Origin of the sequence: Pseudomonas sp. C1C7, from assembly GCF_013359595.1 — a bacterium.
GTDB lineage: Bacteria > Pseudomonadota > Gammaproteobacteria > Pseudomonadales > Pseudomonadaceae > Aquipseudomonas.
Genome location: NZ_JABFMP010000041.1, coordinates 1 through 48,787, shown reverse-complemented (window position 1 = coordinate 48,787; position 48,787 = coordinate 1). Strand labels below are relative to the sequence as shown.

Genomic DNA, 48,787 nt, shown 5'->3' with positions numbered 1-48,787 from the left:
TGTCGGAGCTGCCGCTGGCTGCGATCTTTTGATCTATGTATTTGAAAATCAAAAGATCGCAGCCTGCGGCAGCTCCTGCAGGTTTATAACCCTCTATATAGCCCATCGGTATTTATAAAATCTTATAAATGTCGGTAAGTTATATCCCGTTCAAGTAATTAATTAAGAACTGCGCCAAGGCATTTAAATTACTTGAAAACATGTGCCTTATTGTTTCGGCGGTGCGTTCTATTTAGTAACTGTTTACTCGCGGGGAGCTGAACGCTATTCGCCATGAGCGCCATCGAATCTTCATTTCTGAACCTGGCTTACCCTCCGCGCCTCGACCTGGGGCCGCAGCTCACGCACGAACAATTGCTCAGCTCGATGCAATCGACCATGGCGCGCCACAAGGGCGGGCCGGTCTGGCTGTTCGCTTATGGATCACTGATCTGGCGCCCCGAATGCACGGCAGTCGAACGCGTACGCGGGCGGGTGCATGGCTACCATCGCGGTCTGTACCTGTGGTCCCACGAACATCGCGGCACGCCGGAAATGCCCGGGCTGGTATTCGGTCTGGACCGTGGCGGTTCGTGCAGCGGCTTCGCCTACCGACTACCGGAAGAACAGCTGGACGCTTCGTTGTACGCGCTGTGGAAACGCGAGATGCCGTTCCCGTCGTACCGCCCGCACTGGCTCAACTGCCGGCTCGAAGACGGCAACCAGGTTCAGGCATTGGGATTCGTGCTGGAGCGGCATTTGCCCAGCTACGCGGGCAACCTGCCGGATCACGTGTTGAGCCACGTGTTCGAAAACGCTTGCGGGCGCTACGGTACGACGCGCGACTATGTCGAGCAGACGGCCCAGGCCCTGCGCAGCCACGCCATGCCAGACCGGAATCTGGAGGCGCGGCTCAAGCGTTGTAAATCAAAGTCCGATCAGGCGATCGCTTCGCGGGTCTGACTGGCCGCCTGCTTGTGCCGCAAGGTCGGCGCCAGGAAGGCCATCGACAGCAGGCAGGCGCCGACCAGCAGGACAAAACCGCCGTCCCAGCCGAAATGGTCCACGGTGTAGCCCATCGCTGCACTGGCCGCGACCGAACCTCCCAGATAACCGAACAGACCGGTGAAACCCGCGGCGGTGCCGGCGGCTTTCTTCGGCGCCAGTTCCAGTGCCTGCAGGCCGATCAGCATCACCGGGCCGTAGATCAGGAAGCCGATGGAGATCAGCGCGATCATGTCCACCGTCGGGTTGCCGGCCGGGTTGAGCCAGTACACCAGTGTCGCCACCGTCACCAAGGCCATGAACACCATGCCGGTCAGGCCACGGTTGCCACGGAAGATCTTGTCCGACATCCAGCCGCACAGCAGGGTGCCCGGAATACCGGCCCACTCGTAGAGGAAATACGCCCAGGACGTCTTGTCCACGGTGAAGCCCTTGGCTTCCTTCAGATAGGTCGGGGCCCAGTCCAGCACGCCGTAACGCAGCAGGTAGACGAAGACGTTGGCCATGGCGATGTACCAGAGCATCTTGTTGCGCAGCACGTACTTGACGAAGATTTCCTTGGCGCTGAATTCCTTCTCGTGGCTGGCGTCGTAGCCTTCCGGATAGTCGTTCTTGTACTTCTCGATGGGCGGCAGGCCCACCGATTGCGGGGTGTCGCGCATGGTGATGAAGGCAAAGATCGCCACCGCCATGGCCACCGCCGCCGGCACGTAGAACGCCGCATGCCAGTCATTGAACAGGCCCATGCCGATCAGGAACAGCGGGCCGATCAGACCGCCGCCGACGTTGTGCGCCACGTTCCACAGTGATACCACACCCCCGCGTTCCTTCTGCGACCACCAGTGCACCATGGTCCGTCCGCTTGGCGGCCAGCCCATGCCCTGGGCCCAGCCATTGATGAACAGCAGGACAAACATGATGGTCACGCTGGACGTCGCCCAATGTGCGAATCCGAAGGTGAACATGACCGCCGCCGAGACCATCAGGCCGAACGGCAGGAAGAAACGTGGGTTGGACCGGTCGGAGACGATCCCCATGAGGAACTTGGACAGGCCGTAGGCAATGGCGATCGCCGACAACGCCACGCCCAGCTCACCGCGGGTGTAACCCTCTTCGATCAGATAGGGCATGGCCAGGGAGAAGTTCTTGCGCAGCAGGTAGTAACCGGCGTAACCGATGAAAATGCCGGCGAAGATCTGCCAGCGCAGGCGTCGATAGGTGCTGTCTACTTTTTCTTCAGGCAAGGGCGCCTGATGTGCGGCGGGGCGAAAGAAGGCAAACATTCAGAAGCTCCAGTGTTCTTGTTTTGACTGCGGATGCGAATATTACAGTTTCGTTACCGAAAAAAGCACTGGGTTTTGTTGGCAAAAAGGCGGAATTGTTGGAAGTCGCGCGTTCCTTTACGAACATGTCGTACAGATGTAAGTCATGGCGACGTAGGAAGAGTTACCCACGGTCCGGGTAAAGCGCCTCATTCCTCCGGCGTAGCTCAGATCTTTGGGAAATGTCCTTCGCGGTTATGGGACGCCATGATCTTCAGCTTGGCGGCCTTGGTCTTTAGCCTTTTGCACTGTTGCCAGGGTCTGGCGGTTCAGCTGCGAAGGGAGTGGTTATGCGGTGGTTGCTGTGCGGGGTGTTGCTGATTCTGTTGTCGATTGAAAGCAGGGCGGGGGATGAGTTTCTGATTCCGGAAAACAACCCGAAGCCCGTTTATCCACCGGCGCTGCAAAGGGCCGGAATCACCGGAGATGTGCGAGTCAGCTTCGTGGCCTACGCCGATGGTTCTGTCGGCGAGGTGAAGATCCTTGAGAGCGATCATCCCGATCTGGCGCAAGCGAGCAGGGTCGCAATAGAAAAGTGGCGGTTCAAACCGTGGACGGTCGAGGGGGACAAGCCGGCGGAGCAGGAGGTGATCGCGCCGATGATCTTCGGGTATGACGCCAGTCTGCCGCGACACCTGAATCAATGGCTCGGCAAACTGAAGTGCCGCGACCTTAATCAATTCCTGGTCAGGACGGCGGATCATGCCTGGATTGATTTGCCTGCGTTCCACTACACACGGGCTTATCTGACGAATTCCTTTTCCAGGGCAATATTGAGCAATGAACGACGGCTTGAGTTGATCGCGAAAATGAACAGAGGTGTGCCGTACATTGGTCGGCAATGCCTGAACAATCCGGGATCCCGATTTGCGAGGTATTTGCCGGAAGATATCCGCAAGCTGCTTTAGCTGCGTCGGGTCTGGACATCGTTGATCGAAGTCCAGACCCTTCGCCATGGATCAGCGAACCTGCACCACCACCTTCCCGACCGCCTTGCGCTGGCCAAGATCATTGATGGCTTGGGCCGCATTGCCCAGCGGATACATCTGCGACACCAGCGGCTTCAACTTGCCTTCGCCAAACCAGGCAAATAATTGCTGGAAGTTCGCTGCGTTGTCCTGTGGCTGACGCTGGGCGAACGAGCCCCAGAACACGCCGACCACGGCAGCGCCCTTGAGCAGGGCGAGGTTCACCGGAAATTCGGGGATGCGACCGCTGGCGAAACCGACCACCAGCAGGCGGCCGTTCCAGGCGATGGCACGCACGGCCTGGTCGAACAGGTCGCCGCCCACCGGGTCGTAGATCACGTCGGCGCCCTGGCCATCGGTCAGGCGCTTGATCTCGTCCTTGAGGCTGGTTTCGCTGTAGTTGATCAGTTCATCGGCGCCGGCGGCCTTGGCCACGGCCAGTTTTTCCGCGCTGCTGGCGGCGGCGATCACCCGGGCGCCCATGGCCTTGCCGATTTCCACGGCCGCCAGGCCCACGCCACCGGAGGCGCCGAGCACCAGCAGGGTTTCACCCGGTTGCAGGTTGCCGCGCTGCTTGAGGGCGTGCATCGAGGTGCCGTAGGTCATGCTGAACGCGGCGGCGGTGTTGAAATCCATCGTCGGCGGGATCGGCAGCACGTTGTAGCCCGGCACCGCGACCTGTTCGGCAAAGCTGCCCCAGCCGGTCAGGGCCATGACCCGGTCGCCGACTTTCAGATGGCTGACCTTTTCACCCACCGCGCTGACCACGCCAGCAGCCTCGCCACCCGGGGAGAACGGGAAGGGCGGTTTGAACTGGTATTTGCCCTCGATGATCAGCGTGTCGGGGAAATTCACCCCGGCGGCGTGCACGTCCAGCAGGATTTCATTCTTCTTCGCGACAGGACTGGTGACGTCTTCCAGCACCAGCGATTCGGCAGGACCGAAGGCTTTGCACAGCACGGCTTTCATCAGGGCTATTCCTTTGGGAGAGATGGCCGATAAGTGTAGGTGTGTGATTCGACGGGTCAACGAGCATGCCCGACCCTGATAGTCAGCCATAAGCTTGTGCTTGAGCGGCGGGTCGTTATGCTAGGCCGCAAACCGGATGAGGTACGAATAGTGAAAGCGTGGATCGTGTTGATGATGGCCCTGTCCCTGCCTGTGGCAGCGATGGCCGAAGAAGCCAAGGAAGATGCAGCACCGAAGGTCAATTACATCACCCTGAGTCCGCCGTTCGTGGGCAACTACGGGCTCGATGGCACTCCGAAGCTCAAGGTGTACAAGGCCGATGTGGCCTTGCGCGTGACCGGAGACGAGGCGACCAAGGCGGTCAAGGCCAACGAGCCGTTGATCCGCAACCAGCTGGTGGCGCTGTTCGCCCAGCAGACCACTGAGACGATGAACAACGTCGAGGCCAAGGAAAAGCTGCGCCAGGAAGCGCTCAAGCAGACCCAGCAGATCATGAATGATGAAACCGGCAAGCCGGTGGTTGAGGATCTGTTGTTCAACAACCTCATCATTCAGTAAGCCTTCAGGTTTAGATCGCGGTCCTGTAGCAGCTGGCGTAGCCTGCGTCCGGCTGCGCAGCAGTCGTAAAACCTGCGAACGCGGTTCCCTGTAGCGCCGCGCCGCCTGATTTCACGACTGCTGCGCAGTCGGACGCAGGCTTCGCCAGCTGCTACAAAAGCGGGGTTACTTTGGCTTGAGTGCAATCACTGCCGCCCACTGCTGCGCCGTCACCGGCATCACCGACAGCCGCGAACCCTTCTGCACCAGTGGCATCTGCGCCAGCGCCGTCTGCTGTTTCAGATAGTCCAGCTTCAATACCCTGGAAAACGTCTCCACATGGGCGACATCGATCGCGCTCCAGGCGTTTTTCTCGGCGCTGGCCTTGGGGTCGTAATAGTGGCTCTCAGGCTCCAGCGCCGTCGGGTCCGGATAGGCGGCTTCGACGATCTTGCCGATCCCGGCAATCCCCGGCTCCGGGCAGCTGGAGTGATAGAAGAAAAACTCGTCCCCGACCGCCATGGCCCGCAGGAAGTTGCGCGCCTGATAGTTGCGAACCCCGTCCCAGCGCGCGTTGCCGAGCGTTTCCAGGCCCTTGATCGAGAGCTCGTCGGGCTCGGACTTCATCAGCCAATAGGCCATGGTTTGGCTCCTTGCGAGGTGTGTGGACAGGTTGTTGGGCAATTTTATGACAAACCGACAGTCGGTTGACGCCAGCATTTGCGTGCCGGTTCACGTTGACGCAAAATGCCGGCCTTTAAAGCTTGACGCTGCTGCACGGCCTGTAAATGGAAACCGCTGCTGTCATCGTATAGATATGCCTTTGGGGGGCAGTCGATGAAACGCAAACCGGATTTACTATGGATTTTGGTTATTTTGTTCGGCCTTGGCGTCGTGACTACCGGCTATGCCCAAAGCCTCTGGAACAGCAAGGTCGATGCGCCGGTTGAAATCTCGCCGCTGCAGCAACAGTCGACCGCATTCAAGCGCTGACCCTGCCTTTTCGACGCCGCTGACGCGCAGTGGCGTCTAGCCCGCGAAGTACCAGGCCTTGTCCGTGACCGTTCCCTGCAACGGCACATCCCAGCTCGCCTGAGCCAGTCGTTCTACTTTCTGACATTCATGGGCCAGCCCCAGCAGCGTCGGTTTGCGCCAGTCATTGCGGCGCGCCAGATACGCCAGGCTGCGATCATAGAATCCGCCGCCCATCCCCAGGCGTCCCCCGACATCGTCGAATCCCACCAGTGGCAACAGCACCAGATCCAGCGCCCACACTTTGCGTTGCCGGGCGAGGCTGTGCCGCGGCTCCAGAATGCGGAAGCGGTTGGGCTTGAGCTTTTCCCCCGGGCGGATGCGCTGGAACACCATCTTGGTCCGCGGCCATGCGCTCAGTACCGGCAGATAAGTCGCCTTGCCCCGACGCTGGGCGGCACGCAGCAGCAGGCGCGGATCGATTTCACCGTCGGTAGGCAGATAGAGGGAAATGTGTCGGGCGCGGCGGAACAGCGGTTGCTGGGCCAGTTGCTTGTACAACCCGCGAGCGGCCTGGCGCTGCTGACTGGCGGTCAGTGCGCGGCGGGCCTTGCGCAGCATGCGTCGAAGTTGCGGGCGGGGAAGCAGCGCAGGTTCGGTCATGGATTCGGGCTTCGGCAGTGTGGATACACAAAGCGTACCCGTAAAAAAGCCGATGCCGGTATCAAAACCGGCATCGGACTCGAATCAGGCTCCCCGAATGTGCCGCTGTCGACTTAGCCCTTGAACCCGAGAGTTCAAGGTGGAGGATGCAGTAGGCTTTAAGGCTTTCCGTCTAGCGGACATGCACACCAGCCCAACGTGCAACTTCCAGGGCATAGCAAATCGGCTCAGGGACGTCGTCAACTGGCAAGCACCCCAGGGAGTGTTGGGGAGTATACCTCAAGCGTGAAGGCGAATCAGCCTTTGGTGACGTCCGGATCGGTGGAGAGCGCCAGATCGACACGATCGAGCAGGTCGCGCACCTGTTCACGGGTCGAGCCACTGACCTGAATATCCGGGCTGTCCTGCTTGTGCAGCAGGTCGTGAGTGATGTTCAGCGCGGCCATCACTGCAATGCGATCGGCGCCGATGACTTTGCCGCTGCTGCGGATCTCGCGCATCTTGCCGTCCAGGTAGCGGGCGGCGCTCACCAGGTTGCTGCGCTCTTCCTGGGGACAGATGATCGAATATTCTTTGTCGAGGATCTGCACGGTGACGCTATTGCTTGAACTCATGAGTCTTGCTCCAGGGCCTTGAGGCGCGAAATCATCGATTCGACCTTACGCCGGGCGATTTCGTTTTTTTCAATGAGGTGAGCGCGTTCCTCGCGCCAGGTTTTTTCCTGAGCCAGTAAGAGTCCGTTTTGGCTCTTAAGTTGCTCGACTCGGGTAATCAGCAGTTCGAGTCTGGCCATCAGCGCTTGCAGGTCGGTGTCTTCCATTGTGTCCACTGAAAATGTCTGATGGGTGGTAGCAGCCCGATTTTTCTGTAGGAGCGCGCTTGCTCGCGATGAGCCCGAGAGCGCCGCAGGGAGTCAGGCTCCCAGCGTCATCGTTGGCGACCATCGCGAGCAAGCTCGCTCCTACAGGGGTAGTCGATGTAGGATACAAGGCCTTCATTCTAGACATAGCGCCGTCTGGCGCCTAGCTGCCCATGCCCATTCAGAATTCTCCATACCAAGCCTTTGCCACCCTGCTGACTTCCAGCGGCCACAATGTCTCGCCCGCCGAACTGCATGGCCTGTTGCTCGGCCGCAGCTGCGCCGGTGCCGGTTTCGATCACGAAAGCTGGCTGGTCGACGCCGCCGAGCTGCTGGAAAACGAACCGCAGGACAACGTGCGCGCGGCCCTGATCGGCCTGCAGGAGATGGTCAAAGGCGAACTCACCGGCGAAGACATCACCGTCGTCCTGTTGCTGCCAACCGACGATGCACCGCTGGCCGACCGTGCCGCGGCGCTGGGTCAATGGTGTCAGGGTTTCCTTAGCGGCTTCGGCCTGAACTGCCGTGACAGCAGCATGCTGAGCAGCGAGGCCACGGAAGTGTTGCAGGATCTTGCCGCCATTTCCCAGGTGCAAGACGCCCTGGAAGAATCCGAAGACGGTGAAAGCGACTATATGGAAGTGATGGAATACTTGCGCGTCGCGCCGCTGCTGCTGTTCTCCGAAACCCGTAAGGCGGACCAACCGGCGGCAACCAAACCGTCGCTGCACTGATCAACGACAGGGAAAGCCATCTGCCCATGATTCATATCCCGAAATCGGAATACGGCCGTCGCCGCAAGGCCCTGATGGCGCAGATGGAACCCAACAGCATCGCCATCCTGCCCGCCGCCGCGGTGGCCATCCGCAATCGCGATGTCGAGCATGTCTACCGCCAGGACAGCGATTTCCAGTACCTCAGCGGCTTTCCCGAACCGCAGGCCGTGCTGGTCCTGATTCCGGGCCGCGTGCATGGCGAATACATTCTGTTCTGCCGTGAGCGCAACGCCGAGCGCGAACTATGGGACGGCCTGCGCGCCGGGCAGGAAGGCGCGATCCGCGACTTCGGCGCCGACGATGCCTTCCCGATCACCGACATCGACGACATCCTGCCGGGCCTCATCGAAGGCCGCGACCGGGTGTATTCGGCCATGGGCAGCAACCCGGAATTCGATCGCCACCTGATGGAATGGATCAACGTGATCCGCTCCAAGGCGAACCTCGGTGCCCAGCCGCCGAACGAATTCGTTGCCCTGGATCACCTGCTGCACGACATGCGCCTGTATAAGTCGGCGGCGGAAGTGAAGGTCATGCGCGAAGCCGCGCGGATATCCGCCCAGGCCCATGTACGGGCGATGCAGGCCAGCCGTGCCGGCTTGCATGAGTTCAGCCTGGAAGCGGAGCTCGATTACGAGTTCCGCAAGGGCGGAGCGAAGATGCCGGCCTATGGCTCGATCGTCGCGGCGGGCCGCAACAGCTGCATCCTGCATTACCAGCAGAATGACGCCGTGCTCAAGGACGGCGACCTGGTGTTGATCGATGCCGGTTGCGAGATCGACTGCTACGCCAGCGATATCACCCGCACCTGGCCGGTCAACGGCAAGTATTCGGCGGAACAGAAGGCGATCTACGAACTGGTGCTCGCTGCCCAGGAAGCGGCGTTTGCCGAGATTGCCCCGAACAAGCACTGGAACCAGGCCCACGAAGCCACGGTTCGGGTGATCACCCGCGGTCTGGTGGAGTTGGGCTTGTTGCAGGGCGAGGTCGATGAACTGATCGCCAGCGAAGCCTACAAGGCGTTTTACATGCACCGCGCCGGACACTGGCTGGGCATGGACGTGCATGACGTGGGCGAGTACCGGGTCGGTGGCGAGTGGCGGGTGCTGGAAGTCGGCATGGCGCTGACCGTGGAACCGGGCATCTACATCTCGCCGAACAACCAGAACGTGGCGAAGAAATGGCGCGGCATTGGTGTGCGCATCGAGGACGACGTAGTGGTCACCAAAACCGGCTGTGAAATCCTGACCAAAGGCGTGCCGAAAACGGTGGCCGAGATCGAGGCCCTGATGGCCCAGGCAAGGACCCAAGCGGCATGAGTCGATTCAATCTGGCAATCATCGGTGGCGGTCTGGTGGGCGCGAGCCTGGCGATGGCATTGCAGGCCGGCGCCAAGGCCCGTGGCTGGAAGATCGTGCTGATCGAACCCTTCGCTCCCGGCGAAAGCTATCAGCCCAGTTACGACGCGCGCTCCACGGCGCTGTCGTTCGGCTCCCGGCAGATCTATCAGCGGTTGGGCATCTGGCAGGAAATCTCCCGCCGCGCCGAACCGATCAAGCAGATTCACGTTTCCGACCGCGGACGTTTTTCCACGGCGCGGTTGTCGGCGATGGAAGAAGGCGTTCCGGCGCTGGGCTACGTGGTGGAAAACGCCTGGCTCGGCCAATGCCTGTGGCACGGCCTGGACAAGGACGTGATCCACTGGCATTGCCCGGCGGAAGTCACGCGCATGGAGCCACTCACCGATGGTTACCGATTGACGCTCAATGACGAAACCTGCGTCGACTGCGACCTTGCGGTGCTCGCCGATGGCGGCCGCTCCGGCCTGCGCGAGCAACTGGGCATCGGCATCAAAAAGCGCTCCTACAACCAGAGCGCGCTGATCGCCAACATCACCCCGAGCGAAGCCCACAACGGCATGGCGTTCGAGCGTTTCACCGACGACGGCCCGATGGCGCTGCTGCCCTTGCCGGACAACCGCTGCGCCCTGGTCTGGACCCGTCTGGGCATGGACGCGCAACGCCTGGCGACCCTCGATGAGCGCAGTTTTCTCAGCGAGCTGCAGGGGGTGTTCGGCTATCGACTGGGCACCTTGAAGCAGGTCGGCGCACGCCACCTGTACCCGCTGTCGCTGGTGGAGGCCGAAGAGCAGGTGCGTCCGCATCTGGCAATCCTCGGCAACGCCGCCCACAGCCTGCACCCGATTGCCGGCCAGGGTTTCAACCTGTCCCTGCGCGATGCCCAGGCCCTGGCCGATGCGTTGCTCGCCAGCGAAAAGCCGCTGGGTGATTTTGCGACCTTGCAGGCCTATCGCGAGCATCAGCGTCTGGACCAGAACCTCACCGTCGGCTTCTCCGATCAGGTCACGCGCCTGTTCGGCAGCACGCAGCCACTGGTTTCCCTGGGACGCAATCTCGGCCTGCTCGGCCTTGACCTGCTGCCGCCCGCCAAGCGCTGGTTCGCCCGGCAGGCGATGGGGCTGGGTACTCGTCCCAATGTCTGAGTGGCTGATCAACTTCTCGACGCCTGCCGCCTCTTGGGTGGCGCGCGTTGGAACCCCCCTTTACCTGCGGCTCAAGCCGCAAGCGAGACAGGCTTAAAGCATGGAAATGCGCGCAGATCTGCTGATTGTCGGAGCCGGAATGGTCGGCAGCGCCCTGGCGTTGGCGTTGCAGGACAGCGGGCTGGAAGTCCTGTTGCTGGACGGCAGCCCCCTGAGCGTCAAACCCTTCGATGCCCAGGCCGCGTTCGAGCCGCGGGTGAGCGCGTTGTCCATCGCCAGCCAGCGCATTCTGGAACGCCTGGGCGTCTGGGAAGGCATCGCCGGCCGACGCAGTACCCCGTACAGCGACATGCAGGTGTGGGACGGCAGCGGCACCGGGCAAATCCACTTTTCGGCGGCCAGCGTGCATGCCGATGTGTTGGGGCATATCGTCGAGAACCGCGTGGTCCAGGACGCCTTGCTCGATCGTTTGCACGACTGCGATCTGGGCCTGTTGGCCAACGCCCGCCTTGAGCAGATGCGCCGCTCCGGCGACGACTGGCTGCTGACCCTGGCCGATGGCCGCACCCTGCGCGCGCCACTGGTGATCGCGGCGGACGGCGCCAATTCGGCGGTCCGCCGTCTGACCGGCATGGCGACGCGGGAGTGGGACTATATGCATCACGCCATCGTCACCAGCGTGCACTGCTCCAAACCTCATCAAATGACCGCCTGGCAACGCTTTACCGATAACGGCCCGCTGGCGTTCCTGCCACTGGAGCGCGACGGTCAGCATGACTGGTGCTCGATTGTCTGGTCGACCACGCCGACTGAAGCCGAACAGCTGATGGCGCTGGGTGACGATGAGTTCTGCAAGGCACTGGAGCGGGCCTTCGAAGGGCAGTTGGGCGACGTGCTCAATGCCGACCCGCGTGTTTGCGTGCCGCTGCGCCAGCGGCATGCCAAGCGCTATGTCGCCGAAGGCCTGGCGTTGATCGGCGACGCCGCTCACACCATTCACCCGCTGGCCGGGCAGGGTGTGAACCTGGGCTTCCTCGATGCCGCGGTGCTGGCCGAAGTGCTGTTGCAGGCGAGTACCCGTGGCGAGCGCCTGGCGGATGTGAAGGTGCTCAGCCGCTACGAGCGTCGCCGCATGCCGCATAACCTGGCGTTGATGGCGGCGATGGAAGGCTTCGAGCGGTTGTTCCAGGCCGATACGCTGGCGGTGCGTTGGTTGCGCAATACCGGGTTGAAGCTGGTCGACCGGATTCCCGAGGCCAAGGCGCTGTTCGTGCGCGAGGCGCTGGGGTTGACCGGGGATTTGCCGGCGCTGGCCAGGGCCTGACGTATTCGCTGCGGCTGAAGGCCTCATCGCGGGCAAGCCCGCTCCCACAGTGATCGATTTGTACACGGAATCTATGAACGACACCTAACCTGTGGGAGCGGGCTTGCTCGCGAAGGCGTCAGTACATTCACCACGCATCCCCCACCATGCAACATCTGGTAACTCCTCCGCGAAGTGTTCGATTGAGAAGGTAAATGTGAGTCCTTATCATTTGGCCTCATTTTTCCAATCGAGAGACCGCTCCCATGTTGGCACCGAAGCGTCTTCTGACCGCACTGGCCCTGACCCTGATCGGCAGCACCGCCGCCCAGGCCGCCGATGAAGTAGTGGTTTACTCCTCGCGTATCGACGAGCTGATCAAGCCGGTCTTCGATGCCTACACCGCCAAGACCGGGGTGAAGGTGAAGTTCATCACCGACAAGGAAGCGCCGCTGATGCAGCGGATCAAGGCCGAGGGCGAGAACGGCGTTGCCGACCTGCTGCTCACCGTCGACGCCGGCAACCTCTGGCAGGCCGAGCAGATGGGCATCCTCCAGCCCTTCACCTCGAAAACCATCGACACCAACATTCCCCTGCAATACCGCGCCGCGTCCCATGCCTGGACCGGCCTGAGCCTGCGGGCGCGGACCATCGCCTATTCCACCGACCGGGTGAAACCGGGCGAACTGACCACCTACGAAGCGCTGGCCGACAAGGAATGGGAAGGCCGCCTGTGCCTGCGCACGGCGAAGAAGGTCTACAACCAGTCGCTGACCGCCACCATGATCGAAGTCCATGGCGCCGAGAAAACCGAGAAGATCCTCAAGGGCTGGGTCAACAACCTGTCCACCGACGTGTTCTCCGATGACGTGGCGGTGCTGGAAGCGATCAATGCCGGCCAGTGCGATGTCGGCATCGTCAACACCTACTACTACGGTCGCCTGCACGCTCAGAAGCCGGACCTGCCGGTGAAGCTGTTCTGGCCTAACCAGGCGGACCGTGGTGTGCACGTGAACCTGTCGGGCATCGGTCTGACCAAACACGCGCCACATCCGGAAGCAGCCAAGGCCCTGGTGGAGTGGATGACCACGGCTGAAGCGCAAAAGATCTTCGCAGACGTCAACCAGGAGTTCCCGGCCAACCCGACGGTTAAACCTTCCGCCGAAGTCGCTGCCTGGGGCGAGTTCATCGCCGATACCTTGCCGGTTGAAGTGGCGGGCAAGCGTCAGGCCGAGGCGATTCGCATGATGGATCGCGCCGGCTGGAACTGAGTCCGCGTTAAAGCGCAAAAGATCGCAGCCTTCGCCAGCACCTACCCCTTGTAGGCGCTGCCGAAGGCTGCGATCTTTTCGCGTTTTCCCAAACCCCGAATTTTCACGAGCGCTTCCCCTTGGCCCACCCCGCCCAACGCCGCTGGTATCCACTGGTCTTCGCCATTGCTGCGCTGGTCCTGTTGCCCCTGAGTGTCCTGCTGCTGTCCTGGCAGTCGATCGATCTGCAGATCTGGTCCCACCTGTGGCAAACGCAGATGCCGCGCCTTTTGGGCAACACCCTGACCCTGGTGCTCGGCGTCGGTGTCGGCGTGACGGTCCTCGGCGTGAGCCTGGCCTGGCTCACCAGCCTCTGCGAATTCCCCGGCCGGCGCTGGCTGGACTGGGCGTTGATGCTGCCCTTCGCGATTCCCGCCTATGTGCTGGCCTTCGTCTTTGTCGGGCTGTTGGATTTCGCCGGCCCCGTGCAAAGCCTGCTGCGCGAATGGTTCGGTACCGGACTTCGCCTGCCGCGGGTGCGCTCCACCGGCGGGGTGATTCTGGTGCTGGTGCTGGTGTTTTACCCCTACGTCTACCTGCTGGCGCGTACCGCGTTCCTGGCCCAGGGCAAGGGCCTGATGGAAGCGGCGCGAGTATTGGGTCAGTCACCATGGCAGGCGTTCTGGCGAGTGGCGATGCCCATGGCGCGGCCCGCGATTGGCGCCGGTGTGGCCTTGGCGCTGATGGAAACTTTGGCGGATTTCGGTGCGGTGTCGGTGTTCAACTTCGACACCTTCACCACGGCGATCTACAAGACCTGGTACGGATTCTTCAGCCTGTCCACCGCCGCGCAACTGGCGAGTCTGTTGCTGTTGGTGGTGATGGTGGTGCTGTACGGCGAGCGCCGCGCCCGGGGTGCCAACCGGGCAAGCAACGAGCGGCCAAGGGTCAAGGCGCTGTATCACCTGCGGGGCGTAAAGGCGCTGTTGGCCACCAGCTGGTGCGGTCTGGTGTTCGCCTGCGCGTTCGTCATTCCGATGCTGCAATTGCTGGCCTGGTTCTGGCAGCGCGGGCGCTTCGATCTGGATGAGCGTTACACCGGCCTGATCGTCCACACCCTGTATCTGGGGGCGATGGCTGCGCTGATCACCGTCAGTGTCGTGCTGGTCCTGGCGTTCGCCCGGCGGCTGGCGCCTACCCCGGGCATTCATGCCGGGGTCGGTCTGGCCAATCTCGGTTATGCCTTGCCCGGTTCGGTGTTGGCGGTGTCGATCATGCTGGCGTTCAGTTATCTGGATCGCGAGCTGGTGATCCCGCTGTCCGGCTGGCTCGGTGGCGCCGGCAAACCTTTGCTGCTGGGCAGCCTGTCGGCGTTGCTGCTGGCCTACCTGGTGCGCTTCATCGCCGTGGCGTACGGGCCGCTGGAAAGCAGTCTGGCGCGTATACGGCCATCTTTGCCCGAAGCGGCACGTAGCCTGGGTGTCGGCGGGCCGCGACTGTTTTTCAAAGTGTATCTACCGTTGTTGCTGCCCGGTTCGTTGAGCGCCGCGTTGCTGGTGTTCGTCGATGTGCTCAAGGAGATGCCCGCGACCCTTCTGATGCGCCCGTTTGGCTGGGACACGCTGGCGGTGCGGATCTTCGAAATGACCAGCGAAGGGGAGTGGGCAAGGGCCTCTTTGCCGGCGCTGACCCTGGTCCTGGTCGGGCTGTTGCCGGTCATCGGATTGATCCGTCGTTCAGCGCATCAAAACAGCTAGGTGCCAGTCCTACACCTTGCGGCTACAATGCGCGGCATTCGGTGCGGTACGTCTGACAGAAGAAGTAGTAGTAATCGGCTGAAGCCCTTTGTTTCAGGGCTTTTACCCGGTTGAGCTCTCGCCCGCACCTTCGCCACGCCCGGAAGGAGAAACCCATGGGACAGCGTACGCCTCTGTATGACCTTCATCTCGCCCTCGGCGCGAAGATGGTCGATTTTGGCGGTTGGGATATGCCCCTGCATTACGGATCGCAGGTCGAGGAACACCATGCGGTGCGTCGCGACTGCGGTGTTTTCGATGTATCCCACATGACCGTTATCGACGTCGATGGCCCCCAGGCCAAAGTCTGGCTGCAGCATCTGCTGGCCAATGACGTCGAGCGCCTGCACAGCCCCGGCCGCGCCTTGTACAGCACCATGCTCAACGAGCGCGGCGGCATCGTCGACGACATGATCGTCTACCGTCTGGACGAGGGTTATCGTCTGGTGGTCAACGCCTCCACCCGCGACCAGGACCTGGCGTGGATGCAGGCTCATCTCGCCGGCTTCGATGTGCACCTCAAGGAACGCTCCGAGCTGGCGATGCTGGCCATTCAAGGTCCCCACGCCCGGCACAAGGTGGCCGAGCTGGTGAACCAGTGCCGGGGCAATCTGATCCAGCTGCTCAAGCCCTTCGAAGGGCTGCCCGATGGCGACTGGTTCTTCGCGCGCACCGGTTACACCGGCGAAGACGGCCTGGAAATCATCCTGCCGGCGGATCAGGCGCCGGGTTTTTTCAACGATCTGGTGGGGGCGGGCATTTCCCCGATCGGTCTTGGCGCGCGGGATACCCTGCGGGTCGAAGCCGGCATGAACCTGTACGGCCAGGACATCGATCAGCAGGTGTCGCCGCTGGTCTCCAACATGGCCTGGAGCATCGCCTGGGAACCGGCCAGCCGCCAGTTCATCGGGCGCACGGCGCTCGAAGCCGAGCAGAGCGGTGGCGTGCAGCACAAACTGGTCGGTCTGGTGCTTGAGGAACGCGGGGTTTTGCGCGCTCATCAAGTGGTCCGTATCGCCGATGTTGGCGAAGGGGAGATCACCAGTGGTAGTTTCTCTCCTACGCTTAGCAAGTCGATTGCACTGGCGCGCGTGCCGATGGCGACAGCCGACCGCGCGGAAGTGGAAATCCGTGGCAAGTGGTACCCGGTCCGAGTGGTCAAACCGACCTTCGTCCGCCATGGCAAAACCCTGATCTAATCTTTCTGGCGGGCCTTGTCCGCCGACCATTTTCCTGAGGACACAGAACATGAGCGATATCCCTGCCGACCTGCGTTTTGCCGAAAGCCACGAATGGGCACGCCTGGAAGCCGACGGCACCGTTACCGTGGGCATCAGCGATCACGCACAGGAAGCGCTGGGCGATGTGGTGTTCGTCGAATTGACCGAAGTGGGAAAAACCTTCGCGGCCGGTGATCAGTCGGGCGTGGTGGAATCGGTTAAAGCGGCCTCCGACATCTATTCCCCGGTTTCCGGCGAAGTGATCGCGGTCAACGAAGAGTTGAGCGCATCGCCTGAGCTGCTGAACTCCGAGCCATACGGCGCCTGGATCTTCAAGCTCAAGCCAAGCAACACCGCCGAGCTGGACAAGCTGCTGGATGCGGCTGGCTACAAGGCTGCCATCGGCGAATAAGCCTTGGGCGACACCCCAAAGCCCCGACCTGTCGGGGCTTTTTTATTTTTGGTGAATCAAAAGATCGCATTTCAATGTAGGAGCTGCCGAAGGCTGCGATCTTTTGATTTTCCATCGGCTGCTATGCTGGATTGACCGTGTTCCATCGACGCCGAGCGCCAGTCAAGAGAGAGCCCGTCATGTCCCAGTTGCCGTCCTTGAGCCTGTTACGCGATCCCAATGCCTTTCTTCGCCGCCACCTCGGGCCGGATGCCGCCGAGCAGCAGGCGATGCTCGACAGCCTTGGTCTGGGCAGCCGGGTCGAGTTGATCGAGCAGACGGTACCGCCGGGAATTCGCCTGAACCGTGCCCTCGACCTGCCGCCGGCCCTGGACGAAGAAGCCGCGTTGGCGAAACTGCGCGGCTATGCCGAGCAGAACCAGATCTGGACCAGCCTGATCGGCATGGGCTACCACGGCACGCTCACGCCGGCGGTCATCCTGCGCAACGTCCTGGAAAACCCCGGCTGGTACACCGCCTACACCCCCTATCAACCGGAAATCGCCCAGGGCCGGCTCGAAGCGTTGCTGAATTTCCAGCAGTTGACCATCGACCTCACCGGCCTTGAACTGGCCAACGCCTCGCTGCTGGACGAAGCCACGGCGGCCGCCGAAGCCATGGCGCTGGCCAAGCGGGTCGCCAAGTCGAAAAGCAATCTGTTCTTCGTCGATGAAAACTGCCATCCGCAGACCATTTCCGTGGTCCAAACCCGGGCCGAAGGTTTCGGCTTCGAGTTGATCATCGACACTGTGGATAACTTGAAGCAGCACCAGGTCTTTGGCGCTTTGCTGCAGTATCCCGACACCCACGGCGAGATCCGCGACCTGCGTGCGCTGATCGATCACCTGCATGCCCAGCAGGCGCTGGCGTGCGTCGCCGCCGACCTCTTGAGCCTGTTGCTGCTGACCCCGCCCGGGGAGTTGGGCGCCGATGTGGTGTTCGGCTCTTCCCAGCGCTTTGGCGTACCCATGGGCTACGGTGGACCCCATGCGGCGTTTTTCGCCAGCCGCGAAGAGTTCAAGCGGGCGATTCCCGGCAGGATCATCGGCGTGTCGAAAGATGCCCGTGGCAACGTCGCCCTGCGCATGGCCCTGCAAACCCGCGAGCAACACATTCGCCGGGAGAAGGCCAACTCCAACATCTGTACCGCGCAAGTGCTGTTGGCCAACATCGCCAGTTTCTATGCGGTCTATCACGGGCCGGAAGGGCTCAAGCGCATTGCCCAGCGGTTGCACCGGCTGACCTGCATCCTCGCCGCCGGCCTTGAGCGCAAGGGCATCAAGCGCGTGAACCAGCACTTCTTCGACACCCTGACCCTGGAGGTCGGCGGCACCCAGACCGCGATCATCGAAAGTGCCCAGGCCGCGCAGATCAATTTGCGCATCCTGGGGCGCGGGCGTTTGGGCCTGAGCCTCGACGAAACCTGCGATGAAACCACCGTGGCCCGGCTGTTCGATGTGTTCCTCGGTGCCGATCATGGGCTCAAGGTCGAAGACCTGGACGCCGAAGCTCTGGCTGGCGGCATTCCCCCAGGGCTTGTGCGAACCTCGCCTTATCTGCGCCATCCGGTGTTCAGCGCCCATCACAGCGAAACCGAAATGCTGCGCTACCTCAAGCAACTGGAAAACAAGGACCTGGCGCTCAATCAATCGATGATTCCGCTGGGCTCCTGCACCATGAAGCTCAACGCCACCAGCGAAATGATCCCGATCACCTGGCCGCAGTTCGCCAACCTGCATCCGTTTGCACCCAGGGAGCAGGCGGTCGGTTATTCATTGATGATCGAGGAACTGGAGCGCTGGCTCTGCGCGATCACCGGTTTCGATGCGATCTGCATGCAGCCCAACTCCGGCGCCCAGGGCGAGTACGCCGGGCTGCTGGCGATCCGCAAATACCACGAGAGCCGTCAGCAGGGCGGGCGTGACATTTGCCTGATTCCGTCCTCGGCCCACGGTACCAACCCGGCATCGGCGCAGATGGCCGGGATGCGCGTGGTGATTGTCGAGTGCGATGAGGCCGGCAACGTCGATCTGGATGATCTGAAAGAGAAAGCCGCGCACGCTGGCGACAAGCTTTCATGCCTGATGGCGACCTATCCGTCGACCCATGGCGTGTACGAGGAAGGCATCAGCGAAATCTGCGAGGTTATCCATAGCCATGGCGGCCAGGTGTACATGGACGGCGCCAACCTCAACGCCCAGGTCGGGCTGGCGCGGCCGGCGGACATCGGCGCCGACGTGTCTCACATGAACCTGCACAAAACCTTCTGTATTCCCCATGGCGGGGGCGGGCCGGGCATGGGGCCGATTGGCATCCGTGCGCATCTCGCGCCGTTCGTGGCCAATCACCCGGTGGTGCCGATCGACGGGCCGCTTGTGCAGAACGGTGCTGTCAGCGCCGCGCCCTGGGGCAGCGCGAGCATCCTGCCGATCAGTTGGATGTACATCGCGATGATGGGCCCGCAACTGGCGGATGCCAGCGAAGTGGCGATCCTCTCTGCGAATTACCTGGCGCGGCATTTGTCAGGAGCGTTCCCGGTGCTTTTCACTGGACGCAACGAACGGGTGGCCCACGAATGCATTCTCGATCTGCGTCCGCTCAAGACCTTGACCGGCATCAGTGAGGAGGACGTTGCCAAGCGCCTGATGGACTATGGCTTCCACGCGCCGACCATGTCCTTCCCGGTGCCGGGAACCTTAATGGTGGAACCTACCGAAAGCGAGTCGAAGGCCGAACTGGACCGCTTTATCGGCGCGATGCTTAGCATTCGTGCGGAGATCACCGAGGTGCAGAACGGCAACTGGCCGGCCGAGGACAACCCGCTCAAGCGCGCGCCGCATACCTTGGCCGATATCACCGGCGTCTGGGAGCGGCCGTACAGTGTCGAGCAGGGCGTCACGCCAGATGCCCACACCAAGGCCCACAAGTATTGGCCGGCGGTGAACCGGGTGGACAATGTGTATGGGGATCGCAACCTGTTCTGTGCGTGTGTGCCATTGGATGAGTACCGATAACCTGCGGATCACGCACGACCTTGTGGGAGCGAGCAAACCCGCTCCCACAGGGATTTGCATCAGGTTTGAAGATTGTGCAGAAAAAAAATGCCGCCCATTCGGGCGGCATATTTTCTGACCGGAAAGGTTACTCCGCAGCCACGGCATTCTTCGCCAGGATCGCATTCGCCAGTTCCATGTCCGTGGCCTGCAGGCCCGGGTTGTCGGCGCGGACTTTCTGCATCGCCGCTTCCAGGTACGGACCGCGGATGCCGCCATCGCTGGCGACGAAGCTGCTGGCGTCGTCCTGAGCGGCGATGATCAGCTTGTGGTCCTTGAACGTCAGATACGTCGAGCCGGTGGTTGCGCCGGAGGAAATGACGTTACGCCAGAAGCTGTCAGCCATCGCCGAACCGACAGGCAGGGACAACAGGGCGATGGTGGCGACAGCAAGTTTGAAACGCATGATGGGTGACTCCACTGTTTGATCTACGCCGTTGGATTGTCGCCCCCTGACTGAGTTCCATGCGCTCACGTCTACTTCTGCTCACTCTGCGGCGTGACCCGCAGCACCTCTTCGACCGTGGTCAGCCCCGCCGCCACTTTCTGCGCACCGGACAGCCGCAGGCTGCGCATTCCTTCCTTGAACGCCTGGCGCCTGACCGCCATCAGATCGGTATCAGGGCTGATCAGGGCTTTCACGCCGTCGGTCAATTGCATGATTTCGTAGACCCCGGCGCGGCCGTGATAGCCGGTGTCGCGACACTCCAGGCAACCGATGGCCCGTTGCGCGTTGGTGGGCAGTGGCGCCTGCCAGGGCCGGGTCAGGGTTTGCCAGTCTTCTTCGCCCAGGGTTTGCGGTGCCTTGCAGTGCGGGCACAGGGTTCGCACCAGACGCTGGGCCATGACGCCCAGCACCGTGGCCTTGATCAGGTAATGCGGCACGCCCAGTTCCAGCAGGCGGCTGATGGCGCTCGGCGCGTCGTTGGTGTGCAGCGTCGACAGCACCAGGTGGCCGGTGAGCGCGGCCTGGATCGCCATCTCCGCGGTTTCCAGGTCGCGGATCTCGCCGATCATGATGATGTCCGGGTCCTGCCGCATCAGCGCGCGCACCCCGGAGGCGAAAGTCAGGTCGATGTTGTGCTGGACCTGCATCTGATTGAACGCCGGCTCGACCATCTCGATCGGGTCTTCGATGGTGCAGAGGTTGACCTCCGGCGTCGCCAGTTTTTTCAGGGTGGTGTAGAGCGTGGTGGTCTTGCCGGACCCGGTCGGCCCGGTGACCAGAATGATGCCGTTGGGCTGGCGGGTCATGTCCTGCCAGCGGCGCAGGTCGTCGGCGGAAAACCCGAGCTGGTCGAAATCCTTCAGCAGGACCTCGGGGTCGAAAATCCGCATGACCATTTTTTCGCCAAAGGCGGTGGGCAGGGTCGAGAGTCGCAGCTCCACTTCGCCGCCGTCCGGGGTCTTGGTCTTGACCCGGCCGTCCTGGGGTTTGCGTTTCTCCGCGACGTTCATCCGCCCCAGGGTTTTCAGGCGGCTGACGATGGCCATGCTGACCTGCGGCGGAAACTGGTAGACGTTGTGCAGCACGCCGTCGATGCGAAAGCGCACCGTACCCTGCTCGCGCCGGGGTTCGATGTGGATATCGCTGGCGCGCTGCTGGAAGGCGTACTGGAACAACCAGTCGACGATATTGACGATGTGCGCGTCGTTGGCGTCCGGCTCCTGGTCGCTGGCGCCGAGGTTGAGCAACTGTTCGAAGTTGCCCAGGGTGTTGACCTGTTGCTCGCCGTTGCTGGCGCCGGTGACCGATTTGGCCAGGCGGAAAAACTCCACGCTGAAGCGCTGGATGTCCACCGGGTTGGCCACTACGCGCTTGATCGGCAGCTTCAGCACATGGGTCAGGTCGGCCTCCCAACTGCTGACGTAGGGCTGGGCGCTGGCGACGGTCACGGCGTCACGGTCGATGGACACCGCGAGAATCTTGTGGCGCTGGGCGAAGGCGTAGGACATCAGCGGCATGACGGCCGCGACGTTGATTTTCAGCGGGTCGATACGCAGATAAGGCTGGCCCGCCTGCTGGGACAGCCACAGGGTCAGGTTTTCCAGATCGTGGTGTTTGCCGGGGCGGCTGAGGTCGTCCAGTTGCTGGCTGGCGATGAACTCCAGAGGATGCATCTGGCCATGGGCGGCGTGACGGCGACGGGCATTGAGCGCGTGCTCGGCCGAGTCCTGGCTGATATAGCCCTGGGCGACCAGTTCACGCAGTACATCATTGATATCCAGCCAGCGGTCCTGAAAGGCGAGTTGAACGGACATGCGGGCTCCTTTTGAACACAAGTGCGCAAAGGATAGTCGTGGCGCAACAGACCGTTGGGCCACTACCCGACGAAGCCGTATCGATTTCTTTCAGCCGGTGGCCTGGGCCACTTCGAGCTTTGGTGCGTCGGCGGTGTGCAGATCCACCGAGCAGACGCTGATCAGGTTACGCAGTTTTTCCGCAATCACCTGGGCGCGATGCCAGCTCAATCCGTCGATCACCACTTCGATGCTCAGGTCGTCCGCCTCGCGCTGCACGTTCACCTGTTGCGGCGTCAGGAACTGCAAGGCGAACAGGTTGAGCGCGCGACACAGCAGGTCGGGTTCGGCGTTGGCCTGCAATTGGTAGCGAACGCGGCAATGCGCGTTGCTGGCGTTCCAGACATCGGCCCGGGCGGGCAGGGTATTTACGGCTTCCAGATGAGGCATGGTCGTTCTCCAAAATCGCTGGAGAAATATTTACATTCGATGGCGGGTATTTCTTATCTAAGATGAGCGTAATTGCATCGGTTGCGAATAGATCAATTCCTTAATTCATCAGTTGAAGGTTTTTTTATGCAGAGCGAGCTGGACAGTTACGACCGCAGGATCCTGGCGTTGCTGCAGGAGGACGCCTCGCTCTCCAGCGCGCAGATCGCCGAACAGGTTGGCTTGTCGCAGTCGCCTTGCTGGCGACGGATTCAGCGGATGAAGGAGGAGGGGATCATTCGCGCCCAGGTGACCTTGCTCGACCGCAAGAAAATCGGCCTGAACACGCAGATCTTCGCCCAGGTCAAACTCAACGCCCACGGGCGTTCGAACTTCACCGAATTCACCGAAGCGATTCGCGGCTTCCCCGAAGTGCTGGAGTGTTATGTGCTGATGGGGGCGGTGGATTTCATGCTGCGGATCGTCGCCGCGGACATCGAGGCGTATGAGCGATTCTTCTTCGAGAAGCTGTCGCTGGTGCCGGGGATTCAGGAGGTGAACTCGATTGTGGCGTTGTCGGAGATCAAGTCGACGACCAGTTTGCCGGTGATGCGCTAAAGCAAAAGATCGCAGCCTGCGGCAGCTCCTGCAGGGGAATGTGTACTCCTGTACGAGCTGCCGAAGGCTGCGATCTTTTAGCGGTATTACAGACGCAACAGCATCTTCCACGCCCGGTTCTGATACACCGCAATCGCCTGCTGCTTGCGCGCGTCCAGGGCTTCGTCGGTGATCGGTTCGTTGGCCAGTTGCGCCAGTTTGTTCATCTCGCCGTACAGACGATCCATCTCCGGAATGTCCAGCACGTTGCGCGCGTGGTGCAGCCAGACCTGGATGCGTTCGATACGCGGCAGTTGCTCGGCCAGGTCTTCGGGTTGCTGCTGGTAGCGTTGCAGTTGCAGCGAGCTGGCTTCTTCGCTCAGCAGTCGCGGCAGCCAGCTGCTCAGTTGCGCCGCGCCCTGGCGATTGCCGCGGGTGTTGCGGTCGGCGGCCCAGGTGCGGGCCAGCAGCCAGCGTGAAGTGGTCAGCGAGAACAGGCCCCAGCGCGGGTCTTCCAGCTCTTCGAGGAACTGCTCCGGCGCGGCTTTGCGGATGTCTTCATCGTCCGCACCGGCCTGGACCAGCGGGCGCCAGTCTTCCAGCAGGGCGTCCAGGGCAACGCGCAAATCGTGAGTCGACTGACGCGGGGCGGCCTGGCCCAGGCTGCTGATCAGTGCACGCAGTTCGGCCAGGTTTTCCACCCAGTCCTGCAGCAGACGCCAGTGGCCGTTGAAGCGATACTGCTCGGCCAGACGCTGGCTGCTGCCCAGCAAATGCCAGGACAGCGCGGCGAAGGCTTCGTCCAGCGGAGTCTCGGCGGTCAGTTGCGGGGCCGGCAGGCTCAGGGAATAGCTGTTGGCGTCGTACAGGCGATAGCCGCGTTCGGCCTTGCTGATGTCGCAGGGCATCAGGGCCAGCTTCTCGGCCAGTTCCGCGGCCAGTTCCAGCAGCGCGGCGGGCTCGCCTTCGCGCAGTTCCAGTTCCAGTTCGCAGATTTCTTCTTTCTGTTTGCCGACCACTACATGGCCCAGGTCCAGCGCGGCTTCGATGACCACCTTGGCCTTGCCGCGACCCCAGGCGATTTCGGCGCGTTCGCGGACGAAATCGGTGGTGAAGATCGGCTTCAGGGTTTTCTTGTCCAGCTCGGCCAGGGCTTCGGGCCAGCATTCGCCGTCGAGCTTCTTCAGGTCGAGCTTGGCCTTTGGCAGGTTCCAGTCGTATTCGTTGCGCACCGACAGACCGGCGACGCTCTGGCCGCGGGTCTTGAGGGTCTGAATCACTTCATCGCCATCCTTGCGCAGGCGCAGGGCAACCTTGGCGTGGGCCAGGTCGCGCTCGGGGGTGTCGAAGTACTGATTCATCAGCTCACGGCGTTCCCAGCCGGACTTGATGCGTTTTTTAAGCAGTGGATGCTCGCGCAGGGCGGCGAGGGTTTCGCGGCTGACGCGGAGTTTGATTTCGGTTTCTTTCTGCATGGCCGGAAAATCCAGGATCGGGAGCGCAGCCGGGGGGAATGTATGGCTGCCAAGGTCGTGCAGTGTACAGCACTGGTCCGGACTGCGCCGTGCAACGGTTTATTCCTGTCACCGGATCGCTCTATGATGGACTTCAATTCGGGGGTTGGAGTCTGCGATGCCTTTGCCGTCCATGAAAGATCAGTTCGCTGCGCTGATCGCTGCACCGTCCGTCAGTTGTACCCAGCCAAGGCTCGATCAATCCAATCGTGCGGTGATCGACCTGTTGGCCACGTGGCTGGGCGATCTGGGTTTTGCCTGCGATATCCAGCAGGTCAGCCCGGGCAAATTCAATCTGCTCGCCACGTTCGGCTCCGGCCCCGGCGGGCTGGTGCTGGCCGGGCACAGCGATACCGTGCCGTTCGACGGCGCCCTGTGGAATACCGATCCGCTGAAACTCACCGAAGTCGACGGCCGCTGGGTGGGCCTGGGCAGTTGCGACATGAAGGGCTTTTTCGCCCTGGCCATCGAAGCGCTCAAGCCTTTGCTCGATCAGCCGTTCAAGCAGCCGCTGATGATCCTCGCCACCTGCGATGAAGAAAGCTCGATGTCTGGTGCCCGGGCACTGGCGCAAGCCGGGCGGCCATTGGGCAGGGCGGCGGTGATCGGCGAGCCGACGGGGCTGCGGCCGATCCGCATGCACAAGGGCATCATGATGGAGCGCATCGATATTCTCGGTCAGAGCGGCCACTCCTCGGACCCGCGCCTGGGCCACAGCGCCCTGGAAGCCATGCACGATGCCATCGGCGAGCTGCGCGGCTTGCGTCTGTTGTGGCAGCGCGAATTCCGCAATCCGCAGTTCGGCGTACCGACCCCGACCCTGAATTTCGGCTGCATCCACGGCGGCGACAACCCCAACCGTATCTGTGGTCAGTGTTCGCTGGAGTTCGACCTGCGACCGCTGCCGGGCATGGACCCCAAGGCCTTGCGCGCCGAGATCCTGCAGCGGCTCAAGCCGGTGGCCGAGCGGCATCAGGTGAAGATCGACTACGCGCCGCTGTTCCCCGACGTGCCGTCATTCGAGCAGGCCGAAGGCGCGGAACTGGTGCGAATCGCCGAAAAGCTCACCGGCCACAGTGCCGAAGCGGTGGCATTCGGCACCGAAGCACCTTATCTTCAGCGACTTGGCTGCGAGACCGTGGTGCTCGGCCCCGGCGACATCGCCTGCGCCCACCAGCCGGGAGAATTCCTTGAAATGTCACGTTTGCAGCCTACGGTGCATCTATTACGGCAGTTGATTGAACATTACTGCCTGAAGCCAGCCATCAGCGGCTGAACGCAACCCTTGTAGGAGCTGCCGAAGGCTGCGATCTTTTGATCTTGCCTTTAAAAGCGAAGATCAAAAGATCGCAGCCTTCGGCAGCCCCTACAGATAAGGGAGCGTTGTTAAATTGCCAGTGTCCCAACCCGTATTCATGAGGAGAGCGCGCGTGTCGCCAAGCCTGTTCCGACGATAACCATCAGCCCGCTGTGCGTTTTCTGTTCGCCCTTTTTTTCGGCTGCTATTTATTACAGGCCCAGGTTCATGCCCGAATACGTCAATTGGCTTCGTCACGCTTCCCCTTACATCAACGCCCACCGCGATTGCACCTTTGTCGTCATGCTGCCCGGCGACGGCGTTGAGCACTCCAACTTCGGCAATATCGTCCACGACCTGGTGCTGTTGCACAGCCTGGGCGTGCGTCTGGTGCTGGTTCACGGTTCCCGTCCGCAAATCGAAGCTCGCCTGGAGGCTCGCGGCCTGACGCCGCATTACCACCATGGCATGCGCATCACCGATGCCGCGACCCTGGAATGCGTGATCGACGCCGTTGGTCAGCTGCGCATCGCCATCGAAGCGCGCCTGTCCATGGACATGGCGTCCTCGCCGATGCAGGGCTCGCGCCTGCGGGTGGCCAGCGGCAACCTGGTGACGGCGCGGCCGATCGGCGTGCTCGAAGGCGTCGACTATCACCACACCGGCGAAGTGCGCCGGGTCGACCGCAAGGGCATCAATCGCCTGCTCGACGAGCGCTCCATCGTGCTGCTCTCGCCCCTGGGTTACTCGCCGACCGGTGAAATCTTCAACCTCGCCTGCGAAGACGTCGCCACCCGCGCCGCCATCGACCTGGGCGCGGACAAGCTGCTGCTGTTCGGTGCCGAAGAAGGCCTGATCGATGAGCACGGGCGTCTGGTGCGCGAACTGCGTCCACAGCAGGTGCCGGCGCATCTGCAGCGCCTGGGAAGCAACTATCAGGCGGAACTGCTGGATGCGGCGGCCGAAGCCTGCCGTGGCGGCGTGGCGCGCAGCCATATCGTCAGTTACGCCGAAGACGGCGCGCTGCTGACCGAACTCTTCACCCGCGACGGTGGCGGCACCCTGGTGGCCCAGGAGCAGTTCGAAGTGGTGCGCGAAGCGGCAATCGAAGACGTGGGTGGATTACTGGACCTGATCAGCCCGCTGGAAGAGCAGGGGATTCTGGTGCGTCGTTCCCGCGAAGTGCTGGAGCGCGAGATCGAGCAGTTCAGCGTGGTCGAGCGTGAAGGCATGATCATCGCCTGTGCGGCGCTGTATCAGATTGCCGATTCGGACGCCGGCGAGCTGGCTTGCCTGGCGGTGAATCCGGAGTACCGGCATGGCGGTCGTGGCGACGAGTTGCTGGAGCGCATTGAAGATCGCGCCCGGGCCCAGGGGTTGAAAACCCTGTTCGTCCTCACCACCCGCACGGCCCACTGGTTCCGCGAGCGCGGCTTTGCGCCAAGCAGCGTCGAGCGCCTGCCATCGGCGCGGGCGTCGCTGTACAACTATCAGCGTAATTCGAAGATCTTCGAAAAGGCCCTGTGAACACCACCCAAACCCTGTAGGAGCGTGCTCGCTCCTACAGGGGGGGCGTGTCAGTCCTGCACGAACTTCGCACTGACATACGGCGAATAATCCGCCAGTACCGTCTCAACCTTCCCCTGTTCCTTCAGGAACTTCGCCGTCTCGCCAATCGCCTTGGCCGTGCCGCCATCGAGCAGCGCGCTGGTCTGTTGCGCCTTGGCATCCGGGAACGCCGATCCCGCGAGCAATTCCGGTACGTCGGCGGCATTGGCACCGGTCAATTTGGCGATTTTTTGCACCGGCACGGAGTCCGCCGTCCAGCTGTCCTTATGCGCCGCATAATCGGCAAACGAGTCGAGGGTGACCTTGGCGAATTTCGCCACCACTTCGGGGTGCTTCTCGGCGAAATCCTTGCGCGCGACCCAGACCTCGAAGGTCGGCGCGCCCCACTGGCCGACCTGGGCGGCGTCGGTCAAGGTCTTGCCGGTCTTGCGAATTTCCCCCAGCGCCGGCGACCAGACGAACGCGCCGTCGATGTCCCCACGCTTCCACGCCGCGGCGATTTCCGCCGGTTGCAGGTTCACCACTTTGACCTTCGAGGTGTCCAGGCCCCAGTGCTTGAGCGCGCCCAACAGGCTGTAGTGAGAGGTGGAAACGAAGGGCGTGGCGATGGTCTTGCCGATCAGATCCTGCGGTTTATCGATACCGCTGCCGTTGCGCACCACCAGCGCCTCGGCGGCATTGATCTGCGCCGAAACGATGAACGCGACGATCGGCAGGTTGCGCGACGCAGCCGCCGCCAGCGGGCTGGAGCCGAGATTGCCGATCTGCACATCGCCCGAGGCAATGGCCGTGACCACTTCCGGGCCGCTGTTGAAGCGACGCCAGTCGATTTTCTCACCGATGGTTTTTTCGTAGAGGCCGTCTGCCTGAGGGACTTTGCTTGGATCGATGCCGGTCTGGTAACCGACCGTGAGGTTGGCAGCGTGCGCGGTAAAAGAAAATAGCAGCGATACACAAACTGTCACAATTGGTCTGGATAGTGCGCGTCGGGTGGTCATGGCGTTGTCCTTTTCGACTGGATTTGTTTCAGGATTGCTTCAAAACCTAATCGATATAAGAAACGCAAAATAAATAACATTTAGGAATTAGCTTATGAGCCGGCCGCTCTATTCTGAGGGGGTTCAGGCACCGTGAGCTAAATACCTAAATGGTATGAGAAAAGAAGCCATCCATTCTTTTCAGGTTTGTGGCGAATTCATGACCCTGCATGGACCAAAAAACCGGGGATTAGACTATGGTCGTAGACACACATAGTTACGATTGACTTGTGAGTCACCGTCCGGCGCTAATCGCGCATCTTTGGATTTCAGGGCATTTGACCCGGAACCAGGACTACAAGAATTAGAGATGAGAGGAGCGAAACAATGAACAAGTCCACCTTGGCCTTGGCCGTGGCCTTTGGGGTTCTGGCGCAGCAGGCAGGCGCCGCGGGTTTCATCGAAGACAGCAAGGCATCGGTTAGTTCGCGTACTTATTATTTCGACGCCGATAACCGTGAAAATGCTGCCAACACCACTAACAATACTCCTTCAAACAGACAGCGCGAAGCCGCTGAAGGCCTGAAGTTCGACTACCAGTCAGGCTTCACCCAAGGTGTCGTCGGTTTCGGTATCGACGCCCAGGCGCTGGTCGGTATCCACCTGGATGGCGGCAAGGGTCACCACCCGGACAACAACTCGTTCACTCCTAGCGATTCCGACGGTTCGGCAGAGAGCTCGTGGAGCCGTCTGGCCGGTAACGTCAAGGCACGCTTCTCCAAGACCGAAGCCCACGTGGGCGGCGCTCTGATGCCGAACATGCCGATCCTGATCGCGAACGACAGCCGTGTGCTGCCGCAAACGTTTGAAGGCGGCACCATCACCTCGAAGGAAATCGACAACGTCACCTTCAACGTCGGTCAACTCGAGCACGCCACCGGTCGCGCTTCGTCCAACAGCACTGGCCTGGCCGTAGCCGGCGGTACTCAGGACAGCAATCAGTTCCGTTACGCCGGTGCCGACTGGAAGGTCACCAAAGACCTCTTGCTGCAGTACTACTACGCAAACCTGGAAGACTACTACAAGCAGAACTTCCTCGGCCTGGTACACGTTTACCCGATCGCGCCGAACCAGTCCTTCAAGACTGACCTGCGTTACTTCGACAGCAGCTCCGACGGCAAGAACGGCCAGGCTGGCTATCAGTTCAACAACAACAACGGTTTTGCCAAGACCCCGGGCGAGGTCGACAACAAGACCTGGAGCGCCACGTTCACCTATACCCTGGGCGGCAGCGCATTCCTGCTCGGTCACCAGCGTGTCAACGATGACGGCGGCTTCGTGTTCCTGAACCAGGGCAACGTTGTCGATGGCAACGGTCGCAACGAAGGTGCCGGCGGCGCCAGCTTCTACTCCTTCACCGACGCCACCGTGGGCAGCTTCATCCGTGCCGGTGAAAACACCACCTACGGTCAGTACTCCTACGACTTCGCCTCTCTGGGCGTGCCAGGTCTGAAAGCTTCGGCTGCCTACCTGTACGGTCGGGACATCAAGGCCACCAATGGCGTGGGTGATGACCTGAACGAGCGCGAGACCGACTTGCGTGTGGACTACGTGATTCAGACCGGTATGCTCAAAGGCTTCGGCACCACGCTGCGTCACGGTATGTATCGTGGCAACACCAGCACCGCCGACCAGGATCAGACCCGTCTGATCTTCAACTACACCTACAGCTTCATGTAAGCAGCTGGTGTAAAAAGAGCCCCGTCCTAGTACGGGGCTTTCTTTTGGGTCAACTTTTTTATTCCATAAAACTAACTATCGATGATTTTTTATTCTTTTTAGATTTTTATCCAAACGTCTACAGTAGCCCCCACCTGACCAACAGGCCCCGCAACACCCCGGTTCACTTACTTGTTGCACCCTCCCGATCACCACGACTACAGGAATCGGTTTGCATGCCGATATCTTTCCTGGTCGGACATCGTATGACTAGATATATTCCATTCCGATATAAATAGGGTTTGGGCGATTCATTTCGGTTTTATGAACAGGTATGCTGCGCCCCCCGATTTTCAGGGGCAGCTATTCACTGCGGGTTCGTGGTGCCAGTCATACGAATCAAGGATCCAGGGCAATCGACCCCGGACCTAAAAATTAGAAATAACAGGAGCGAAACAATGAACAAGTCCACCTTGGCCCTGGCTGTGGCCGTAGGGGTTTTGGCGCAGCAGGCAAGCGCCGCCGGTTTCATCGAAGACAGCAAGGCCACTTTGGGTCTGCGTAACTTCTACATCAACACCGACTACCGTGACGGCACTGGCCCGAACAAGAACGAAGAGTGGGGCCAAGGCTTCGACCTGCGTTTCACTTCCGGTTACACCCAGGGCACCGTCGGCTTCGGTATCGACGCGATCGGCCTGCTGGGCGTGAAGCTGGATTCGGGTGGCGGTACTAACGGTGCGGTGAACAACTCCTACGGCGGTACCGTTTTCCCGAGCAAGTCCAACGGCGAAGCGGTAGACAACTTCTCCAGCCTGGGCCTGACCGCCAAGGCCAAGGTCTCGCAGACCGAGCTGAAGCTGGGCACCCTGCAGCCAAAACTGCCGGTGATCGTGACCAACGACGGTCGTCTGCTGCCGCAAACCTGGCAAGGTGGCCAGATCACCTCCGGTGACATCAAGGACCTGACCCTGGTCGGTGGCCAGATCGAGCAGGCCAAGGGCCGTAACTCGAGCAACAACCAGCAGCTGTCGATCTCCGGCTCCAACAGCCGTACCGCAGCGGGCCGTGACAGCAACAAGTTCATCTATGCCGGTGGTGACTACAAAATCACCAAGGACCTGACCGCGCAGTACTACTACGGCAACCTGGAAGAGTTCTACAAGCAACACTTCCTGGGCCTGACTCACAACTGGGCAATCGGCCCGGGCGTGTTGAAGTCCGACCTGCGTTACTTCAACAGCTCCGACGACGGCGCAAACGGTCACGATCCTGCGTACTTCACCACCGGTAACTACAACGCGCCGAACGGCAAGGGCAAAGTCGACAACAACCTGTACAGCGGCCTGTTCCTCTACACCGTCGAAGGTCACACCTTCGGTGGCGGTTACCAGGTCAGCAACGGCAGCAGCGACTTCCCTTGGCTGAATCAGGGCGACGGCTCGTCGGCCTACATCATCACCGACATGCAGATCCAGAAGTTCGCCCGTGCCGGCGAGCGCACCTGGCAGGCTCGCTACTCGTTCGACTTCGCCAAGGTTGGCGTACCTGGCCTGACGGCGGGTCTGGTTTACCTCAAGGGCGACGACATCGATACCGTCAACGCTGCCGGTCGCCAGGCGGCCAATGGCGCTTCCGAGTGGGAGCGCGACCTGACCGTGGGTTACGTCGTCCAGTCCGGCGCCCTGAAGAACCTGGGCTTCATGTGGAAAAACGCCATGTGGCGCACCGACCTGCCGAACACCCGTTCCCAGGACGAAAACCGCCTGATCGTCAGCTACTCGATTCCGCTGCTGTAAGCACGCGCGGGTAACCGACGAAAAAAAGCCCCGCCCGGCATCACGCCGGGCGGGGCTTTTGCGTTTCAAGACGGAGTCACCCCCGTAATCCCGCCCCGAAACGCCCCTTTTTGCAGCAACTCAAGGCCTTCTCGAACCTTGTGAGCGATGTTCGGCCCGATGGCTGATCAGGTCCAGTGAACAGATGTTTAATATTTCTATATGGTCTAAATAAAGCGATATTTATTCTTTTTAATAGATAAGAAACCCAGGCACAGTGGAGCTCAATAAGCACTCAAAAGGAGCAGCACCATGGGTATCAGACTCGGCGACATCGCCCCCGATTTCGAACAGGATTCCAGCGCCGGTACCATCCGTTTCCACCAGTGGCTGGGCGATAGCTGGGGTGTGCTGTTCTCGCACCCGGCGGACTTCACGCCGGTGTGCACCACTGAACTGGGCTTCACCGCCAGGTTGAAAGACGAGTTCGCCAAGCGCGGAGTCAAGGCCATCGCGCTGTCCGTCGACCCGGTGGACTCCCATCATCGCTGGATCGAAGACATCAACGACACCCAGAACACCGTGGTCAACTTCCCGATCCTCGACGACGCCGACCGCAAGGTCTCGGACCTCTACGACCTGATTCATCCCAATGCCAATGACACCCTGACCGTGCGCTCGCTGTTCGTGATCGACCCGAACAAGAAGGTGCGGCTGACGATTACCTACCCGGCCAGTACCGGCCGCAACTTCAACGAAATCCTGCGGGTGATCGATTCGCTGCAGCTTACCGACAACTACAAGGTGGCCACCCCGGCCAACTGGCAGGACGGTGACGAGGTGGTGATCGTGCCGTCGCTCAAGGATGAAGAGGAAATCAAACAGCGCTTTCCCAATGGCTATCGGGCGGTCAGGCCCTATCTGCGCCTCACACCGCAGCCGAACCGCTAACACCCGCCATTGCCTGTCCCTGAACCTGTGGAAGCGAAGGGGAATTGAGGGGGGTGTACCGATCCACGATGCAGGGGACTTCAGGCCGTTTCGACGGCCTTTTTTTATGCCTGGAAAACGCTCGTTCATATATCTCCATATCGAATAATCAAATGAATAAATATGATTTATAGATATATGAATCAGCTGTTAAGGTCACTCCCATCGAAGCGAGATCGCAATCCGCGAATCGCCAACACGATCAAGGAATTGTCCGAATGCTGGTCGTCTCACTCGGTGGCAGCCCCAGCCAGCGCTCCCGTTCCGGGGTGCTGCTGGAGCGCTCCAAAGGTTGGTTGCAAGGGCAGGGCGTGGAAGTGGTGAGTTACCAGGTACGGGACTTCCCGGCCGAAGACTTGCTGCATGCACGCTTTGACAGCCCGAAGGTGCTCGACCTGTTGCAACAGATTGAAAATGCCGACGGTCTGCTGATCGCCACCCCGGTGTACAAGGCATCGTTCTCCGGCGCGTTGAAAACCGTGCTGGACCTGCTGCCCGAACGCGCACTGGCACACAAGGTCGTGTTGCCAATGGCTACCGGCGGCAGCATCGCCCACATGCTGGCGGTGGATTACGCGCTCAAGCCGGTGTTGTCGGCGTTGAAGGCCGATGAACTGCTCCAAGGGATTTTCGCGGTCGACAGCCAGATCGCCTATGGCGAAGGCAGTGCGGCAGCGAAGCTGGCGCCGGAGCTGGAACAACGCTTGAACGAGTCGCTGGAGTTGTTTCTCGGCGCCATGGCGCGACGCCCCAGGCCGCTCGATCCAGGCCTGTTGAATGACCGTTTGTTGAGTGCTCGCTGGAGCATTTGAACCCCTTTCGAACATTGAAGTACTGGCCTTACTCGCCCGCCAACGGGCAAGCAGGTGCAGCCAAAACCCAACTGCAAAAAGGAGAGCGCCATGCGCCCTGTCATTTTGCGTCGTGGTCTGGTCGCTCTGTTTGCTGCGGCTGTTACCTTCGGCGCCATTACTCAAGCTCAAGCTGAAACTCTTCGTATCGGCTATCAGAAATACGGCACCCTGGTGCTGCTCAAAGCCAAAGGCACTCTGGAAAAACGCCTCGCCGCCCAAGGCGTGGACGTGCAATGGACCGAGTTCCCCGGCGGCCCGCAACTGCTCGAAGGCCTGAACGTCGGCTCCATCGATTTTGGCGTGACCGGCGAAACCCCACCCGTATTCGCTCAAGCGGCCGGCGCCGATCTGCTCTACGTCGCCTACGAACCGCCAGCGCCTCACAGCGAAGCGATCCTGGTGCCGAAAGACTCGCCGATCAAATCGGTGGCCGAACTCAAGGGCAAGAAAGTCGCCCTGAACAAAGGCTCCAACGTGCACTACCTGCTGGTTCGTGCGCTGGAAGATGCCGGCCTCAAATACTCCGATATCCAGACCGTGTTCCTGCCACCGGCCGATGCCCGCGCGGCGTTCGAGCGCGGCAGCGTCGACGCCTGGGTGATCTGGGACCCGTACCAGGCCGCCGCCGAACAGCAACTGCAAGCGCGCACCCTGCGCGATGGCCAGGGCATCGTCGACAACCATCAGTTCTACCTGGCGACCAAGCCTTACGCGCAAAAGAATCCCGAGGTGATCAAGACCCTGGTGGAGGAAGTGCGGGGTGTGGGCGAGTGGTCCAGGGCCAACCCGCAGGACGTGACGCAACAGGTCGCACCGCTGCTCGGCCTGCCGGCAGACATCACGCTGACCTCGGTTAAACGCCAGGGCTACGGCGCGTTGTTCCTCACGCCGGAGGTGGTCGCTGCGCAGCAGAAAATCGCCGACAGCTTCTTCCAGCTCAAGCTGATTCCCAAGCCCTTGAGCATCAAGGACGTGATCTGGACGCCACCGGCGGCCGTTGCCAAAGCCCAATAACCCAGCATTCGATTTCCCAAGGAGACCACTCCATGAGCCTCAATATCTTCTGGTTCCTGCCCACCCACGGCGACGGCCATTACCTTGGCACCGCCGAAGGCGCTCGCGCCGTCGACCACGGTTACCTGCAACAAGTCGCCCAGGCGGCCGATCGCCTGGGCTTCGGCGGGGTGCTGATCCCCACTGGTCGCTCATGCGAAGACTCCTGGCTGGTGGCGGCATCGCTGATTCCGGTGACCCAGCGCCTGAAGTTTCTGGTCGCGTTGCGCCCCGGGATCATTTCCCCGACGGTGGCGGCGCGTCAGGCGGCGACCCTGGATCGTCTGTCCGGCGGGCGTGCGCTGTTCAACCTGGTGACTGGCGGTGATCCGGAAGAGCTGGCCGGCGACGGTCTGTTCCTGACTCACGAAGAGCGCTATCAGGCCTCGGTGGAATTCACCCGCATCTGGCGTCGGGTGCTGGAAGGCGAGACCGTCGATTACGACGGCCAGCACATCAGCGTGAAGGGCGCCAAGCTGCTCTATCCGCCGATCCAGCAACCGCGGCCGCCGCTGTACTTCGGTGGTTCGTCGCAAGCCGCGCAAGACCTGGCGGCAGAGCAAGTGGAGATGGTCCTGACCTGGGGCGAGCCGCCGGCCGCGGTCGCCGAGAAAATTGCGCAAGTGCGGGCCAAGGCCGCAAAACTCGGGCGCACCGTGCGCTTCGGCATCCGTCTGCATGTGATCGTGCGGGAAACCAATGCCGAGGCCTGGCAGGCGGCGGATCGCCTGATCTCGCACCTGGACGACGACACCATCGCCCGGGCCCAGGCGTCCCTGGCGCGCTTCGATTCGGTGGGCCAGCAACGCATGGCCGCGCTGCACGGCGGCAGCCGCGACAACCTGGAAGTCAGCCCCAACCTGTGGGCAGGCGTCGGCCTGGTGCGTGGCGGTGCCGGCACAGCGTTGGTGGGCGACGGTCCGACCGTGGCCGCCCGCGTGAAGGAATACGCGGACCTGGGCATCGATACCTTCATCTTCTCCGGTTATCCACACCTGGAAGAGTCGTACCGCGTTGCCGAGCTGCTGTTTCCGCACCTGGATGTGGAGCGTCCTGAGCTGCCGAAAAGTGCCGGCTACGTCAGCCCGTTCGGCGAGATGGTGGCCAACGACATTCTTCCCAAAGCCGCGTCCCAGAGCTGAGGCGCGCCATGAAGAAAATCATCCACAGCCTCGCGCCCTGGGCGTTGCCGGTGTTGCTGCTGGCGGTGTGGCAGTTGTCGGTGTCGGCGGGCTGGTTGTCGACGCGGATCCTGCCGGCACCGGTCGCGGTGATCGAGGCCGGCATCAGCCTGGTACGCAGTGGCGAGATCTGGACTCACCTGGCCATCAGCGGCTGGCGCGCGGCGCTGGGCTTCGCCATCGGCGGCAGTATCGGCCTGGTCCTGGGGTTCATCACCGGCCTGTCGAAATGGGGCGAGCGCCTGCTCGACAGCTCGGTACAGATGATCCGCAACGTGCCGCATCTGGCGCTGATTCCGCTGGTGATCCTGTGGTTCGGCATCGACGAGTCGGCGAAGATTTTCCTGGTGGCGCTGGGCACCTTGTTCCCGATCTACCTCAACACCTATCACGGCATCCGCAACGTCGATCCGGCGCTGGTGGAGATGTCCCGCAGCTATGGGCTGTCCGGTTTCAGCCTGTTCCGCCAGGTGATTCTGCCGGGCGCGCTGCCTTCGATTCTGGTCGGCGTGCGCTTCGCTCTGGGCTTCATGTGGCTGACGCTGATCGTCGCCGAAACCATTTCCGCCAGCTCCGGCATCGGCTACCTGGCGATGAATGCCCGGGAGTTTCTGCAGACCGACGTGGTGGTGCTGGCGATCCTGATGTACGCGGTGCTCGGCAAGCTGGCCGACCTCGCGGCCCGTGGACTTGAACGCGTATGGCTGCGCTGGCACCCGGCCTATCAGGTTGCCAAGGGAGGTGCCGCATGACGGCTCAACAACCTCCACGCCTGCTGCGCGGGATTCCGCTGGCGGTGCGCAAGCTGCAGAAAACCTTCGGCGCGCGGCAGGTGCTGCGCGAGATCGACCTGCACATTCCGGCCGGTCAGTTCGTCGCGGTAGTCGGGCGCAGCGGCTGCGGCAAAAGCACCTTGCTGCGTTTGCTCGCCGGTCTCGACCAGCCTACGGGCGGGCAGTTGCTGGCCGGCTCCGCGGCGTTGAGCGAGGCGCGGGAAGACACGCGGCTGATGTTCCAGGAAGCGCGTCTGCTGCCCTGGAAACGGATCATCGACAACGTGGGGCTCGGGCTCAAGGGCGACTGGCGGCCACAGGCGTTGCAGGCCCTGGAAGCGGTCGGCCTGGCGGATCGCGCCAACGAGTGGCCGGCGGCCCTGTCCGGCGGGCAGAAGCAGCGTGTGGCGCTGGCTCGCGCGCTGATCCACCAGCCACGCCTGCTGTTGCTCGACGAACCGCTGGGCGCGCTGGACGCCCTGACCCGCATCGAGATGCAGCAGCTGATCGAGCGGCTCTGGCAGCAGCACGGCTTCACGGTCTTACTGGTGACCCATGACGTCAGCGAAGCGGTGGCGATTGCCGATCGGGTGATCCTGATCGAAGACGGCGAAATCGGCCTCGACCTGCACGTGGAACTGCCGCGCCCCCGGGTTCGCGGCTCCCACCGGTTGGCGGCGCTGGAAACCGAAGTCCTCAACCGCGTGCTGTCCCTGCCGGGTCAACCGCCGGAACCGGAACCTGTTTCACCTTTGCCTACGCAATTGCGTTGGGCGCAATAAAGACAGCCGCAAGCTTCGAGCTCCAAGCGGCAAGAAAAAGCAGTGCGCTTTTACTTGCAGCTTGAAGCTCGCCACTTGCAGCTCATTTCGACCTCAGGAGAAATAAATATGACGATCAAAGCCATCAACGTACGCAACCAGTTCAAGGGCACCATCAAGGAAATCGTTTTGGGCGACGTGCTGTCGGAAATCGACGTGCAAACCGCGTCCGGCATCGTCACCTCGGTGATCACCACCCGTTCGGTGAAAGAGCTGGAACTGGCGGTGGGCAGCGAAGTGATCGCGTTCGTGAAGTCCACCGAGGTGTCGATCGCGAAGTTGTGATTGCATGCCGTGAGTCAGTTGGCTCGGCAGCGCACCCATCGCGAGCAGGCTCCCACAGTGGTTCACATTTCCATGTGGGAGCGAGCCTGCTCGCGATGGCGTCCGTCCGATCAACAAAAAATCAGGCCAGACCGCCGCGCTTTGGCAGGTAAGGCGGCAAATACAGCCCCAGATACGCATCAAACACCCGCATCCCTTCCTCGGCCATGCGCGGCGTAATTTGCCCGTGCTGTTGCACCGAGCGCGCGTACACCCGGTCTCCCAGCTCCATGGCCAGCGCAAACACATCCACATCGTCCGGCAGCTTCGGTAACTCGAAATGGTGGTCGAACAGCTTGTGCATCAGGTCGCCCAGTTCGATGTCGTGCTGGCGGTCGGCCTGGGTGACTTCGGTGAGGCCGTGCTGGGCGAGGATCAGCTGGCGGGCGGCGGCGTCGGCGCCGTAGATGGCGAGCATGCGTTGTTCCACCAGGCGCGACAGGTCACCCCAGCTGTTGAGCGTGGCGTGGTCGATGGGGGCTTGCAGGCAGGCGCGGAAGGCGGCGTGGACGTCCGCGGTCAGCGCTTCGAGCAAGGCCGGGACGCTGGCGAAAAAGTGGTAGACCGAGGAGGGCGGGATCTGCGCGCGCTCGGCGACGCTGTAGATCGACAGACTGGCCACGCCCTCGGCCGCCAGCAGCGTGCGCGCCGCATCGAGAATCGAATCGATCCGGGCCTGGCTGGCTGCGCGGGGTTTGCGGGGGCTGGCTACGCGTGTCATGGGAGTCTCCTGCGGGGCAGGGGGCATTGTACGAGCAGGCTTCTGTGTTGTCTTGCAGGCCGCCTTCGCGAGCAAGCCCGCTCCCACTGAAGGAACCCCATAAAAAAACGCCGCGGGCTGTGAGGCCGGCGGCGTTCGATTTTTCAGTACAACCACTTAAACGGTATGCAGATACCAGTTGTACTCAAGGTCGGAGATGGAGTGTTCGAACTCCTCCAGCTCACTCTCCTTGCACGCGACGAAGATGTCGATGTACTTCGGATCGATGTACTTGGCCATGACTTCGCTGTCGTCCAGCTCGCGCAGTGCATCGCGCAGGTTGTTCGGCAGGCTCTGCTCGTTCTGCTCGTAGCTGTTGCCTTCGGTCGGTGCCGGTGGCTCGACCTTGTTGGTCAGGCCGTGGTGCACGCCCGCCAGGACCGAAGCCATCAGCAGGTACGGGTTGGCGTCGGCGCCGGCGACACGGTGCTCCAGACGCACTGCATCGGCAGAGCCGGTCGGTACGCGCAGGGCCACGGTGCGGTTGTCCAGGCCCCAGCTTGGCGAGTTCGGCACGTAGAACTGCGCGCCGAAACGACGGTACGAGTTCACGTTCGGGCAGAGGAAAGCCATCTGAGCTGGCAGGGTCTCGAGCACACCGCCGATCGCGTGACGCAGCGCGGCGTTCTGCTCGGGATCCTCGCTGGCAAAAATGTTTTTGCCATCTTTGTCGAGCACCGAGATGTGGACGTGCAGACCATTACCCGCCTGGCCTGGGTAAGGCTTGGCCATGAAGGTGGTGTCCATCTCATGGTCGTAGGCGATGTTCTTGATCAGACGCTTGAGCAGTACCGCGTAGTCGCAGGCCTTGATCGGGTCGGCCACGTGGTGCAGGTTCACTTCGAACTGCGCCGGGGCACTTTCCTTGACGATGGCGTCGGCCGGGATGCCTTGCTCTTTCGCGCCTTCGAGGATGTCCTGCAGGCAGTCGACGTATTCGTCGAGGTCGTCGATCAGGTAGACCTGGGTCGAGTGCGGGCGTTTGCCGGAGATCGGCGAGCGCGGCGGCTGTGGACGGCCGTTCACGTTCTCCTGGTCGATCAGGTAGAACTCAAGTTCAAACGCGGCGCAGATGGTCAGGCCCAACTCGTCGAACTTGGCCACGACCTGGCGCAGGACTTCCCGCGGGTCGGCGAAGAAAGGGTCACCTTCCAGTTCATGCATGGTCATCAGCAGTTGCGCGGTCGGGCGCTTCTGCCATGGCTCGTTGCACAGGGTATCGGGGATTGGATAGCAGATTCGGTCAGCATCACCGATGTCCAGGCCCAGGCCGGTGCTTTCCACCGTAGAGCCGTTGATATCCAGAGCAAAAAGAGAGGCCGGCAGGTTGATGCCTTTCTCGTAAACCTTGTGGAGGCTGGTGCGTTCGATGCGCTTGCCGCGCACCACACCATTCATATCCGCAATCAGAAGGTCAACGTACAGAACCTCAGGATGTTCCTTAAGGAACGCGTTCGCTTCGTTGAGCTGAACGGCACGCGGGGGTACCGACATGATGCAACACCTTTGTTGTTAAAAATATCAATCATTGATCTTTTCGGATTCCAGTCAACCCGAACGGCATGCCGAAGTCAAGCTGGGCCTTTTTTGCCCTCTTAAAGGGCTCGTGTGGCTTTTTTGGGGCACTTTGGGGCGTTTTTATTCCCTCGAACGCTATGGCTCCCGCAGGCTTGAGCGGGCCGTGTTGTATTTTTTACGGGGGTGTTGTGTAAAAAAATGAACAAGGCTAAGCTCGGATCAAACCCATAACAGCAATAATACCGGGGTGCTTCATGTCTCGCCTGCCGATAATCGGCGTCACCGCCTGCTCTGCGCAGAACGGTCTGCATGCTTATCACATTCATGGCGACCTTTTGGTCGGCACCCGGGCCCTGGCGGCCAAGGGCCTGTCGGCAATCCTCGCTTCCCCGGCGAATGGGTCATCCCCGTCCGTTATTCTGGACGGCCTCGATGGCACACCCATTACGGTTACTCCATTCAATATAGAACCGATTCACAATGGCGGCGCGGCCTTCGTGCAGCGTTGCGCTCTCGATTCTGCACGCCATGAGTTTGCTGGGCTGTCCTTAAATGATTCGATAGCCTGTGCTAGACAGATATTTCCACGCGACGCCGATGCGTCAAACATCGCCTGACACCCACGTGCCAGGAAACTCAAAGCCTAGAGGCATTTATGAGTAACAACCTCGACCAGCTCACCGATTGGTTGAAAAGCCACAAGATCACAGAAGTCGAATGCATGATCGGCGACTTGACCGGGATCACCCGGGGCAAGATCTCGCCGACCAACAAGTTCATCGCCGAAAAAGGCATGCGTCTGCCCGAGAGCGTGTTGTTGCAGACGGTGACCGGCGATTACGTCGAAGACGACATCTATTACGAACTGCTCGACCCGGCCGACATCGACATGATCTGCCGCCCCGACCAGAACGCGGTGTTCCTCGTGCCGTGGGCCATCGAGCCGACCGCCCAGGTGATCCACGACACCTACGACAAGCAGGGCAATCCGATCGAGCTGTCGCCGCGCAACGTGCTCAAGAAGGTCCTCAAACTCTATGCCGACAAGGGCTGGCAGCCCATCGTGGCGCCGGAAATGGAGTTCTACCTGACCAAGCGCAGCGACGACCCGGACTATCCGTTGCAGCCGCCGATCGGCCGTTCGGGACGTCCGGAAATCGGTCGCCAGTCGTTCTCCATCGAAGCGGCGAACGAATTCGACCCGCTGTTCGAAGACGTCTACGACTGGTGTGAACTGCAGGAACTGGACCTCGACACGCTGATCCACGAGGACGGCACGGCGCAGATGGAAATCAACTTCCGTCACGGCGATGCCCTATCCCTGGCCGACCAGATCCTGGTGTTCAAGCGCACCATGCGCGAGGCCGCGCTCAAACATGACGTGGCGGCCACCTTCATGGCCAAGCCGATGACCGGCGAGCCGGGCAGCGCCATGCACCTGCACCAGAGCATCATCGACATCGAGACCGGCAAGAACATCTTCTCCAACGAAGACGGGACCATGAGCCAGCTGTTCCTGCACCACATCGGTGGCCTGCAGAAGCTGATCCCCGAGCTGTTGCCGCTGTTCGCGCCCAACGTCAACTCGTTCCGCCGCTTCCTGCCGGACACCTCGGCACCGGTGAACGTGGAGTGGGGCGAAGAGAACCGCACCGTGGGCCTGCGGGTGCCGGATGCCGGGCCACAGAACCGTCGGGTGGAAAACCGCCTGCCGGGCGCCGATGCCAACCCGTACCTGGCGATCGCCGCCAGCCTGTTGTGCGGCTACATCGGCATGGTCGAAGGCATGAACCCGAGCGCGCCGGTGGTGGGCCGCGGTTATGAGCGCCGCAACCTGCGCCTGCCGCTGACCATCGAAGACGCGCTGGACCGCATGGAAAACAGCTCGACCATCGAGAAATACCTGGGCAAGAACTTCATCACTGGCTACGTCGCGGTCAAGCGAGCCGAGCATGAAAACTTCAAGCGCGTCATCAGTTCGTGGGAGCGGGAATTCCTGCTGTTCGCCGTCTGATGCGCCGGGCGCTGCCGCTGTCGGGCAGCGCCTTCACCTGATTTTTTTAGGAGATTCGTATGACCAGCAACAACCCGCAAACCCGTGAGTGGCAGGCCCTGAGCAACGATCACCACCTGGCCCCGTTCAGCGATTTCAAGCAGCTGAAAGAGAAGGGCCCGCGGATCATCACCAATGCCAAGGGCGTTTACCTGTGGGACAGCGAGGGCAACAAGATCCTCGACGGCATGGCCGGCCTGTGGTGCGTGGCAGTCGGTTACGGTCGCGATGAACTGGCCGAAGCCGCCAACAAGCAGATGCGTGAACTGCCGTACTACAACCTGTTCTTCCAGACCGCTCACCCGCCAGCGCTGGAGTTGGCCAAGGCCATCGCCGATATCGCGCCGCAAGGCATGAACCACGTGTTCTTCACCGGTTCCGGTTCCGAAGGCAACGACACCATGCTGCGCATGGTTCGCCACTACTGGGCGATCAAGGGCCAGCCGAACAAGAAAGTCATCATCAGCCGCAAGAACGGCTATCACGGTTCCACCGTGGCCGGCGCGAGCCTGGGCGGCATGACCTACATGCACGAGCAGGGCGACCTGCCGATCCCGGGCATCGTCCACATTGCCCAGCCTTACTGGTTCACCGAAGGCGGCGACATGACGCCGGAAGAGTTCGGGATCTGGGCGGCCAACCAGCTGGAAGAGAAAATTCTGGAAGTCGGCGTCGACAACGTCGGTGCCTTCATTGCCGAGCCGATCCAGGGCGCCGGCGGCGTGATCATTCCGCCAGAGACCTACTGGCCGCGCATCAAGGAAATCCTCGCCAAGTACGACATCCTGTTCGTGGCGGACGAAGTGATCTGCGGTTTCGGCCGTACCGGCGAGTGGTTCGGCAGCGATTTCTACGACCTCAAGCCCGACATGATGACCATCGCCAAAGGCCTGACCTCCGGCTACATCCCGATGGGTGGCCTGATCGTTCGCGATGAAGTGGTGGCAGTGCTCAACGAAGGCGGCGATTTCAACCACGGTTTCACCTACTCCGGACACCCGGTGGCGGCAGCGGTGGCGCTGGAAAACATCCGCATCATGCGCGACGAGAAAATTGTCGAGCGCGTACACAGCGAAACGGCACCGTATTTGCAGAAACGTTTGCGTGAACTGAACGATCACCCGCTGGTGGGCGAAGTTCGCGGGGTGGGCCTGTTGGGGGCCATTGAACTGGTGCAGGACAAGGCCACGCGCAAGCGTTACGAAGGCAAGGGTGTGGGCATGATCTGCCGCCAGTTCTGCTTCGACAACGGCCTGATCATGCGCGCCGTGGGCGACACCATGATCATCGCGCCACCGCTGGTGATCACCCCTGCGGAGATCGATGAGCTGGTGACCAAGGCCCGCAAGTGCCTGGACCTGACCCTGAGTGCTTTGCAGGGCTAAGTGCTAGGCTCTGAGCGCAAGACATGAAACTTTCGCTCGGGGCATCCTTAAACGGCGGCCTTTCCTTGAAAGACCGCCGTGGATCTTGCCAGACTAGCCGCGGTTCCAGTTGTCCGGTTTCGGCCGCTGAACAAAGTGGTTCAAAAAAAGAAAAAATTTGGAGCATCAACGCATGAAGGCATTAGGAAAAAAGCTTGCTGGCAAGACTCTCCTCGCCATGTCCCTGATGGGCATTATGGCGAGTGCGGCCCAGGCAGATGACAAGGTACTGCACGTCTATAACTGGTCCGACTACATCGCTCCGGACACCATCAAGAAGTTTGAAGACGAGTCGGGCATCAAAGTTGTCTACGACGTCTTCGACAGTAACGAAACCCTGGAAGCCAAGTTGCTGGCAGGCAAGTCCGGCTACGACATCGTCGTACCGTCGAACAACTTCCTGGCCAAGCAGATCAAGGCCGGCGTTTACCAGAAGCTGGACAAGTCCAAGCTGCCTAACTGGAAGAACCTGAACACCGATCTGCTCAAGGCCGTATCGGTCAGCGACCCGGGCAACGAACACGCCTTCCCTTACATGTGGGGTTCGATCGGCATCGGCTACAACGCCGAGAAGGTCAAGGCTGCACTGGGCGCCGACGCTCCGGTGGATTCCTGGGACCTGATCTTCAAGCCTGAAAACGCTGCCAAGCTGAAGTCCTGCGGCATCAGCCTGCTGGACTCGCCAACCGAGATGATTCCGGTGGCGCTGCACTACCTGGGCCTGCCAACCGACAGCCAGAAGAAAGAAGACATCGACAAGGCTGAAGCGCTGATCATGAAGGTCCGTCCTTCGATCGCCTACTTCCACTCCTCCAAGTACATCTCGGACCTCGCCAACGGCAACATCTGCGTCGCCGTCGGTTACTCGGGTGACATCTATCAGGCCAAGTCCCGCGCTGCCGAAGCCGGTGACAAGGTCAAAGTCAGCTACAACATTCCGAAAGAAGGTGCAGGCAGCTTCTACGACATGGTCGCCATCCCTAAAGATGCCGAAAACGTCGAAGGCGCCTACAAGTTCATGACCTTCCTGCAGAAGCCGGAAATCATGGCTGAAATCACCAACGCCGTACGCTTCCCGAACGGTAACGCTGCCGCCACGCCACTGGTTGATAAAGACATCACCAGCGACCCGGGCATCTACCCACCGGCGGACGTGCTGGCCAAGCTGTACGCGATTGCTGACCTGCCGGCGGCGACCCAGCGGATCCTGACTCGCAGCTGGACCAAGATCAAATCCGGTAAGTAAGCGCTAACCCCTGTGTAGGAGCGAGCTTGCTCGCGATGGGGTGTCAGACACCCCGTGTCATCGTTGACGAACATCGCGAGCAAGCTCGCTCCTACAGGGTTTTTTATAAAGTTTGCTGGATCGGTTTTTCGAGGGTAAGTTGCGCGCCGGTTTGTTGCCAGACAGTCATGGCTGTCATGTAACGCGGGGCAACTTGGGCCCAACTCATTTCAGAGGACCTCCACTTGCCTATTTCTTCTTTGTTGCGCAATGCCATGCTGCTCGGCGCCGGACTGACGATAGCCGCCAGTGTCCAGGCCGCCGGTACCGTGCATATTTATAACTGGTCCGATTACATCGGCGAGACCACCCTGGCGGACTTCCAGAAAGAGACCGGCATCAAACCGGTCTACGACGTGTTCGACTCCAACGAAACCCTGGAAGGCAAGTTGCTGGCCGGGCGCACCGGCTACGACGTGGTCGTGCCGTCCAACCACTTCCTGGGCAAGCAGATCAAGGCCGGGGCTTTCCAGAAGCTCGACAAGTCGCTGCTGCCCAACTACAAGAATCTCGACCCTGTACTGCTCAAGCGTCTTGAGCAGAACGATCCGGGCAACCAGTACGCCGTGCCGTACCTGTGGGGCACCAACGGCATCGGCTACAACGTCGAGAAGGTCAAGGCTGTGCTGGGCGTCGACAAGATCGACTCCTGGGCCGTGGTCTTCGAACCTGAGAACATGAAGAAGCTTCAGAGTTGCGGCGTGTCCTTCCTCGACTCCGCCGATGAAATGCTGCCCACGGTCCTCAACTACATGGGCCTGGACCCCAACAGCACCAAGCCCGAAGACTACAAGAAGGCCGAAGCCAAGCTGCTCGCGGTTCGTCCTTACGTGACCTACTTCCACTCCTCCAAATACATCGGCGACCTGGCCAACGGCGATATCTGCGTGGCCGTCGGTTTCTCCGGCGACTTCATCCAGGCCAAGACCCGTGCCGAGGAAGCGAAGAAGGGCGTGGACATCGCCTACTCGATTCCCAAGGAAGGCGGCGCGCTGTGGTTCGACATGCTGGCGATTCCGAAGGACTCGGCCAACGTCAAACAGGCGCACGCGTTCATCAATTACTTGCTCAAACCCGAAGTGATCGCCCAGGTCAGCGACTACGTCGGTTACGCCAACCCGAATCCGGCGTCGGACAAACTGATGGAACAGTCCATTCGCACCGACGAATCGGTTTATCCACCCCAGGCGGTGCTCGACAAGACCTACGTGTCCATCGAGCTGCCACCGAACATTCAGCGTTTGATGACCCGCAGCTGGACCAAGGTCAAGTCGGGTAAATAGCTTCAAGGCTCAAACTATCCAGGGTTCGTTCAACTTGAGCGAACTTCAAATTTTGTTGGGAGTTTCGCAAATGGCAGTTGCCTCCGGCGCCTATAAGAAAGCCCTCGAGGGCGACCAGTCACCCAAGCAGGTGCTGGTCAAAATCGACCGGGTCACGAAGAAGTTCGACGAGACGGTTGCCGTGGACGATGTGTCCCTGGAAATCAAGAAGGGCGAGATCTTCGCCCTGCTCGGCGGTTCGGGATCGGGCAAATCCACCCTGCTGCGCATGCTCGCCGGTTTCGAGCGACCGACCGAAGGGCGGATCTTCCTCGACGGCGTAGACATCACCGACATGCCGCCCTACGAGCGGCCGATCAACATGATGTTCCAGTCCTACGCGCTGTTCCCGCACATGACCGTGGCGCAGAACATCGCCTTCGGCCTCAAGCAGGACAAGCTGCCGGCCGCCGAGATCGATGCCCGCGTGGCCGACATGCTCAAGCTGGTGCAGATGACCCAGTACGCCAAGCGCAAGCCGCATCAACTGTCCGGTGGTCAGCGTCAGCGTGTGGCCCTGGCCCGTTCCCTGGCCAAGCGTCCGAAGCTGCTGCTGCTCGATGAGCCGATGGGCGCACTGGACAAGAAGCTGCGCTCGCAGATGCAGCTGGAACTGGTGGAGATCATCGAGCGCGTGGGCGTGACCTGCGTGATGGTGACCCACGACCAGGAAGAGGCCATGACCATGGCCGAACGCATCGCGATCATGCACCTGGGCTGGATCGCCCAGATCGGCAGCCCGATCGACATCTACGAAACCCCGACCAGCCGCCTGGTCTGCGAATTCATCGGCAACGTCAACATCTTCGACGGTGAAGTGATCGAGGATGCCGAAGGCCACGCGACCATCACCTGCAAGGACCTGGATCGCCAGATCTACGTCGGCCACGGCATCAGCACCTCGGTGCAGGACAAGTCCGTGACCTACGCGATCCGTCCGGAAAAGCTGCTGGTGACCCCGACCATGCCGACCTGCGAATACAACTGGTCCAGCGGCAAGGTCCACGACATCGCCTACCTGGGCGGGCACTCGGTGTTCTACGTGGAGCTGCCGAGCGGCAAGATCGTCCAGTCCTTCGTCGCCAACGCCGAACGCCGCGGCGCGCGTCCGACCTGGGGTGACCAGGTCTACGTATGGTGGGAAGACGACAGCGGCGTGGTACTTCGCTCATGAACATGCGCAAATTCAAACGCCGCCTCAATCGAATAATTCCCGGTGGCCGTCAACTGGTCATCGGGGTCCCTTTCATCTGGCTGTTCCTGTTCTTCATGTTGCCGTTCTTCATCGTCCTGAAGATCAGCTTCGCCGAAGCCGACGTGGCCATTCCGCCGTACACCGAGATCTACAGCTACGCCGAGCAGAAGCTGCAAGTGCTGCTCAACCTGGGCAACTACGCGATGCTCGGCGACGACGAGCTGTACCTCTCCGCGTACCTCGGGTCGTTGAAGATGGCGTTCTTCAGCACGCTTCTGTGCCTGCTGATCGGCTATCCGATGGCCTACGCCATTGCCAGCGCCCGCAAGGAGCTGCAAACGGTGCTGGTGCTGCTGATCATGATGCCGACCTGGACCGCGATCCTGATCCGCGTGTATGCGTGGATGGGCATCCTGAGCAACAACGGCCTGCTCAACGGTTTCCTGATGAGCATGGGGTTGATCAGCGAACCGCTGCAGATCCTCAACACCAACCTGGCGGTGTATATCGGCGTGGTCTATTCGTACCTGCCGTTCATGATCCTGCCGCTGTACGCCAACCTGGTGAAGCACGATCCAAGCCTGCTGGAAGCCGCGTCGGACCTGGGTTCGAGCACCTTCAACAGCTTCTGGAAAATCACCGTGCCGCTGTCCAAGAACGGCATCATCGCCGGCTGCATGCTGGTGTTCATCCCGGTGGTGGGCGAGTTCGTGATTCCTGAACTGCTTGGCGGTCCGGAAACCCTGATGATCGGTAAAGTGCTCTGGCAAGAGTTCTTCAACAACCGTGACTGGCCGGTGGCGTCCGCCCTGGCGGTGGTGATGCTGGCGATCCTGATCGTGCCGATCATCCTGTTCAACCGCAGTCAGGCCAAGGAAATGGAGGGTAAAGAATGAAACGCTTCCGTTTCTCCAGCCTGATGCTGGTACTGGGTCTGCTGTTCATCTATCTGCCGATGCTGATCCTGGTGATCTACTCGTTCAACGCCTCCAAACTGGTGACGGTATGGGGCGGCTGGTCGATCAAGTGGTACGTCGGCCTGATGGACAACACGCAACTGATGGGCTCGGTGGTGCGCTCGCTGGAAATCGCCTGCTACACGGCGATTGCCGCCGTGGCACTGGGTACGCTCGCCGCGTTCGTCCTGACCCGCATCACCCGCTTCAAGGGCCGCACGCTGTTCGGCGGCCTGGTCACCGCGCCGCTGGTAATGCCTGAGGTGATCACCGGTCTGTCGCTGTTGCTGCTGTTCGTGGCCATGGCGCAGATGATCGGCTGGCCGCAGGAGCGTGGCATCGTGACCATCTGGATCGCTCACACCACGTTCTGTGCCGCCTATGTGGCGGTGGTGGTGTCGGCGCGCCTGCGTGAGCTGGACCTGTCCATCGAAGAGGCGGCCATGGATCTGGGTGCCAAGCCGTTCAAGGTGTTCTTCCTGATCACCATCCCGATGATCGCGCCATCGCTGGCGGCGGGCGGCATGATGT

46 protein-coding genes and 1 other RNA gene are annotated in these 48,787 nt (G+C 61.1%); 33 read left to right on the top strand and 14 right to left on the bottom strand.

The genetic code is table 11. The features are described 5' to 3' along the window. The first annotated feature begins 273 nt into the window (after positions 1 to 273). Positions 274 to 942, top strand: a complete 669-nt coding sequence (locus HNO86_RS25640) for a gamma-glutamylcyclotransferase (RefSeq protein ID WP_175379714.1) — start codon at positions 274 to 276, stop codon at positions 940 to 942. Here the strand turns inward: HNO86_RS25640 and glpT are convergent. After that, positions 918 to 2,267, bottom strand: a complete 1,350-nt coding sequence (gene glpT, locus HNO86_RS25635; protein WP_175379713.1) for a glycerol-3-phosphate transporter — start codon at positions 2,265 to 2,267, stop codon at positions 918 to 920. The two genes, HNO86_RS25640 and glpT, sit on opposite strands and share 25 nt — an antisense overlap. A 329-nt stretch (positions 2,268 to 2,596) precedes the next feature. On the opposite strand from glpT, the gene HNO86_RS25630 reads away from it, so the two are divergent. Continuing rightward, entirely contained in the window at positions 2,597 to 3,214 is a 618-nt protein-coding gene (locus HNO86_RS25630; RefSeq protein ID WP_175379712.1) for an energy transducer TonB, read from the top strand. A 51-nt stretch (positions 3,215 to 3,265) separates the two neighbouring features. Here HNO86_RS25630 and HNO86_RS25625 read toward each other — a convergent pair whose 3' ends face one another. Then, on the bottom strand, positions 3,266 to 4,243 hold the full coding sequence (locus HNO86_RS25625; protein WP_175379711.1) for an NADPH:quinone oxidoreductase family protein: 978 nt from the start codon (positions 4,241 to 4,243) through the stop codon (positions 3,266 to 3,268). A gap of 150 nt (positions 4,244 to 4,393) precedes the next feature. Between HNO86_RS25625 and HNO86_RS25620 the strand changes: the two genes are divergently transcribed. Continuing rightward, complete coding sequence (locus tag HNO86_RS25620; protein ID WP_175379710.1) at positions 4,394 to 4,801, top strand: flagellar basal body-associated FliL family protein; 408 nt, start codon at positions 4,394 to 4,396, stop codon at positions 4,799 to 4,801. 165 nt (positions 4,802 to 4,966) lie between these two features. Here the strand turns inward: HNO86_RS25620 and HNO86_RS25615 are convergent, their stop codons facing one another. After that, the gene (locus tag HNO86_RS25615) at positions 4,967 to 5,422 is read right to left on the bottom strand and encodes an EVE domain-containing protein (RefSeq protein ID WP_175379709.1); all 456 of its coding nucleotides are present in this window, start codon (positions 5,420 to 5,422) and stop codon (positions 4,967 to 4,969) included. A 195-nt stretch (positions 5,423 to 5,617) separates the two neighbouring features. On the opposite strand from HNO86_RS25615, the gene HNO86_RS25610 reads away from it, so the two are divergent. Further along, positions 5,618 to 5,773 carry a hypothetical protein gene (locus tag HNO86_RS25610; RefSeq protein WP_175379708.1) on the top strand — a complete coding sequence of 52 codons (156 nt, stop codon included), beginning with the start codon at positions 5,618 to 5,620 and terminating at the stop codon, positions 5,771 to 5,773. Between the two features lie 36 nt (positions 5,774 to 5,809). Here the strand turns inward: HNO86_RS25610 and HNO86_RS25605 are convergent, their stop codons facing one another. The 4 genes from HNO86_RS25605 to HNO86_RS25590 form a co-directional block, all read right to left on the bottom strand. After that, positions 5,810 to 6,415, bottom strand: a complete 606-nt coding sequence (locus HNO86_RS25605) for a 5-formyltetrahydrofolate cyclo-ligase (RefSeq protein WP_175379707.1) — start codon at positions 6,413 to 6,415, stop codon at positions 5,810 to 5,812. Between the two features lie 86 nt (positions 6,416 to 6,501). Next, a non-coding RNA gene (gene ssrS, locus HNO86_RS25600) (6S RNA) lies at positions 6,502 to 6,680 on the bottom strand. Between the two features lie 31 nt (positions 6,681 to 6,711). Continuing rightward, a complete protein-coding gene (locus tag HNO86_RS25595; protein ID WP_175379706.1) occupies positions 6,712 to 7,029 on the bottom strand; it encodes a cell division protein ZapA in 318 nt (105 codons plus the stop codon). Beyond that, on the bottom strand, positions 7,026 to 7,235 hold the full coding sequence (locus HNO86_RS25590) for a TIGR02449 family protein (protein ID WP_007982902.1): 210 nt from the start codon (positions 7,233 to 7,235) through the stop codon (positions 7,026 to 7,028). Before HNO86_RS25590 ends, HNO86_RS25595 begins: the two co-directional genes overlap by 4 nt. Positions 7,236 to 7,447: 212 nt before the next feature. On the opposite strand from HNO86_RS25590, the gene HNO86_RS25585 reads away from it, so the two are divergent. The 9 genes from HNO86_RS25585 to gcvP all read left to right on the top strand — a co-directional run bounded on the left by HNO86_RS25585 (position 7,448) and on the right by gcvP (position 19,587). After that, a complete protein-coding gene (locus HNO86_RS25585) occupies positions 7,448 to 8,008 on the top strand; it encodes a YecA family protein (protein ID WP_175379705.1) in 561 nt (186 codons plus the stop codon). A 26-nt stretch (positions 8,009 to 8,034) separates the two neighbouring features. Then, complete coding sequence (gene pepP / locus HNO86_RS25580; protein ID WP_175379704.1) at positions 8,035 to 9,369, top strand: Xaa-Pro aminopeptidase; 1,335 nt, start codon at positions 8,035 to 8,037, stop codon at positions 9,367 to 9,369. Next, a complete protein-coding gene (ubiH, locus tag HNO86_RS25575) occupies positions 9,366 to 10,553 on the top strand; it encodes a 2-octaprenyl-6-methoxyphenyl hydroxylase (protein WP_175379703.1) in 1,188 nt (395 codons plus the stop codon). Before pepP ends, ubiH begins: the two co-directional genes overlap by 4 nt. A gap of 106 nt (positions 10,554 to 10,659) precedes the next feature. After that, positions 10,660 to 11,877, top strand: a complete 1,218-nt coding sequence (locus HNO86_RS25570; protein WP_175379716.1) for a 2-octaprenyl-3-methyl-6-methoxy-1,4-benzoquinol hydroxylase — start codon at positions 10,660 to 10,662, stop codon at positions 11,875 to 11,877. A 245-nt stretch (positions 11,878 to 12,122) separates the two neighbouring features. Then, positions 12,123 to 13,127, top strand: coding sequence for an extracellular solute-binding protein (locus tag HNO86_RS25565; protein ID WP_175379702.1), 1,005 nt, complete (start codon positions 12,123 to 12,125; stop codon positions 13,125 to 13,127). A gap of 119 nt (positions 13,128 to 13,246) precedes the next feature. Next, entirely contained in the window at positions 13,247 to 14,863 is a 1,617-nt protein-coding gene (locus HNO86_RS25560; RefSeq protein WP_175379701.1) for an iron ABC transporter permease, read from the top strand. A gap of 155 nt (positions 14,864 to 15,018) precedes the next feature. Next, positions 15,019 to 16,101: a glycine cleavage system aminomethyltransferase GcvT gene (gene gcvT, locus HNO86_RS25555; protein ID WP_175379700.1), complete on the top strand. Its 1,083-nt coding sequence runs from the start codon at positions 15,019 to 15,021 to the stop codon at positions 16,099 to 16,101. Positions 16,102 to 16,150: 49 nt separating this feature from the next. Next, a complete protein-coding gene (gene gcvH, locus HNO86_RS25550) occupies positions 16,151 to 16,534 on the top strand; it encodes a glycine cleavage system protein GcvH (protein WP_175379699.1) in 384 nt (127 codons plus the stop codon). Positions 16,535 to 16,713: 179 nt separating this feature from the next. Beyond that, complete coding sequence (gene gcvP, locus HNO86_RS25545) at positions 16,714 to 19,587, top strand: aminomethyl-transferring glycine dehydrogenase (RefSeq protein ID WP_175379698.1); 2,874 nt, start codon at positions 16,714 to 16,716, stop codon at positions 19,585 to 19,587. A 127-nt stretch (positions 19,588 to 19,714) separates the two neighbouring features. Here gcvP and HNO86_RS25540 read toward each other — a convergent pair whose 3' ends face one another. The 3 genes from HNO86_RS25540 to HNO86_RS25530 all read right to left on the bottom strand — a co-directional run bounded on the left by HNO86_RS25540 (position 19,715) and on the right by HNO86_RS25530 (position 22,317). Next, on the bottom strand, positions 19,715 to 20,032 hold the full coding sequence (locus tag HNO86_RS25540; RefSeq protein WP_175379697.1) for a DUF2388 domain-containing protein: 318 nt from the start codon (positions 20,030 to 20,032) through the stop codon (positions 19,715 to 19,717). A 71-nt stretch (positions 20,033 to 20,103) separates the two neighbouring features. Next, positions 20,104 to 21,888: a GspE/PulE family protein gene (locus HNO86_RS25535; protein ID WP_175379696.1), complete on the bottom strand. Its 1,785-nt coding sequence runs from the start codon at positions 21,886 to 21,888 to the stop codon at positions 20,104 to 20,106. A gap of 90 nt (positions 21,889 to 21,978) precedes the next feature. Continuing rightward, the gene (locus HNO86_RS25530; protein WP_175379695.1) at positions 21,979 to 22,317 is read right to left on the bottom strand and encodes a hypothetical protein; all 339 of its coding nucleotides are present in this window, start codon (positions 22,315 to 22,317) and stop codon (positions 21,979 to 21,981) included. A gap of 126 nt (positions 22,318 to 22,443) precedes the next feature. On the opposite strand from HNO86_RS25530, the gene HNO86_RS25525 reads away from it, so the two are divergent. After that, positions 22,444 to 22,914, top strand: coding sequence for an Lrp/AsnC family transcriptional regulator (locus tag HNO86_RS25525; protein WP_175379694.1), 471 nt, complete (start codon positions 22,444 to 22,446; stop codon positions 22,912 to 22,914). 86 nt (positions 22,915 to 23,000) lie between these two features. Here HNO86_RS25525 and HNO86_RS25520 read toward each other — a convergent pair whose 3' ends face one another. Next, positions 23,001 to 24,368, bottom strand: a complete 1,368-nt coding sequence (locus HNO86_RS25520) for an inorganic triphosphatase (protein ID WP_175379693.1) — start codon at positions 24,366 to 24,368, stop codon at positions 23,001 to 23,003. Positions 24,369 to 24,525: 157 nt separating this feature from the next. On the opposite strand from HNO86_RS25520, the gene argE reads away from it, so the two are divergent. Beyond that, positions 24,526 to 25,683 carry an acetylornithine deacetylase gene (argE, locus tag HNO86_RS25515; RefSeq protein WP_175379692.1) on the top strand — a complete coding sequence of 386 codons (1,158 nt, stop codon included), beginning with the start codon at positions 24,526 to 24,528 and terminating at the stop codon, positions 25,681 to 25,683. Positions 25,684 to 25,932: 249 nt separating this feature from the next. Next, positions 25,933 to 27,231, top strand: a complete 1,299-nt coding sequence (argA, locus tag HNO86_RS25510) for an amino-acid N-acetyltransferase (protein WP_175379691.1) — start codon at positions 25,933 to 25,935, stop codon at positions 27,229 to 27,231. Positions 27,232 to 27,281: 50 nt separating this feature from the next. Here argA and tauA read toward each other — a convergent pair whose 3' ends face one another. Next, the gene (gene tauA / locus HNO86_RS25505) at positions 27,282 to 28,271 is read right to left on the bottom strand and encodes a taurine ABC transporter substrate-binding protein (RefSeq protein WP_175379690.1); all 990 of its coding nucleotides are present in this window, start codon (positions 28,269 to 28,271) and stop codon (positions 27,282 to 27,284) included. A gap of 366 nt (positions 28,272 to 28,637) precedes the next feature. Here tauA and HNO86_RS25500 point away from each other — a divergent pair, with 366 nt between their 5' ends. From HNO86_RS25500 to HNO86_RS25460, 9 genes are all read left to right on the top strand, one after another. Continuing rightward, entirely contained in the window at positions 28,638 to 29,990 is a 1,353-nt protein-coding gene (locus HNO86_RS25500) for an OprD family outer membrane porin (RefSeq protein WP_175379689.1), read from the top strand. 437 nt (positions 29,991 to 30,427) lie between these two features. Continuing rightward, complete coding sequence (locus tag HNO86_RS25495; protein WP_175379688.1) at positions 30,428 to 31,768, top strand: OprD family porin; 1,341 nt, start codon at positions 30,428 to 30,430, stop codon at positions 31,766 to 31,768. 291 nt (positions 31,769 to 32,059) lie between these two features. After that, positions 32,060 to 32,698 carry a peroxiredoxin gene (locus tag HNO86_RS25490; protein WP_175379687.1) on the top strand — a complete coding sequence of 213 codons (639 nt, stop codon included), beginning with the start codon at positions 32,060 to 32,062 and terminating at the stop codon, positions 32,696 to 32,698. 257 nt (positions 32,699 to 32,955) lie between these two features. After that, on the top strand, positions 32,956 to 33,549 hold the full coding sequence (gene ssuE / locus HNO86_RS25485; RefSeq protein ID WP_175379686.1) for an NADPH-dependent FMN reductase: 594 nt from the start codon (positions 32,956 to 32,958) through the stop codon (positions 33,547 to 33,549). A gap of 90 nt (positions 33,550 to 33,639) precedes the next feature. Further along, positions 33,640 to 34,605, top strand: coding sequence for a sulfonate ABC transporter substrate-binding protein (locus HNO86_RS25480; RefSeq protein WP_175379685.1), 966 nt, complete (start codon positions 33,640 to 33,642; stop codon positions 34,603 to 34,605). A gap of 32 nt (positions 34,606 to 34,637) precedes the next feature. Beyond that, entirely contained in the window at positions 34,638 to 35,786 is a 1,149-nt protein-coding gene (ssuD, locus tag HNO86_RS25475; protein WP_175379684.1) for an FMNH2-dependent alkanesulfonate monooxygenase, read from the top strand. Between the two features lie 8 nt (positions 35,787 to 35,794). Continuing rightward, on the top strand, positions 35,795 to 36,577 hold the full coding sequence (ssuC, locus tag HNO86_RS25470) for an aliphatic sulfonate ABC transporter permease SsuC (protein ID WP_175379683.1): 783 nt from the start codon (positions 35,795 to 35,797) through the stop codon (positions 36,575 to 36,577). Then, positions 36,574 to 37,380 carry an aliphatic sulfonates ABC transporter ATP-binding protein gene (ssuB, locus tag HNO86_RS25465; protein ID WP_175379682.1) on the top strand — a complete coding sequence of 269 codons (807 nt, stop codon included), beginning with the start codon at positions 36,574 to 36,576 and terminating at the stop codon, positions 37,378 to 37,380. The genes ssuC and ssuB overlap by 4 nt, the downstream gene beginning before the upstream one ends. A gap of 108 nt (positions 37,381 to 37,488) precedes the next feature. Further along, positions 37,489 to 37,704: a molybdopterin-binding protein gene (locus HNO86_RS25460; RefSeq protein WP_175379681.1), complete on the top strand. Its 216-nt coding sequence runs from the start codon at positions 37,489 to 37,491 to the stop codon at positions 37,702 to 37,704. Between the two features lie 121 nt (positions 37,705 to 37,825). Here the strand turns inward: HNO86_RS25460 and HNO86_RS25455 are convergent, their stop codons facing one another. Together HNO86_RS25455 and HNO86_RS25450 are read right to left on the bottom strand one after the other, a co-directional pair. Then, entirely contained in the window at positions 37,826 to 38,464 is a 639-nt protein-coding gene (locus HNO86_RS25455; protein ID WP_175379680.1) for a TetR/AcrR family transcriptional regulator, read from the bottom strand. Between the two features lie 156 nt (positions 38,465 to 38,620). Further along, positions 38,621 to 39,997: a glutamine synthetase family protein gene (locus HNO86_RS25450; protein WP_175379679.1), complete on the bottom strand. Its 1,377-nt coding sequence runs from the start codon at positions 39,995 to 39,997 to the stop codon at positions 38,621 to 38,623. A 278-nt stretch (positions 39,998 to 40,275) separates the two neighbouring features. Between HNO86_RS25450 and HNO86_RS25445 the strand changes: the two genes are divergently transcribed. The 8 genes from HNO86_RS25445 to HNO86_RS25410 all read left to right on the top strand — a co-directional run. Further along, positions 40,276 to 40,638: a gamma-glutamyl-gamma-aminobutyrate hydrolase family protein gene (locus HNO86_RS25445; protein ID WP_175379678.1), complete on the top strand. Its 363-nt coding sequence runs from the start codon at positions 40,276 to 40,278 to the stop codon at positions 40,636 to 40,638. Positions 40,639 to 40,676: 38 nt separating this feature from the next. Next, on the top strand, positions 40,677 to 42,035 hold the full coding sequence (locus HNO86_RS25440) for a glutamine synthetase family protein (RefSeq protein ID WP_175379677.1): 1,359 nt from the start codon (positions 40,677 to 40,679) through the stop codon (positions 42,033 to 42,035). Positions 42,036 to 42,094: 59 nt separating this feature from the next. Next, positions 42,095 to 43,459 carry an aspartate aminotransferase family protein gene (locus HNO86_RS25435; RefSeq protein ID WP_175379676.1) on the top strand — a complete coding sequence of 455 codons (1,365 nt, stop codon included), beginning with the start codon at positions 42,095 to 42,097 and terminating at the stop codon, positions 43,457 to 43,459. A 172-nt stretch (positions 43,460 to 43,631) separates the two neighbouring features. Next, on the top strand, positions 43,632 to 44,744 hold the full coding sequence (locus HNO86_RS25430) for a polyamine ABC transporter substrate-binding protein (protein ID WP_175379675.1): 1,113 nt from the start codon (positions 43,632 to 43,634) through the stop codon (positions 44,742 to 44,744). Between the two features lie 224 nt (positions 44,745 to 44,968). Continuing rightward, positions 44,969 to 46,066 (top strand): polyamine ABC transporter substrate-binding protein, encoded by a 1,098-nt coding sequence (locus HNO86_RS25425; protein WP_175379674.1) that lies wholly within the window; start codon positions 44,969 to 44,971, stop codon positions 46,064 to 46,066. A gap of 70 nt (positions 46,067 to 46,136) precedes the next feature. Further along, positions 46,137 to 47,279, top strand: coding sequence for an ABC transporter ATP-binding protein (locus tag HNO86_RS25420; protein WP_175379673.1), 1,143 nt, complete (start codon positions 46,137 to 46,139; stop codon positions 47,277 to 47,279). A 35-nt stretch (positions 47,280 to 47,314) separates the two neighbouring features. After that, positions 47,315 to 48,196, top strand: coding sequence for an ABC transporter permease subunit (locus HNO86_RS25415; protein ID WP_175379715.1), 882 nt, complete (start codon positions 47,315 to 47,317; stop codon positions 48,194 to 48,196). Further along, a partial coding sequence (locus HNO86_RS25410) for an ABC transporter permease subunit (RefSeq protein ID WP_175379672.1) occupies positions 48,193 to 48,787 on the top strand: 595 nt, incomplete at its 3' end. The genes HNO86_RS25415 and HNO86_RS25410, both read left to right, overlap by 4 nt.

Coding starts and splice junctions, on each gene's coding strand:
- HNO86_RS25640 (WP_175379714.1), top strand. CDS start 274: ATGAGCGCCATCGAATCTTCATTTCTGAACCTGGCTTACCCTCCGCGC.
- glpT (WP_175379713.1), bottom strand. CDS start 2,267: ATGTTTGCCTTCTTTCGCCCCGCCGCACATCAGGCGCCCTTGCCTGAA.
- HNO86_RS25630 (WP_175379712.1), top strand. CDS start 2,597: ATGCGGTGGTTGCTGTGCGGGGTGTTGCTGATTCTGTTGTCGATTGAA.
- HNO86_RS25625 (WP_175379711.1), bottom strand. CDS start 4,243: ATGAAAGCCGTGCTGTGCAAAGCCTTCGGTCCTGCCGAATCGCTGGTG.
- HNO86_RS25615 (WP_175379709.1), bottom strand. CDS start 5,422: ATGGCCTATTGGCTGATGAAGTCCGAGCCCGACGAGCTCTCGATCAAG.
- HNO86_RS25610 (WP_175379708.1), top strand. CDS start 5,618: ATGAAACGCAAACCGGATTTACTATGGATTTTGGTTATTTTGTTCGGC.
- HNO86_RS25605 (WP_175379707.1), bottom strand. CDS start 6,415: ATGACCGAACCTGCGCTGCTTCCCCGCCCGCAACTTCGACGCATGCTG.
- HNO86_RS25595 (WP_175379706.1), bottom strand. CDS start 7,029: ATGAGTTCAAGCAATAGCGTCACCGTGCAGATCCTCGACAAAGAATAT.
- HNO86_RS25590 (WP_007982902.1), bottom strand. CDS start 7,235: ATGGAAGACACCGACCTGCAAGCGCTGATGGCCAGACTCGAACTGCTG.
- HNO86_RS25585 (WP_175379705.1), top strand. CDS start 7,448: ATGCCCATTCAGAATTCTCCATACCAAGCCTTTGCCACCCTGCTGACT.
- pepP (WP_175379704.1), top strand. CDS start 8,035: ATGATTCATATCCCGAAATCGGAATACGGCCGTCGCCGCAAGGCCCTG.
- ubiH (WP_175379703.1), top strand. CDS start 9,366: ATGAGTCGATTCAATCTGGCAATCATCGGTGGCGGTCTGGTGGGCGCG.
- HNO86_RS25570 (WP_175379716.1), top strand. CDS start 10,660: ATGCGCGCAGATCTGCTGATTGTCGGAGCCGGAATGGTCGGCAGCGCC.
- HNO86_RS25565 (WP_175379702.1), top strand. CDS start 12,123: ATGTTGGCACCGAAGCGTCTTCTGACCGCACTGGCCCTGACCCTGATC.
- gcvT (WP_175379700.1), top strand. CDS start 15,019: ATGGGACAGCGTACGCCTCTGTATGACCTTCATCTCGCCCTCGGCGCG.
- gcvH (WP_175379699.1), top strand. CDS start 16,151: ATGAGCGATATCCCTGCCGACCTGCGTTTTGCCGAAAGCCACGAATGG.
- gcvP (WP_175379698.1), top strand. CDS start 16,714: ATGTCCCAGTTGCCGTCCTTGAGCCTGTTACGCGATCCCAATGCCTTT.
- HNO86_RS25540 (WP_175379697.1), bottom strand. CDS start 20,032: ATGCGTTTCAAACTTGCTGTCGCCACCATCGCCCTGTTGTCCCTGCCT.
- HNO86_RS25535 (WP_175379696.1), bottom strand. CDS start 21,888: ATGTCCGTTCAACTCGCCTTTCAGGACCGCTGGCTGGATATCAATGAT.
- HNO86_RS25530 (WP_175379695.1), bottom strand. CDS start 22,317: ATGCCTCATCTGGAAGCCGTAAATACCCTGCCCGCCCGGGCCGATGTC.
- HNO86_RS25525 (WP_175379694.1), top strand. CDS start 22,444: ATGCAGAGCGAGCTGGACAGTTACGACCGCAGGATCCTGGCGTTGCTG.
- HNO86_RS25520 (WP_175379693.1), bottom strand. CDS start 24,368: ATGCAGAAAGAAACCGAAATCAAACTCCGCGTCAGCCGCGAAACCCTC.
- argE (WP_175379692.1), top strand. CDS start 24,526: ATGCCTTTGCCGTCCATGAAAGATCAGTTCGCTGCGCTGATCGCTGCA.
- argA (WP_175379691.1), top strand. CDS start 25,933: ATGCCCGAATACGTCAATTGGCTTCGTCACGCTTCCCCTTACATCAAC.
- tauA (WP_175379690.1), bottom strand. CDS start 28,271: ATGACCACCCGACGCGCACTATCCAGACCAATTGTGACAGTTTGTGTA.
- HNO86_RS25500 (WP_175379689.1), top strand. CDS start 28,638: ATGAACAAGTCCACCTTGGCCTTGGCCGTGGCCTTTGGGGTTCTGGCG.
- HNO86_RS25495 (WP_175379688.1), top strand. CDS start 30,428: ATGAACAAGTCCACCTTGGCCCTGGCTGTGGCCGTAGGGGTTTTGGCG.
- HNO86_RS25490 (WP_175379687.1), top strand. CDS start 32,060: ATGGGTATCAGACTCGGCGACATCGCCCCCGATTTCGAACAGGATTCC.
- ssuE (WP_175379686.1), top strand. CDS start 32,956: ATGCTGGTCGTCTCACTCGGTGGCAGCCCCAGCCAGCGCTCCCGTTCC.
- HNO86_RS25480 (WP_175379685.1), top strand. CDS start 33,640: ATGCGCCCTGTCATTTTGCGTCGTGGTCTGGTCGCTCTGTTTGCTGCG.
- ssuD (WP_175379684.1), top strand. CDS start 34,638: ATGAGCCTCAATATCTTCTGGTTCCTGCCCACCCACGGCGACGGCCAT.
- ssuC (WP_175379683.1), top strand. CDS start 35,795: ATGAAGAAAATCATCCACAGCCTCGCGCCCTGGGCGTTGCCGGTGTTG.
- ssuB (WP_175379682.1), top strand. CDS start 36,574: ATGACGGCTCAACAACCTCCACGCCTGCTGCGCGGGATTCCGCTGGCG.
- HNO86_RS25460 (WP_175379681.1), top strand. CDS start 37,489: ATGACGATCAAAGCCATCAACGTACGCAACCAGTTCAAGGGCACCATC.
- HNO86_RS25455 (WP_175379680.1), bottom strand. CDS start 38,464: ATGACACGCGTAGCCAGCCCCCGCAAACCCCGCGCAGCCAGCCAGGCC.
- HNO86_RS25450 (WP_175379679.1), bottom strand. CDS start 39,997: ATGTCGGTACCCCCGCGTGCCGTTCAGCTCAACGAAGCGAACGCGTTC.
- HNO86_RS25445 (WP_175379678.1), top strand. CDS start 40,276: ATGTCTCGCCTGCCGATAATCGGCGTCACCGCCTGCTCTGCGCAGAAC.
- HNO86_RS25440 (WP_175379677.1), top strand. CDS start 40,677: ATGAGTAACAACCTCGACCAGCTCACCGATTGGTTGAAAAGCCACAAG.
- HNO86_RS25435 (WP_175379676.1), top strand. CDS start 42,095: ATGACCAGCAACAACCCGCAAACCCGTGAGTGGCAGGCCCTGAGCAAC.
- HNO86_RS25430 (WP_175379675.1), top strand. CDS start 43,632: ATGAAGGCATTAGGAAAAAAGCTTGCTGGCAAGACTCTCCTCGCCATG.
- HNO86_RS25420 (WP_175379673.1), top strand. CDS start 46,137: ATGGCAGTTGCCTCCGGCGCCTATAAGAAAGCCCTCGAGGGCGACCAG.